The organism is Microbacterium kribbense (assembly GCF_039537285.1).
GTDB lineage: Bacteria > Actinomycetota > Actinomycetes > Actinomycetales > Microbacteriaceae > Microbacterium > Microbacterium kribbense.
The window spans coordinates 1-54,920 of sequence record NZ_BAABAF010000005.1 but is presented as its reverse complement, the minus strand read 5'-3'; the positions used below and the strand labels follow the sequence as shown (position 1 = coordinate 54,920).

The 54,920-nt window shown below is 66.7% G+C and carries 62 protein-coding genes and 1 pseudogene; 22 read left to right on the top strand and 41 right to left on the bottom strand.

Annotated elements, in window-relative coordinates; all coding sequences use genetic code 11:
- Window positions 1-694: 694 nt before the first annotated feature.
- Both ABD705_RS07495 and ABD705_RS07490 read left to right on the top strand, forming a co-directional pair.
- A complete protein-coding gene (locus tag ABD705_RS07495; protein WP_344782145.1) occupies window positions 695-1,015 on the top strand; it encodes a hypothetical protein in 321 nt (106 codons plus the stop codon).
- Window positions 1,016-1,104: 89 nt separating this feature from the next.
- Window positions 1,105-2,211 (top strand): TDP-N-acetylfucosamine:lipid II N-acetylfucosaminyltransferase family protein, encoded by a 1,107-nt coding sequence (locus ABD705_RS07490; protein WP_344782143.1) that lies wholly within the window; start codon window positions 1,105-1,107, stop codon window positions 2,209-2,211.
- A gap of 3 nt (window positions 2,212-2,214) precedes the next feature.
- Here the strand turns inward: ABD705_RS07490 and ABD705_RS07485 are convergent, their stop codons facing one another.
- The 3 genes from ABD705_RS07485 to ABD705_RS16095 form a co-directional block, all read right to left on the bottom strand.
- Window positions 2,215-3,708 (bottom strand): lipopolysaccharide biosynthesis protein, encoded by a 1,494-nt coding sequence (locus ABD705_RS07485; RefSeq protein ID WP_344782141.1) that lies wholly within the window; start codon window positions 3,706-3,708, stop codon window positions 2,215-2,217.
- Window positions 3,709-3,838: 130 nt separating this feature from the next.
- A complete protein-coding gene (locus tag ABD705_RS07480; protein WP_344782139.1) occupies window positions 3,839-5,002 on the bottom strand; it encodes a DegT/DnrJ/EryC1/StrS family aminotransferase in 1,164 nt (387 codons plus the stop codon).
- On the bottom strand, window positions 4,950-5,252 hold the full coding sequence (locus ABD705_RS16095; protein ID WP_425562055.1) for an LbetaH domain-containing protein: 303 nt from the start codon (window positions 5,250-5,252) through the stop codon (window positions 4,950-4,952). The genes ABD705_RS07480 and ABD705_RS16095 overlap by 53 nt, the downstream gene beginning before the upstream one ends.
- A 692-nt stretch (window positions 5,253-5,944) precedes the next feature.
- Here ABD705_RS16095 and ABD705_RS07475 point away from each other — a divergent pair.
- Window positions 5,945-7,276, top strand: coding sequence for a UDP-glucose dehydrogenase family protein (locus ABD705_RS07475; RefSeq protein ID WP_344782431.1), 1,332 nt, complete (start codon window positions 5,945-5,947; stop codon window positions 7,274-7,276).
- Between the two features lie 871 nt (window positions 7,277-8,147).
- A pseudogene (locus tag ABD705_RS16090) lies at window positions 8,148-8,210 on the top strand (SEC-C metal-binding domain-containing protein); the annotation flags it as partial.
- Between the two features lie 379 nt (window positions 8,211-8,589).
- Here ABD705_RS16090 and murQ read toward each other — a convergent pair.
- Both murQ and ABD705_RS07465 read right to left on the bottom strand, forming a co-directional pair.
- Window positions 8,590-9,615 (bottom strand): N-acetylmuramic acid 6-phosphate etherase, encoded by a 1,026-nt coding sequence (gene murQ / locus ABD705_RS07470; protein WP_344782137.1) that lies wholly within the window; start codon window positions 9,613-9,615, stop codon window positions 8,590-8,592.
- Window positions 9,602-10,510 (bottom strand): BadF/BadG/BcrA/BcrD ATPase family protein, encoded by a 909-nt coding sequence (locus ABD705_RS07465; RefSeq protein WP_344782135.1) that lies wholly within the window; start codon window positions 10,508-10,510, stop codon window positions 9,602-9,604. Before ABD705_RS07465 ends, murQ begins: the two co-directional genes overlap by 14 nt.
- Window positions 10,511-10,635: 125 nt before the next feature.
- Between ABD705_RS07465 and ABD705_RS07460 the strand changes: the two genes are divergently transcribed.
- From ABD705_RS07460 to ABD705_RS07425, 8 genes are all read left to right on the top strand, one after another.
- The gene (locus tag ABD705_RS07460; RefSeq protein WP_344782133.1) at window positions 10,636-11,484 is read left to right on the top strand and encodes a MurR/RpiR family transcriptional regulator; all 849 of its coding nucleotides are present in this window, start codon (window positions 10,636-10,638) and stop codon (window positions 11,482-11,484) included.
- 126 nt (window positions 11,485-11,610) lie between these two features.
- Window positions 11,611-12,594 carry a GNAT family N-acetyltransferase gene (locus ABD705_RS07455; RefSeq protein ID WP_344782131.1) on the top strand — a complete coding sequence of 328 codons (984 nt, stop codon included), beginning with the start codon at window positions 11,611-11,613 and terminating at the stop codon, window positions 12,592-12,594.
- Window positions 12,591-13,283, top strand: a complete 693-nt coding sequence (locus tag ABD705_RS07450) for a PIG-L deacetylase family protein (RefSeq protein ID WP_344782129.1) — start codon at window positions 12,591-12,593, stop codon at window positions 13,281-13,283. Before ABD705_RS07455 ends, ABD705_RS07450 begins: the two co-directional genes overlap by 4 nt.
- Before the next feature lie 41 nt (window positions 13,284-13,324).
- A complete protein-coding gene (locus ABD705_RS07445) occupies window positions 13,325-14,653 on the top strand; it encodes an ABC transporter substrate-binding protein (protein WP_344782127.1) in 1,329 nt (442 codons plus the stop codon).
- Window positions 14,654-14,667: 14 nt separating this feature from the next.
- Complete coding sequence (locus ABD705_RS07440; protein ID WP_344782125.1) at window positions 14,668-15,615, top strand: carbohydrate ABC transporter permease; 948 nt, start codon at window positions 14,668-14,670, stop codon at window positions 15,613-15,615.
- Window positions 15,612-16,475, top strand: a complete 864-nt coding sequence (locus ABD705_RS07435; RefSeq protein ID WP_344782123.1) for a carbohydrate ABC transporter permease — start codon at window positions 15,612-15,614, stop codon at window positions 16,473-16,475. The genes ABD705_RS07440 and ABD705_RS07435 overlap by 4 nt, the downstream gene beginning before the upstream one ends.
- A gap of 34 nt (window positions 16,476-16,509) precedes the next feature.
- Window positions 16,510-17,883, top strand: a complete 1,374-nt coding sequence (locus ABD705_RS07430) for an FAD-binding oxidoreductase (protein ID WP_344782121.1) — start codon at window positions 16,510-16,512, stop codon at window positions 17,881-17,883.
- Window positions 17,884-18,296: 413 nt separating this feature from the next.
- A complete protein-coding gene (locus tag ABD705_RS07425; protein WP_344782119.1) occupies window positions 18,297-20,012 on the top strand; it encodes an HNH endonuclease signature motif containing protein in 1,716 nt (571 codons plus the stop codon).
- Between the two features lie 343 nt (window positions 20,013-20,355).
- Here ABD705_RS07425 and ABD705_RS07420 read toward each other — a convergent pair whose 3' ends face one another.
- Complete coding sequence (locus ABD705_RS07420; protein ID WP_344782117.1) at window positions 20,356-20,532, bottom strand: hypothetical protein; 177 nt, start codon at window positions 20,530-20,532, stop codon at window positions 20,356-20,358.
- 31 nt (window positions 20,533-20,563) lie between these two features.
- Window positions 20,564-21,271: an endonuclease/exonuclease/phosphatase family protein gene (locus ABD705_RS07415; protein WP_344782115.1), complete on the bottom strand. Its 708-nt coding sequence runs from the start codon at window positions 21,269-21,271 to the stop codon at window positions 20,564-20,566.
- A 41-nt stretch (window positions 21,272-21,312) separates the two neighbouring features.
- On the opposite strand from ABD705_RS07415, the gene ABD705_RS07410 reads away from it, so the two are divergent.
- From ABD705_RS07410 to ABD705_RS07395, 4 genes are all read left to right on the top strand, one after another.
- Window positions 21,313-21,906 (top strand): arsenate reductase/protein-tyrosine-phosphatase family protein, encoded by a 594-nt coding sequence (locus ABD705_RS07410; RefSeq protein WP_344782113.1) that lies wholly within the window; start codon window positions 21,313-21,315, stop codon window positions 21,904-21,906.
- 129 nt (window positions 21,907-22,035) lie between these two features.
- The gene (locus ABD705_RS07405; protein WP_344782111.1) at window positions 22,036-23,868 is read left to right on the top strand and encodes a DUF4012 domain-containing protein; all 1,833 of its coding nucleotides are present in this window, start codon (window positions 22,036-22,038) and stop codon (window positions 23,866-23,868) included.
- 110 nt (window positions 23,869-23,978) lie between these two features.
- The gene (locus ABD705_RS07400) at window positions 23,979-25,949 is read left to right on the top strand and encodes a tyrosine-protein kinase domain-containing protein (RefSeq protein WP_425562050.1); all 1,971 of its coding nucleotides are present in this window, start codon (window positions 23,979-23,981) and stop codon (window positions 25,947-25,949) included.
- A gap of 2 nt (window positions 25,950-25,951) precedes the next feature.
- A complete protein-coding gene (locus ABD705_RS07395; protein WP_344782109.1) occupies window positions 25,952-26,860 on the top strand; it encodes a hypothetical protein in 909 nt (302 codons plus the stop codon).
- Between the two features lie 12 nt (window positions 26,861-26,872).
- Here the strand turns inward: ABD705_RS07395 and truA are convergent, their stop codons facing one another.
- On the bottom strand, window positions 26,873-27,718 hold the full coding sequence (gene truA, locus ABD705_RS07390; protein ID WP_344782107.1) for a tRNA pseudouridine(38-40) synthase TruA: 846 nt from the start codon (window positions 27,716-27,718) through the stop codon (window positions 26,873-26,875).
- A gap of 207 nt (window positions 27,719-27,925) precedes the next feature.
- On the opposite strand from truA, the gene ABD705_RS07385 reads away from it, so the two are divergent.
- Window positions 27,926-29,881 (top strand): acyltransferase family protein, encoded by a 1,956-nt coding sequence (locus tag ABD705_RS07385; RefSeq protein WP_344782105.1) that lies wholly within the window; start codon window positions 27,926-27,928, stop codon window positions 29,879-29,881.
- A 332-nt stretch (window positions 29,882-30,213) separates the two neighbouring features.
- On the opposite strand, the gene ABD705_RS07380 is transcribed toward ABD705_RS07385, so the two are convergent.
- Window positions 30,214-30,474, bottom strand: a complete 261-nt coding sequence (locus ABD705_RS07380; RefSeq protein WP_344782103.1) for a hypothetical protein — start codon at window positions 30,472-30,474, stop codon at window positions 30,214-30,216.
- Here ABD705_RS07380 and ABD705_RS07375 point away from each other — a divergent pair.
- The 3 genes from ABD705_RS07375 to ABD705_RS07365 are packed head-to-tail and all read left to right on the top strand — an operon-like array spanning window position 30,473 to window position 34,090.
- Entirely contained in the window at window positions 30,473-31,399 is a 927-nt protein-coding gene (locus ABD705_RS07375) for a sugar ABC transporter substrate-binding protein (protein WP_344782101.1), read from the top strand. The two genes, ABD705_RS07380 and ABD705_RS07375, sit on opposite strands and share 2 nt — an antisense overlap.
- A complete protein-coding gene (locus ABD705_RS07370; protein ID WP_344782099.1) occupies window positions 31,399-33,000 on the top strand; it encodes a sugar ABC transporter ATP-binding protein in 1,602 nt (533 codons plus the stop codon). Before ABD705_RS07375 ends, ABD705_RS07370 begins: the two co-directional genes overlap by 1 nt.
- Before the next feature lie 46 nt (window positions 33,001-33,046).
- Complete coding sequence (locus ABD705_RS07365; RefSeq protein WP_344782097.1) at window positions 33,047-34,090, top strand: ABC transporter permease; 1,044 nt, start codon at window positions 33,047-33,049, stop codon at window positions 34,088-34,090.
- Window positions 34,091-34,205: 115 nt separating this feature from the next.
- On the opposite strand, the gene rplQ is transcribed toward ABD705_RS07365, so the two are convergent.
- The 7 genes from rplQ to ABD705_RS07330 form a co-directional block, all read right to left on the bottom strand.
- Window positions 34,206-34,784, bottom strand: a complete 579-nt coding sequence (gene rplQ / locus ABD705_RS07360) for a 50S ribosomal protein L17 (protein WP_344782095.1) — start codon at window positions 34,782-34,784, stop codon at window positions 34,206-34,208.
- A 27-nt stretch (window positions 34,785-34,811) separates the two neighbouring features.
- Complete coding sequence (locus ABD705_RS07355; RefSeq protein ID WP_344782093.1) at window positions 34,812-35,807, bottom strand: DNA-directed RNA polymerase subunit alpha; 996 nt, start codon at window positions 35,805-35,807, stop codon at window positions 34,812-34,814.
- 145 nt (window positions 35,808-35,952) lie between these two features.
- A complete protein-coding gene (gene rpsK / locus ABD705_RS07350) occupies window positions 35,953-36,351 on the bottom strand; it encodes a 30S ribosomal protein S11 (RefSeq protein ID WP_344782091.1) in 399 nt (132 codons plus the stop codon).
- A gap of 32 nt (window positions 36,352-36,383) precedes the next feature.
- A complete protein-coding gene (gene rpsM, locus ABD705_RS07345) occupies window positions 36,384-36,761 on the bottom strand; it encodes a 30S ribosomal protein S13 (RefSeq protein ID WP_344782089.1) in 378 nt (125 codons plus the stop codon).
- A 120-nt stretch (window positions 36,762-36,881) separates the two neighbouring features.
- On the bottom strand, window positions 36,882-36,998 hold the full coding sequence (rpmJ, locus tag ABD705_RS07340; RefSeq protein ID WP_344782087.1) for a 50S ribosomal protein L36: 117 nt from the start codon (window positions 36,996-36,998) through the stop codon (window positions 36,882-36,884).
- A gap of 59 nt (window positions 36,999-37,057) precedes the next feature.
- A complete protein-coding gene (gene infA, locus ABD705_RS07335) occupies window positions 37,058-37,279 on the bottom strand; it encodes a translation initiation factor IF-1 (RefSeq protein WP_047544504.1) in 222 nt (73 codons plus the stop codon).
- 196 nt (window positions 37,280-37,475) lie between these two features.
- Complete coding sequence (locus tag ABD705_RS07330) at window positions 37,476-38,153, bottom strand: helix-turn-helix transcriptional regulator (protein WP_344782084.1); 678 nt, start codon at window positions 38,151-38,153, stop codon at window positions 37,476-37,478.
- Between the two features lie 137 nt (window positions 38,154-38,290).
- On the opposite strand from ABD705_RS07330, the gene ABD705_RS07325 reads away from it, so the two are divergent.
- Complete coding sequence (locus tag ABD705_RS07325) at window positions 38,291-39,691, top strand: carboxypeptidase-like regulatory domain-containing protein (protein WP_344782082.1); 1,401 nt, start codon at window positions 38,291-38,293, stop codon at window positions 39,689-39,691.
- A 109-nt stretch (window positions 39,692-39,800) separates the two neighbouring features.
- Here ABD705_RS07325 and ABD705_RS07320 read toward each other — a convergent pair whose 3' ends face one another.
- From ABD705_RS07320 to rpsJ, 24 genes are all read right to left on the bottom strand, one after another.
- Window positions 39,801-40,484, bottom strand: coding sequence for a DsbA family protein (locus tag ABD705_RS07320; protein WP_344782080.1), 684 nt, complete (start codon window positions 40,482-40,484; stop codon window positions 39,801-39,803).
- A 100-nt stretch (window positions 40,485-40,584) separates the two neighbouring features.
- Entirely contained in the window at window positions 40,585-41,418 is an 834-nt protein-coding gene (map, locus tag ABD705_RS07315; RefSeq protein ID WP_344782078.1) for a type I methionyl aminopeptidase, read from the bottom strand.
- A gap of 2 nt (window positions 41,419-41,420) precedes the next feature.
- Window positions 41,421-42,023: an adenylate kinase gene (locus tag ABD705_RS07310; protein ID WP_344782076.1), complete on the bottom strand. Its 603-nt coding sequence runs from the start codon at window positions 42,021-42,023 to the stop codon at window positions 41,421-41,423.
- A complete protein-coding gene (secY, locus tag ABD705_RS07305; RefSeq protein WP_344782074.1) occupies window positions 42,020-43,342 on the bottom strand; it encodes a preprotein translocase subunit SecY in 1,323 nt (440 codons plus the stop codon). The genes ABD705_RS07310 and secY overlap by 4 nt, the downstream gene beginning before the upstream one ends.
- Before the next feature lie 136 nt (window positions 43,343-43,478).
- The gene (rplO, locus tag ABD705_RS07300; protein ID WP_344782072.1) at window positions 43,479-44,105 is read right to left on the bottom strand and encodes a 50S ribosomal protein L15; all 627 of its coding nucleotides are present in this window, start codon (window positions 44,103-44,105) and stop codon (window positions 43,479-43,481) included.
- Window positions 44,105-44,290 (bottom strand): 50S ribosomal protein L30, encoded by a 186-nt coding sequence (gene rpmD / locus ABD705_RS07295; protein ID WP_344782070.1) that lies wholly within the window; start codon window positions 44,288-44,290, stop codon window positions 44,105-44,107. Before rpmD ends, rplO begins: the two co-directional genes overlap by 1 nt.
- Window positions 44,290-45,012, bottom strand: coding sequence for a 30S ribosomal protein S5 (rpsE, locus tag ABD705_RS07290; RefSeq protein WP_344782068.1), 723 nt, complete (start codon window positions 45,010-45,012; stop codon window positions 44,290-44,292). Before rpsE ends, rpmD begins: the two co-directional genes overlap by 1 nt.
- A complete protein-coding gene (gene rplR, locus ABD705_RS07285) occupies window positions 45,009-45,368 on the bottom strand; it encodes a 50S ribosomal protein L18 (protein WP_344782066.1) in 360 nt (119 codons plus the stop codon). The genes rpsE and rplR overlap by 4 nt, the downstream gene beginning before the upstream one ends.
- A gap of 2 nt (window positions 45,369-45,370) precedes the next feature.
- Window positions 45,371-45,907, bottom strand: coding sequence for a 50S ribosomal protein L6 (gene rplF, locus ABD705_RS07280; RefSeq protein WP_344782064.1), 537 nt, complete (start codon window positions 45,905-45,907; stop codon window positions 45,371-45,373).
- 6 nt (window positions 45,908-45,913) lie between these two features.
- Window positions 45,914-46,312 (bottom strand): 30S ribosomal protein S8, encoded by a 399-nt coding sequence (rpsH, locus tag ABD705_RS07275; protein ID WP_344782062.1) that lies wholly within the window; start codon window positions 46,310-46,312, stop codon window positions 45,914-45,916.
- 89 nt (window positions 46,313-46,401) lie between these two features.
- Window positions 46,402-46,989, bottom strand: a complete 588-nt coding sequence (rplE, locus tag ABD705_RS07270) for a 50S ribosomal protein L5 (RefSeq protein WP_344782060.1) — start codon at window positions 46,987-46,989, stop codon at window positions 46,402-46,404.
- On the bottom strand, window positions 46,989-47,330 hold the full coding sequence (gene rplX, locus ABD705_RS07265; protein ID WP_344782058.1) for a 50S ribosomal protein L24: 342 nt from the start codon (window positions 47,328-47,330) through the stop codon (window positions 46,989-46,991). Before rplX ends, rplE begins: the two co-directional genes overlap by 1 nt.
- Window positions 47,331-47,332: 2 nt before the next feature.
- Entirely contained in the window at window positions 47,333-47,701 is a 369-nt protein-coding gene (rplN, locus tag ABD705_RS07260) for a 50S ribosomal protein L14 (RefSeq protein WP_344782056.1), read from the bottom strand.
- 4 nt (window positions 47,702-47,705) lie between these two features.
- On the bottom strand, window positions 47,706-48,047 hold the full coding sequence (gene rpsQ, locus ABD705_RS07255; RefSeq protein WP_344782054.1) for a 30S ribosomal protein S17: 342 nt from the start codon (window positions 48,045-48,047) through the stop codon (window positions 47,706-47,708).
- The gene (gene rpmC / locus ABD705_RS07250) at window positions 48,047-48,361 is read right to left on the bottom strand and encodes a 50S ribosomal protein L29 (RefSeq protein ID WP_344782052.1); all 315 of its coding nucleotides are present in this window, start codon (window positions 48,359-48,361) and stop codon (window positions 48,047-48,049) included. The genes rpsQ and rpmC overlap by 1 nt, the downstream gene beginning before the upstream one ends.
- A complete protein-coding gene (gene rplP / locus ABD705_RS07245; RefSeq protein WP_344782050.1) occupies window positions 48,361-48,780 on the bottom strand; it encodes a 50S ribosomal protein L16 in 420 nt (139 codons plus the stop codon). Before rplP ends, rpmC begins: the two co-directional genes overlap by 1 nt.
- Complete coding sequence (rpsC, locus tag ABD705_RS07240; RefSeq protein ID WP_344782048.1) at window positions 48,780-49,526, bottom strand: 30S ribosomal protein S3; 747 nt, start codon at window positions 49,524-49,526, stop codon at window positions 48,780-48,782. Before rpsC ends, rplP begins: the two co-directional genes overlap by 1 nt.
- On the bottom strand, window positions 49,526-49,918 hold the full coding sequence (gene rplV / locus ABD705_RS07235) for a 50S ribosomal protein L22 (protein ID WP_344782046.1): 393 nt from the start codon (window positions 49,916-49,918) through the stop codon (window positions 49,526-49,528). The genes rpsC and rplV overlap by 1 nt, the downstream gene beginning before the upstream one ends.
- 20 nt (window positions 49,919-49,938) lie before the next feature.
- Complete coding sequence (rpsS, locus tag ABD705_RS07230) at window positions 49,939-50,220, bottom strand: 30S ribosomal protein S19 (protein ID WP_344782044.1); 282 nt, start codon at window positions 50,218-50,220, stop codon at window positions 49,939-49,941.
- Between the two features lie 13 nt (window positions 50,221-50,233).
- Window positions 50,234-51,073, bottom strand: a complete 840-nt coding sequence (gene rplB / locus ABD705_RS07225) for a 50S ribosomal protein L2 (RefSeq protein ID WP_344782042.1) — start codon at window positions 51,071-51,073, stop codon at window positions 50,234-50,236.
- 25 nt (window positions 51,074-51,098) lie between these two features.
- Window positions 51,099-51,398: a 50S ribosomal protein L23 gene (gene rplW / locus ABD705_RS07220; protein ID WP_344782040.1), complete on the bottom strand. Its 300-nt coding sequence runs from the start codon at window positions 51,396-51,398 to the stop codon at window positions 51,099-51,101.
- Window positions 51,395-52,051: a 50S ribosomal protein L4 gene (rplD, locus tag ABD705_RS07215; RefSeq protein ID WP_344782038.1), complete on the bottom strand. Its 657-nt coding sequence runs from the start codon at window positions 52,049-52,051 to the stop codon at window positions 51,395-51,397. The genes rplW and rplD overlap by 4 nt, the downstream gene beginning before the upstream one ends.
- 4 nt (window positions 52,052-52,055) lie before the next feature.
- Window positions 52,056-52,715 carry a 50S ribosomal protein L3 gene (rplC, locus tag ABD705_RS07210; RefSeq protein ID WP_344782036.1) on the bottom strand — a complete coding sequence of 220 codons (660 nt, stop codon included), beginning with the start codon at window positions 52,713-52,715 and terminating at the stop codon, window positions 52,056-52,058.
- An 8-nt stretch (window positions 52,716-52,723) separates the two neighbouring features.
- On the bottom strand, window positions 52,724-53,032 hold the full coding sequence (gene rpsJ, locus ABD705_RS07205) for a 30S ribosomal protein S10 (RefSeq protein ID WP_029145857.1): 309 nt from the start codon (window positions 53,030-53,032) through the stop codon (window positions 52,724-52,726).
- Between the two features lie 503 nt (window positions 53,033-53,535).
- On the opposite strand from rpsJ, the gene ABD705_RS07200 reads away from it, so the two are divergent.
- Window positions 53,536-54,009: a nuclear transport factor 2 family protein gene (locus tag ABD705_RS07200; protein ID WP_344782035.1), complete on the top strand. Its 474-nt coding sequence runs from the start codon at window positions 53,536-53,538 to the stop codon at window positions 54,007-54,009.
- Between the two features lie 105 nt (window positions 54,010-54,114).
- Here the strand turns inward: ABD705_RS07200 and ABD705_RS07195 are convergent, their stop codons facing one another.
- On the bottom strand, window positions 54,115-54,735 hold the full coding sequence (locus ABD705_RS07195; RefSeq protein ID WP_344782034.1) for a hypothetical protein: 621 nt from the start codon (window positions 54,733-54,735) through the stop codon (window positions 54,115-54,117).
- Window positions 54,736-54,920 lie beyond the last annotated feature (185 nt).

Here is a 54,920-nt window from a genome sequence, read left to right as displayed (position 1 = left end):
CACTAACCAGACGGCCGTACGCTCCCAGCAGGAACTACCTAAGCGCGCGGTCGCTCCAGCCTGAATAAGTCGTGCGAAGATAACCCAGCCCGGCTGCCATGGGGTAAGGGTGCCGAGTGCGCCGACTTGCACCAGGCTCAAGTCTATGTGGTCGCCTCTCATCAGCCCCAAGCCCGGGCCCGCGACCACTCCTCACAGCGTCTAATGAATGTGCAGGCCTGGGGTGACCATGCCACACCACATGCATTTGACGGTCGACATCTGACCCAGCTACACCGTCGGCGCGCTCGCGGTCGCGGTCACCTTTGCCCGAGAAGACGTGAGGCAAGTACGACGGCACGGCGCTAGGCATGCTGCCCATGGCGACAAACGCACACGTGTCGCCGCGGTGACGGAGCGATCAAGGGATCGTCGCAATGCTCACGATCGCGACTATCACGGTGCGTTTCAAACAGCGGCCATCGTGGGCAACCGTGTTCCGGGGCGCCCTCACCATCAACGCGATGCTCGTCCAGACCGCCAAGGATCTGCGTCCAGTCACGGTGAAGAAGATGCAGCAGATGATTCCCCGCCAGCTGCGCCACGCTCCGACGCAACGCACTGCACACTTTCGGGGATGCGAAGAACCACGCGCCGCACTCCGATCACGAAGCCTGATTCGCTCTCAACCTCGCGGTCACCAACCCCGAAAGGCATGATCGAGGGGCTCGTGCTGCAGCGCGCACCGCACTCGCCGGGCGGACTTGGCATCCACATCGATACCGCCGCAGACTCCCTCATCGCCACTGGGGACGACTCCGCCCTCATCAAGAGCGGAGCGGCGTTCCTCGCTCCGCCGGAATACGGCCATCTCCAGCAGACCAGAAGGATCAGCGCGAAGCACCGCACCAACCGCCACCTACATCAGCATCCCAACGCGGCGCTCGGCCGACCACTGATCGTCAGCAAGAAACTCCACGAACACACCCTCGCGTACACCCCTCACCGCCCCGCCAACGGCAACAACTCTGTCTAGAACTGGCGCGAACCTGGGACGGTCACACCAGCTAGTGTGGTCTGGCACGAACCGTCCTCATCACAGTCAGGCTGGTCACTAGAACCCAAATGAGACTTCTTCACATTGGACAGTCGTATCCGTTCGTCAGCTACGCCATAAGCTCGCTCAGCACGCATCTCGATGCCGAGGTAGTCGCATACGTATCACAACACAGCAATCGGACCGGCAATTTCACCATAAGCACGACGAACGCGAGGGTTGAGACATGGCCAGCCTGCAGGGTTGCCAAACGATGGCGCGCGGTCCAACTCGCACGCCAGGCAGACGTCATCATCGCGCATGAACTAAGTACGATCGCTTCCCTTGCAATTGCCGCCAATCCGCGGGCAGTAGCTGTCTGGTCGGGATGGGGAGTTGACTACTATCACGACGCATACACCGACGACACGCTGCTCGGTCCGCTCACCAAACAATGGACGCTGAAGCCTCAGATCCGCAGTCGGGTGCTCAACTACGCCCTGCGAAAAATTCGCTCCCACGCTGCACGCAGAGTTGACTTGTTCTGTGCGCCCATTCCTAGCGACGAATCGATAATGCGCGCCGCTTTCCCCTCACTTAGAGGTACACCGATACAGATGCCATACCTCGAAATTCAAGTCCCCGAGGTTGTCCCGGCTAACCAGGGGCGCGACATCCTCGTCGGGAATTCGGCTACCCCAACGTGCAATCACCTCGAAGCGTTCAGCCTTCTCAGCCACCATGACTTAACTAATCGCCGCGTCATCGTCCCATTAACCTATGGAGATACAACATACCGCGAAATAGTCGTTCGGGAAGGTAAAAGGCTCCTTGGGGCAAACTTTCTTCCCCTCATTGACCATCTCCCCGAAGCGCAATACTCCGACCTCATGGATCAATGCAGTGTTGCCATATTCAACCACCGACGCCAACAGGCCATGGGTAACATTATCGCCGCACTCCAAAAGGGGATGGCCGTGTACATGGACGACGTAAATCCAGCTTCCGAGTGGTTGCGTGAAGCCGGCGCGCGTATTTACTCAACCAGCGACTTATCGGTTGCACCGCCTCAAAATGTATTGACGTACATAGACCGTCTTCAAAATGCGCGCACCCTGCGCACGACTTGGAGCCACGATGCGGTCTACGCCAAATACAAAGACGCCGCGGACCACATACTGACGCTCGCCCAGTAGACGTTATCGGCCTCGAATATTGGCGAATCGCGCCGAAATACGGGCCGAAACTACGCGCCGGAGACTTGGCGTAATAGCCAGAGTTCCGCTCCAACCCACACCTATCGCGAGCGGTGAAAGTATGAACACTGCCACAGCAGGCGGAATACTGAATGAGACGCAAACGCCCCACAATATCGCTGCCACGGCCGCTCCGATGATGCCAGGCAGGCCTATATCGGCGACTTGATCTCTGTACCGGTAATCAAGGGAATTGGAAACAAACCAGCTGTTCGGTATGTACGCAACCACCCCAAACGCCACCATCGCCCAAAGGTAAGGTACGAGCCCCATCGGCAGTACTGCTACGAGTAAAGCCAACACCACAACCTTCTTGCCGACCTCCAGGAGTAGAATAAGCTTGGTCCGGCCAGCGGCCTTCATCGCTGCGATATTCACGGAATTCGGCGGGTACATGATCGCGCCCACCATCATGACGGACAAATATAAGGCTCCGTGACTCCATTCGGGGCCAAGGATTAACTTAAAGATATTCTGCGCCTGTACTGCGACGATAAGGAACACGGGAGCGCTGAGAGCGGCCGACGCCCGAATAGCAGACCGTATGTATGACACAAACTGTCGACGGTCGTGCGCCACAGTTGAGAAGGCCGGGAATGCAACCGTGGCGACCGCACTAAATACCGTCATCACGAGCGCGTTCCGTAAGCGGTCCGCCATGAAGTAGATACCAGCGGGCGTCACCCCGAGCGCCGCTGCAATATATACAGCCGGCAGTCCATTCCAGAGAGTATCAATCGTCGACGAGCCCGCGAGCGGAAGTCCAAAGCTCAGCATCATCCGCGCTGCTCGACGGTCGAAATGGAATCCGACGATGTGTGCGCGCATGAAACCGAGAATGACCACGGTGACAATTCCCGCGACCAATGGCTGCATCGCGAGTGCGAATACGGAGGGTGATACCACGGCGAAGCCGATTGCGGCCATCGCGCCCAATGCGGAAGCAGGCAGCGTTATCCATAGCCGTGTACGGAAAGCCATGCGGCGCTGTATCAGAGCTAGCGGCACACTCGCTGCTGCAGTGACAACCACCGTCAATGCGTAGAGCGGGAGAACATCCACTAGTTCGCCCTTGCCAACCAGCAGGCCAATCGCAGGCCCCAAAGCTATCAGCCCGCCACCGAAGATGGCTGCCAGCCCCATATTTAGCCACCACGCTGTCTCGAGATCGATCCGAGTCAACGTCGGTGCACGGATTACTGCCGCCGAAAGCCCGGAATCTACAAGCGCCGTGCACACGGCAGAAACAGTTGCAGCGACCGCGATCACCCCAAAGTACTTTGGAGCAATCAGATGCGCGAGCACGAGTTGAGTTACAAGAGCAAGTCCCTGCAGGAGAAGCGTCTGCGAGGCACTCCACAGAAAGCCCACGACTGCCAAACGTCGAATTCCACGGTCATGCTTTGGTCGCCAACCGTCGCCGTAAGACTCGCTCATATGAGCCACGATCTACCCCGCGAGCGTGGGCCCGGATCGTACGGTTCTATCCGACACTGGGCGCAGTCTAGGCAGGCTGGGTCATGGTGCATTCCGGCTCCGGTTCGCCTCGGCAACTTCGTCAATGCCATCAGGCAGGATGACGCTGAACTGCTTCCTCAACACGCTCAAACGCGGACTCTGGCAGCGATGGGAAGACCGGTAAGGAGAGGATTCGCGTATACACCGACTCAGTAACCCCGAGTGAGTCAACGCGTGGTGTTTCAGTGAACGCCGGCTGCAAGTGAATGGGCGGCGAGTAGTAGGCGCGTGCCTCGACGCCACATGAGTGGAGTTCGCTCAGGACTGCGTCACGAACGCTCGCACTCGGCAAGACAACGGATGCAAAACAAACCGAGGAAAGCAAGTCGTTCCGAGGGAAATAACCGTCAACATTCCGAGAAATCAAGTCGTGGTACCGCTGGAGATGCCGACGACGCGCCTCGAGCGCTATATCAAACGTCTGCAACTGGCGAATGCCGATTGCAGCGTTTATCTCTTGCAGTTTGCCGTTCGTGCCAGGAATGCTCGCACCAGCGTGGTCCATGAATCCGAAGTTTGACCCTGCTGAAAGTCGAGCCGCAAGCGATCTATCACGTGTGAGCGCGGCACCACCCTCGCCAATCGCAAATGGCTTGGTCGCGTGGAATGAAAATATTTCACAGTCCCCGCGAGTTCCGACCTTGTCGCCAAGAGAATACTCCGACCCGAATCCAGCGGCAGAGTCGATAATGAGTGGGACACCAAACTGTCGAGCCATCGACTCCCAGGCGGCAACGGAGTCTCCTCCGATGCCGAACGTGTTGCAGTAGAGGATCCCTACGATCTGATCGCCGAATCTTTCGAACGCTTCACGCGCGCTCGTCAAGGACGGTTGAAGCGTACGCTCATCGATGTCGATCAAAATCGGCTCATGGCCGACCCACCGTATGGCTTGGGGTCCAGCAGCAAATGTAAAGGATGGGGCGATAACATATCCTCGCGCGTGACTGCCAGTCAATTGCGCAAGAGCAACCGTAAGGGCGAGCGTAGCATTGGCAAATGTGACGGCGACCGAATCACCCCCCACATATTCGGCGACCTCTCCTCGAAATTCACGCTCGCGTGGTCCAAAGTTGGTAAACCAATTTGACTGAACAATCTCGTTCATGTCAGTAGCTACATCCTCGCCACGTGGGAATTCGGGGCGGATAAACGGAACGTCAAACAAATCTGAGCCAATCTGTGGTTTTTCGAAGGAATCGTGCTGGGACACCTGCATAAACTCCGAACGGCGGAATATCCCGGACCACGACGGCGCCAGCCCCGATCACGGCTCCCCGCCCGATTGTCACTCCAGAGGATAGAGTAGCCCCGATCCCGACGAAGGCGCCTGCACCAACGCGTGAGCGTCCACCGACACTCACGCTGGGGCTTATCGTTGCGAAATCTTCAATCACACACTCGTGAGAAATTATCGCCCCCGAATTGATGAGTACGTGTTGGCCGACCACCGCGCCCGGCATAATGACTGCGGTGGGTGCGACAACAGACCCTTGCCCAACGGGAACGCCGCGATGAACCAGTGCGCGGCTGGCGATGACCCGCGCAAAATGAGTTCCTGTCCAGCGGTCAACGAGTTCGCGACGCATACCCGGGGCGCCAACCGCCGCGACCACCGGTGTCTCCCGCTCCGCTTCGCCGCATGCATCGAATGAAACGACAGGAATCGATCTTGGGAGCCGTACCGCGTCAAGGTACATCGCGTCGACGACGACGAATCCGATCGGCTCCACGGCATAGGATTCAACTTCCAAGGCGTGTCCACCGGCGCCTAGCAGGCCGATCACACTCATATGCCGTCCACTTCGCTCGGTACCAGAAGCTGCGAACGAAGGCCTCAGCGAACTCTGGGATATTGACAGGATATCGTCTGCATGATCGCGCAGGGACGCATCCGCCGAGCGCGAGCAGCCTCCCACCGTAGGGTAGGAATGCGTACGTGCTGGCCTTTAGCTTGATGTATGGCCCACAGGGCGTTCACTGTAGCTTAGAGACCGAGCTCGGACAGCGCCCATGGCGCTCCGCCAGGGTAACGTCGAGCTCGAGCGCCGAAGTCAGGCGACGCTGGTCGAGTTCACCAGTAACAAACCGCCAACATGCGATGTGCCAAGGCATAGAAACGGAAGGACCCTGTGACCAGGGAAGTCGGACCCGCATGAAGCTATCCGTAATCGGCTGTGGCTATCTGGGCGCGGTCCATGCTGCGGCTTTGGCATCCATCGGCCACCAGGTCGTCGGAGTCGACGTCGATGAACGCAGGGTCACAGCTTTATCGGAGGGATGCGCGCCGTTCTTCGAGCCCGGCCTACCCGCAATTTTGGCCGAAGGGGTGGACGCAGGCCGTCTGAGTTTCACGACCGATATGGCAGCGGTATCGGGTGCCAGCGTGCACTTCATCGCCGTAGGCACGCCGCAAGTCGCTGGCGGCTATGCAGCCGACCTCACGTACGTCGAGGCAGCGTTCACGTCGCTCGTGCCCTACCTGCGCCGTGGCGATATCGTGGCCGGCAAGTCGACGGTTCCGGTGGGCACGGCGGCACGGCTGGCGGCGCTCGTCGAGAATGCCGGAGCTACGCTCGTCTGGAATCCCGAGTTCTTGCGTGAAGGGTGGGCGGTGCAAGACACCATTGATCCGGACCGGCTGGTCGTGGGGGTGCCAGGGGGCGTTTCGACTCGCTTCGCTCGCACAACGACCGAAACGGTGGTGCAGACCATGAAGGACGTGTATCACACCGCCGTCGCCAAGGGCACGCCGTTCATCGTGACCGACTACGCCACCGCCGAGCTGGTCAAGGTCGCCGCCAACGCGTTTCTAGCGACGAAGATCTCGTTCATCAACGCGATGGCCGAGATCGCCGAGGTCACCGGCGCCGATGTCACCCAGCTCGCCGACGCGATCGGCCACGACGCCCGCATCGGCCGCCGCTTTTTGGGTGCCGGCATCGGATTCGGCGGCGGGTGCCTACCCAAAGACATCCGAGCTTTCTCAGCACGCGCCGAAGAGCTCGGCCGTGCCGAATCGGTGCAGTTCCTGCGCGAGATGGACGCGATCAACCTGCGCCGCCGTGACCGCGCCCTGCAACTGGTCGTCGACGCGCTGGGCGGGGCTGTGTTCGAGAAGAAGATCGCGGTGCTCGGCGCCGCGTTCAAGCCACACAGCGACGACATCCGCGACTCCCCCGCCCTCGACGTCGCTGCGCGGCTGAAAGGCCTCGGCGCCAATGTGGTCGTGACTGACCCACAAGCACTGCAGAACGCGGCACGAGTGCATCCGCAACTGACTTACTCGGAGTCGCTGGACGAGACGCTCTCGGGCGCCGACGCTGTGCTCGTGGTCACGGAATGGGACGAATACCGACGACAGCTCACGCCGGCGCACGCCGGGTCGCTCGTGGCCTCACGCATCGTGATCGACGGGCGCAATTGCCTTGACCCCGCTACCTGGCGCGCCGACGGGTGGGAGTACTACGGGATGGGCAGGCCGTAGGGAAAGCGACAATGACGTCGGTGATCGCAGCCGCCAACCCGCATTTCGCGGTACAGGTCGCGGATCGGCGACTGACTGCCGCTCCAGGGCCTGGGGGCGCTCGGTCAGTCGTCACCGACGAGTTTGGGAAGTCCCTGATCCGGTACGCCCCTGAGGGCAGGTTTGTTGTCGGTTTCACGGGGATAACTGACCCAGACGCGACCCGAGGAACGATCGGCATGATCGCAGAAATTCGCTTGGCCGCCCATGAAACAGTACGACGCAGTGCGCATCCTTAACGCGATAACGCAACAGCTCTCCGACGAAGTTCGGTCCAGATATCGAAGGTACCGCGCCTCAGATCGGAGGCTGTCGTTCATGTTCACTGGCTTTCTCGATCAGGTCGACGAGTATCAAGTTATGCCGATTCAAGTCTTGTATACGAACTTCCAGCAGTGGGGTCATCATGATGAATCAGACGCTGCCGCTGCATTCCGCCAAACCACGCTGAGGCCCCGATCCGGCACCAACTGGCCAACGCTTGTCCAATGCATCGGAGCCTGGCAGACCAATAGCCAGACTGATGCTGAGCGCATTCGGGAGCTCTTGCAATTTGGACGGCCACCCGTGCGAGTATCGGCTGGATCGTCGACCGCTTTCCCAGCTTTGCGAACAAGTCAGCCGGGACAGTCGGTTCACAGCTATCCTCCGTGACGCTCTTCGCGCACCCACCAACCCGTTTTCGCGCGGACTATCACACAGAGCAAGTTTCACCCGTCTATCGCGACGTATCTCAGGTTCACACCACTCCGCAACGGACCCTCGCAATCCTTGACCCACAGATGGCAAGCGAGGGCCAGCCGCTGGCTGTGCCGAGAATCCTGGACATGCTCGCTGTCCGTGCGGCTCGGGCCGCACCTTCCGCCATTGTCACGGCATCGATCACCATGGCTGAACCCGTACTTGGGCCTCGCTGAGCGTGTCAGCGGTCAGGTCATCGAGCTCGCTTTGGCGCTGCTTTGTATGTTCGTGGAGGTTCTGACGTCAAGTGAAGCAAACGGTGGCAGCCCTTCTCCTTGCCCAGACCGATCGGTCCGGCGGCCTGCCCGTCGGGGAAGACTTGCGCGCAAGCGTCTTTCAGCAGGTTGAGCGGACACATATCGATTGGACCTGTGTGAGGGACTTCGGCAGGCCGATTCAGCCTGCCGCGGCATCCATCGGCTGCAGCCAAGCGCGGGGTTGCAATATGAGAAGTAGTAGATTTCCGCGGATCCATGGACAAGCCCGGCCGCCTCGGCGGCGTCCCGGACATGCGCACCCGCCTCAGTCCATACCTAGCGGTCCTGGGCATCTGCATGCGGCTCAGCGGCAGCACTGTCGTCGCCGGGTGCGGCGTTATCAGTCGCTCGCTGTGCGTGCCTCGACTCGGACCGTTCGATCGCCACGCGCAGGTGACCCTCGGCAGCCGCGAGGCGCTCGCGCGCGTGCGAGGCATCGACCGCAGCCAGCAGCATCACGACGGCCTCTTTGACCGATCCGTCCGCGGCATCGAGCGTGGCGCCGGCGGTGACGGCGTCGACGTGGGCGACATCCATGACGGTGCGCACCGACCGCGCGCGCAGCTTCTCGTTGGTGGCCACCAGATCGACCATCACGCCGTTGTACGTCTTGCCCATGCGCACCATGGCCAGAGTCGTCAACATGTTGACCACCAGCTTCTGCGCGGTGCCAGACTTCAGCCGCGTCGAGCCCGCCACGAACTCGGGCCCGACGACGACCTCGATCGGCACATCGGCCAGACGCCCGATCACCGAACCCGCATTCTGCGCGAGCGCGATCAACAGCGCGCCGCGCGTGCGGGCGAACTCCAGCCCCCCGACGACGTAAGGCGTGCGACCGGAGGCCGAGATGCCGACGACGACATCTTCGGCGCGCAGCCCCAGCTCGGCCAGCTCGACGCCGGCCTGTGACCGGTCGTCCTCGGCGTTCTCCACCGCAGTCATGATCGCAGACGGACCGCCCGCGATCAGCCCGCGGATCATCTCGGGATCGGTGCCGAAGGTCGGCGGGCATTCGCTGGCGTCGAGAATGCCGATGCGACCCGCCGTGCCCGCGCCCAGGTAGATCAGCCGGCCACCGCGGCGAAAGCGCGCAACGATGCCGTCGACCGCACGTGCGATCTGATCGGAGCTGGCGGCGACGGCCCGCGGCACCTCTTGGTCGCCGTCATTCATCAGGTGCACCAGCTCAGCGGTCGACAGTGTGTCGAGATCGACCATGCCGCTCGACCTCTCGGTCGTCAGATGCGACAGCTCGTCGAGAAGCTCGGTCATCGAATCGGCCTCGTCAGGCTCGGGCACGGTGGATGCTCCTCTCCAGGGGCAGATCTGTGCGAGCCGCGACGAGTCCCGCCCCGGCGAGCGCATCGCCGGCGGGCACGCGCGGCACGAGACCCGCGGCGGCGAGCCCCTCTTCGAGGCGGCCCCGGAACCAGGCATCGTCGGCCACGCCGCCGACGACGGCGACCGCCTGCACGCCCACGTCGGCGGCAGCAGCTGCGGCTGTCATCGTGAGGTGCTCGAGCGCCTGATCGACGATCGCGGCGCTGACCGCGTCGCCGGCGCGCGCGCAGGCCACGACCATCGGGGCGTGCGCGGCCAGCCGCGCCGCCGTGTCGGGCGCTGTCGCGGCATCGGCGAACCGGGCTGCCGCATCGGCGATGCGATCGGCCAGCGATGTCGCGGCGCCGACGCCGGCCTGCGCCAGCTCGGCGGCGCGCAGCCCTTGCCGCCCCAGCCACGCACCCGACCCGAAGTCGCCGGCAGCCAGTCCCCGTCCGTCGCGCAGAGAGCTGCGGCCATCGGCCGCCACCGCCAGGGCCACGGCGCCCGTGCCGACGATCACGCAGACGCCCGCATCCCCGGCGAAAGCGCCCACATGGGCGGTCACGACATCGGAGGCGACTGCCGCCGCGGCTTCGAACTCTCGCTGCATGCGCTGGGCCAGATCGGCGGCGGCACCGGGCGCAGACCACGCTCCTGCGGCGCCGATGGCGATGGACCCGCCCGCGATCAAGGGTGCGAACGGTCCGACGAGGGCGCGGATCTTCTCGGCCGCGGCCGCCGCGGCGCCGGGCGTGCCGAGGCCGGGCAGACCGGTTGCGGTCATCGACTCGCTGCGGGTGCCCGCGATCACGCGCACCCGGCAGTGCGTCTTGCCCAGGTCTACGCAGACCAGCGGCGGCGAATCGTCCACGCTCCTCCTCGACGCTTCAAAACTCATGTCCGTACGATGCGTGAATACTGTAACTCAGTTACGCCAAGGTGTATAGATTGAGTTCACACCACGGTCGTCGCACGATACCCGTCAGGGAGCCAGCCATGAGCATCCAGTCCACCATCGAAGCAACGACGGCGTCGCTGTCGCCCTCCCTGCAGCGCATCGCCGCGATCGTGCGCGAGCGGCCGCAGATCGTGCTCGAGAGCACGATCAACCAGCTCGCGGAGGCATGTGAGACCTCGGTCGCTTCGGTCGTGCGGTTCTGCCAGGCGATCGGATTGACCGGTTATGCCCAGCTGCGCGTGACGCTGGCCACCGAACTGGGCAAGCAGGCGGCGCAGTTCGGCCCCTCCGATCAGGGTGCCGAGATATCACCCACCGACACACTCGAACAGGCCGCACGCAAGATCACGACGCTCGAGCTCATGGCGATCGACGAAACGCTCGGCACGCTCGACTTCGCCGTCATGGAGACGATCATCGACCACGTCGAATCGGCCTCGCGCATCATCCTGTACGGCATCGGAGCCAGTCAGTTCGTGGCTGACGACCTGCAGCACAAGCTGTTCCGCATCGGCCGCGAGGCCTTCAGCTTCCGCGATCCGCACGAGGCGTGGTCGGCCGCCGCGCTGCCCATCGGCGGAGTCGTCGCGCTGGGCATCTCGCATTCGGGCGAGACCCACGAGACCCTCAAGTTCCTGCAGATCGCCGCCGACAACGGCGCCTACACCGTCGGGCTCACCGGCGTGCCCGGCTCGTCGCTGGCCAAGCTCGCCGATGCCACGCTGCTCACCAAGGTTCGCGAGAGCACCTTCCGTGCCGGCGCCATGGTCAGCCGCATCGCTCAGCTCGCCCTCATCGACTGCCTGTTCACCGGCATCGCCCAGCGCCGCTACCGATTCACGGTCGACGCGCTGCGCCGCACCCGCGAGGTCACGCGAGGGACCTGACCCGCATCCGCCGGGGCAGTGGCATCCGCACAGCCTCACATGAAACTAAAGTGCAAAATAACGCTTGACACTGAAACTGAATGCCGTAGTCTCGTCAGCACACGCACTTCCGAGGGAGGAAGCAGGATGTCCGCACCGTCGATACGGTTCCGGAACTACCGGCCCGGTGACGGCCCGCAGCTGGCCGAAGCCTGGTCGCAGGCTGCGCCGGGCGACCCCATCACACCGACCCGCCTGCGCAACCTGGTCTTGCTGGACCGCAATTTCGACCCGACGGGACTCGTCATCGCCGAGAGCGACGCCGGCATCGTCGGCGCCGCCTATGCGGTGCACCGGCGCGTCGCCGAGACGGGCGCTGATCTTCAGGCTGAGCGCGGCTGGATCCTCTTCTTCTTCGTCGTGCCGAGTGCCCGCCGGGCCGGCATCGGCCGGCAGCTGCTGACCCGAGCCCTGGAGTGGCTCCGCGAGCAGGGTGCGACCGAAGCGATCTTCTCGAGCTACACGCCCAACTACGTGCTGCCGGGGCTCGACGAACAGCGTTATGCCGAGGCATCCGCCCTGCTGCAGGCCGAGGGCTTCACGGTGCTCGAGCGCCCCTCCGCCATGGCGATGAGCCTGCGCGAGTACACCTTGCCCGACGCCGAGCGCCGGCGCGCAGACGAGCTTCGCCGGCAGGGCTGGTACCTGGGCACGCTGCCCGAAGAAGACGTCGTGCCGCTGGTGGCCCTGGCCCGCGACGAGTTCAACGCGGACTGGGGTCGTGCGATCCGCGAGGGGCTCGTGGCGGGGATGCCGCGCGAGCATCTGATGGTCGCCAAGGACCCGAGCGGCCGGATGATCGGCTGGGCGATGTTCGGCACCTACGAGGCCGTCATCGATCGCTTCGGCCCGTTCGGCGTACTCCCGTCCAGCCGCGGCACGGGGCTGGGCCGGCTGCTGCTGCACCTCACCCTGGAGCGCATGGCCGCCTACAACGCGCAGACCGCGTGGTTCCTGTGGGCCGACGACGGCTCGGCCGCGTCCGGTCTGTACCAGAAGACCGGATTCGAGATCACCCGCACGTTCTCGATCATGCGCGCCGCGCTGACCGGAGCAAGGAGTTCACAATGACCCCCACTGTGCTCGCCGTCGGCGGCCACATCGGCGACATGGAGCTGACCGCCGGCCCGACGCTCGCCAAGGTCGCGCTCGAGGGCGGCCGTGCGATCATCATCGACTGCACCTACGGCGAGCGCGGCCACCCCACCATCTCCCCCAGCGCCTACCGGCAGCAGAAGATCGATGAGGCCCGCTTCTTCGCCGACACGATCGGCGCCGAGCTGCACCTGCTGGACTACTCCGACGGGTTCCTGCCCGACACCGAGGACGTCGCCGAGCAGATCGCCGCGATCATCCGCGACACCCAGCCCGACACGCTCATCACGCACTGGCTGCACTCGATGCACCGCGACCATGAGCGCGCCGCGCAGGCCGCGCTGCGCGGCGCCTTCCTCGCCTCGATTCCGATCGAAGAGGTCAGCGCCGAGCGCCATTCGGTGCGCAGCATCTTGCACGCCGAGAACTGGGAGGACATGGACGGGTTCGACGCCGACACCTTCTATGAGATCCCCGATGAGGCGTATGAGCGGTGGCGCACCGGCATCGGAGCACACGCGTTCGCACGCGGCGAGACCTACGGGTTCCGCTACATCGACTACTACTCCGCCCTGATGGAGGTCAAGGGCTGCCTGGCGGGATGCCGCCGCGCGGCGGCGTTCCAGGCCTCCAGCCACGAGAAGTTCGCACTCGCCGGCCCGTGACCTCGACGACCGGCCACCACCAAGAGATGGGAATGACAATCATGAGAAGGCAGAAGACACTCGCCGTCCTCGGCGTCGCCGCGGCCGTCGCGCTCGTCGCCACCGGCTGCTCGGCCTCGGGCGGCGGCGGCAACGACGACACCAATGCGAAGCAGGAGCTGACGTTCCTCACGCACTGGGGACCCGACCAGGTGAAGCTGCTCGAAGCCGCGGGCACCGCGTTCACCACCGCCAACCCCGACATCACGATCAAGGTGCAGGCGGTGCCGTTCGGCAACCTCTTGTCGACGCTGCGCACGCAGGGCAGCTCGCCGGACGGGCCGACCATCGCGGGCGTCTACGACGCGTGGATGCCCGAGCTGGCCCGCGACAAGCTCGCGGCCGTCGCCCCCGACGACGTCGCCGCGTCCGTCAAGAGCAACTGGCCGCAGGGCGTGGTCACCGCCGCGACACAGGAGGGCAAGATCCACGGCATCCCCAACGAAGTCGACCTGTATCAGCTCAACTACAACAAGGCGGTCTTCAAGGATGCCGGCATCGCGGATCCGCCGAAGACGTGGGACGAGGTGCTCAGCGCGGCCAAGGCGATCACTGCGACCGGCCAGGGCCGGCAGGGCATCGGATTCATCACGAACTGGAACTCCGGTGCGGTGCACCCGTTCCTGTCGCTGCTGGCTTCTGACGGCGGCACATTCCTCAACGACGCCGGCGGCAAGGCCCAGCTCGACTCGCCGCAGGCGCTGGAGACCGCGAAGTTCTATCAGCAGCTGGTCGACGAAGGCCTCACCCAGGCGTCGATGTCGACGGCCAACGCGAACACCACCGGGCCCTACCTCGACAACTTCGTCAACGGCAAGACCGGCATGATCATCATGGCCAACTGGTGGGAGAGCGCTCTGAAGGACGCCATGGGCGACAAGTTCGCCGATGTCGGCACGGCACCGATCCCGGTCGGCCCCAGCGGCGACGCGTCCCACTCGATCTCGTACTCGTGGGACACGATCGTCAACGCGAACGCCTCGGCGGCCAAGCAGGCTGCCGCATGGAAGTTCCTCAGCTGGCTGAACGGGCCCGACTCGGGCGAGGCCGGATCGTCCGCCATGGGAGACATCCTGATGTCGATGGGCATCCTGCCCAGCCGCACCTCGGATGTCGCCGCGCACGCCGACAAGCTGAAGACGCCGTTCCTCAGCTCGTACGTCGCCGCGCTCGACAGCGCCGTTCCGTTCCCGACGGTGCTCGGCGGCAGCGCCTCAGCCGACGCGCTGCAGCGTCAGGTCGAGGCATTGCTGAACAAGCAGGCCGACGCCGCGACCGCGATGAAGAACGCCCAGTCGGACGTCGACAACGCTCTGACCGCGGCGCGCTGACGCGAACGCAGCACGTGAGCACCACCACGCAGATCACGATCGGAGGGCGCCCGGCACCCGGCGCCCTCCGATCGGGCGTGCGCAGCGAGCGCCGGCAGCGCCGCGTGGTCGCCGCCGTCTTCCTGAGCCCGACACTGCTGATCATCGGGCTGTTCACGCTGGTGCCGATCGTGATGACCGTGATCATCAGCTTCCACCGCTGGTCGATGTTCACCCCGATCACGAAGATGGACTTCGTCGGCCTCGACAATTACACCCGACTGTTCGCCGACAGCGCGCGCACCCAGGCGCTGGTCAACACCGGCGTCTACGTCGGGCTCAGCATCCTGATCACCGTGCCGCTGGCGTTCCTGGTCGCGATGCTGCTGTTCTTCCCCCGCATGCGCGGGCAGAGTGTCGTGCGGGTCATCCTCTTCAGCACCTATGTGATCCCCACCATCGCGATCGTCATCATCTGGAGCAACATCTACGCGCCCGGATACGGGCCGCTGAGTGCGATCCTGTCGGCCGTGGGCGTCACACCGCCCGGCTGGCTCAGCGACCCCTCCTGGGCGATGATCTCGCTGGTCATCTTCAACGTGTGGCAGATGCTGGGCTACTACGTGATCCTGCTGGTCGCGGGACTCACCCAGATCCCCGGCGACCTGTATGAGGCATCGCGCGTCGACGGCGCCGGAGTGATCCGGCAGACCTGGTCGATCACGATCCCGATGCTGAGCCGGTCGCTCGTGTTCGTCATTCTGATGACCTTCATCAACTCGATCCAGGTGTTCGACCCGATCTATCTGCTCACCCAGGGCGGGCCCGCCGGGTCGACGAACGTGGTCTCGTTCGAGATCCAGCGCGCGGCATTCCAGTACGGCCAGGCGGGCAGCGCCAGCGCCCTGGCCGTCTCGCTGTTCCTCATGATCGTCGTGGTCGGGGCAGTGCTGGGCACGATCCTGAAAGTGAGAAGGCGATGAGCCGGCGGCGTCCCGCGCACGGGCCTGCGCGCACCCGGACGCGCGCGCAGCGGGGGCTGCTGTATGCGCTGCTGGCGCTCGTCGCGATCGTGCCCCTGTTCCCGCTGTATTGGCTGGTGATCTCGGCGTTCAAGACGCCGAAGGAGTTCGTCACCATCCCGCCGACCTGGTTTCCGACCTCCGCGACGCTCGACCCGGTCACCACGGCGCTGACGGCGGTGCCGTTCGCGCAGTCGATGCTCAACAGCGTGATCATCGCCGGGGGCGCCACCATCGCGGTCGTGATCACCAGCACAATGGCCGGCTATGTGTTCGCGAAGTACCACTTCCGCGGCAAGGACCTCGTGTTCTGGGGCGTCGTGGCCATGATGTTCCTGCCGCCGATCGTGACGCTGGTGCCGCTGTACTACCTGGTCTCGTCGATGGGGCTGGCCGACTCCTATCTCGGTGTGCTGCTGCCCTGGCTGGCGAACCCGTTCGGCATCTTCCTGATGCGCCAGTTCATGATGGACGTGCCCGACGAGCTCATCGACGCGGCGCGGCTCGACGGCGCCGGCGAGCTGCGCGTCGTGTGGCAGTTCGTGGTGCCGCTGATCAAGCCCGCCGTGGTCACCCTCGCCGTGTTCATGTTCGTCTTCGCCTGGAACAACTTCCTGTGGCCGCTGACGATCCTGCGGTCCGAGGCGATGTATCCGATCGTGCTCACACTGAACCGGCTGATGTCCTATACGATGAGCTTCCAGTACCAGAACGTCGTGCTCGCCGGTGCGCTGATCGCGTCGATCCCGACGATCATCGTCTTCCTGCTCTCGCAGCGCGTGTTCGTGCAGGGGATCGCCTCGAGCGGGGTGAAGGGATGACCGAACCGGCAGTCGTCGCGAGCGGGGTGAAGGGATGACCGAACCGGCAGTCGTCGCCGACCTGACCGCGCTGCTGCCGGCGGGTGCGGTCACCGTTGACCCCGAGGTGATGGCCGCCTTCTCGCGCGACCATTCCGAGCGTCCGCTGCCGGGGATGCCGCTGGCGCTGGTGCGCCCGGCCAGCACCGCCGACGTGCAGGCGGTCCTGCGCGTCGCCTCCACCCACACGATCCCGGTCGTCGTACGCGGCGCCGGGTCGGGGCTGTCCGGCGGCAGCACCGCCGTCGACGGATGCCTCATCCTCTCGGTCGACCGGATGCGCGAGGTCCGCGTCGACGCCGCCGCACGGGTCGTGCATGCACAGCCCGGGGCGCTCAACGCGGAGGTCAAGGCTGCGGCGGCCGCGCAGGGCCTGTGGTACCCGCCCGACCCCGCCTCCTACGAGTTCTGCTCGATCGGCGGCAACGTGGCCACCAACGCCGGGGGCCTGTGCTGCGTGAAGTACGGGGTGACCACCGACTACGTGCTGGGGATGACCGTCGTGCTCGCCGACGGAAGGGCGCTGACCCTCGGCGGCGATCGCGTGAAGGACGCCGCCGGCCTGTCGCTGACGAAGCTGTTCGTGGGCAGCGAGGGCACCCTGGGAGTGATCACCGAGGTCACGCTGCGGCTGATCCCGGCCCCGGAGCGCCCCGCGAGCCTGGTGGCGACTTTCGCGGAGGTGGATGCCGCAGTGCAGGCGGTGCTGCAGATCAGCGCATCGCTGCGACCCGCGATGCTCGAGTTCATGGACCGCACCACGATCGGCGCGGTCGAAGACCTGACGCACATGGGCCTGGACCGGGATGCCGCAGCCATGCTGATCGTGCAGTCCGATGCGCCGGGCGACCAGGCCGCTGCCGAGCTGAACCGGATCGAGCGCATCTGCCTCGACGCGGGCGCGACCGAGTGCGTGCTGACCGACGACCCCGACGACGGCGAGGCGTTCGTCGCGGCCCGGCGAATGGCCGTTCCCGCCGTCGAGATGAAGGGCAGCATGCTGCTCGAAGACGCCGGCGTCGCGCTGCCGCGACTGGGCGACCTCGTGCGGGGCATCCAGCGCATCTCTTCGGACCGCGGCGTCGTGATCGCGCTGATCGCGCACGCCGGTGACGGCAACACGCATCCGATGCTCGTCTTCGACCGGGCCGACCCCGACTCGTTCGCGCGCGCGCAGCAGGCCTTCGACGACATCATGGCGCTGACCATCTCGCTGGGCGGCACGATCTCAGGCGAGCACGGCATCGGGCGGCTCAAGCAGCCGTGGCTCGAACGCCAGCTGGGCCAAGACGCGATGGCCCTCACCCAGACCATCAAGGCCGCGCTCGACCCGCGCGGGATCTTGAATCCTGGGGTGATTGTTCGGTAGCGGGGTTCTTGTCGGGTCGGCGGTGGGCCGGGTCCTTGTCGGTTCGGCGGTGGGACGGGGTTCTGTCGGGTCGGCGGTGGACGGGGTTCTTGTCGGGTCGGCGGTGAGCCGGCGCGGACAAGGCGGCCGGCGCAGGGCGGGTGCGGGGCTCTTCTCTGGCCGGGACGGGGCGGTGTTCTTCTCGGGCGGGCGGGGTGCGGTGCAGAACTCCTTCGATTCGCGCTCGGGGTGCCCGGTGATGCCTGGATTCGGCCCATGACCGGGCGGATCGACTGAGTTCTGCACGGCGACAACCTGCCGGCAGCATCCGCCCGCCGCATCGGGCGAAACCGTTACCGTTCTGTGATCTCCACCCCGCTGATTTGGGACCGAAATCAGGTTCGAATGTCGGAGGTGGGTTAGATGATCGGAGTATGGCAATCTTCACCGATATCGAGGCGCACGCGGCGATGCTGCGCGGCGTGGTCGGTGCCGATGTCGAAGCCGGTGGCCTGCCCACTCTGGTCGCGGGGCTCAGCGATGACCAGGTCGTCTCGCTGCTGACGCAGACCGCCGCGCTGATCCGCGCCGCCGAAACGGTGCAGGTGGTCGCCACCGGCGTCGCCGCGTCCAGGTCGACACGCCACGCCGGACAATCCGGCCTGGCACAGCAGCACGGCAAGAACTCGGCGACGTCGCTGCTGCAAGATCTGACCGGATCGACCCGGTCTGACGCGATCAAGCAGGTGCGCGCCGGTGAGGCCCTGTTCGCCGGACTCGCCGGCGGCGGCGAGACCGACGACGCTGCCGGGAGTGATGGTGATTCCGGTGGTGGTGGTGATGCCGACGGCACTGGGACTGTGCCCGGAGACACCTGCCCGCCGCGTCCCTGGCACGCGCCACTGGGCGAGGCGCTGCTGGCGGGACGGTTGTCCGCGGCCCAGCACGATGCGATCCTCCGAGGGCTCGGCGAACCGCCGACCATCGACGCGGCCGCGATCCTCGCCGGCGCGGCATCGGAGACGGACGGGGATGCTGCGGACAGCGACGATGCGGATGCGGCGCCCGGCCAGGACGGGGATGCCGCATCCGGTGCGGACGGGGATGCGGCGCCCGGCGACGATCTAGACGCGGCGGCACCGGACGTGATCGACGCCCTGGTGTCCGCGGCCCGGGCGCAGGCGCGACTGGCGTGGCAGATCGCGGCCGCCCAGCTCGTGGACGAGGCGCAATGCCGCACCGTCGAAGACCTCGCCGCGCAAGCGCGCGCGATCCGCGACCTGCTGGACCCCGAAGGTGCGCAGCGCCGATTCGAGCAGCGCTACCAACAGCGCGCGTTCCGCACCTGGAAGGACAAGGACGGAATCCGGCACACCCACATCACCCACGACGACGACGGCGCGCAATGGGTCCAGGCCATCCTCGACGCCGCCCTCGCACCCCGCCGCGGGGTCCGGTTCGTCGACGACGCCGAAAAGAGCCGTGCACAGCAGCTGATCGACGACCCGCGCACCACCGAGCAGCTCGCCTACGACTTGTTCCTCGATCTGCTCCGCGCCGGCGCGCTCGCCGACGCCGAGACGGTGTTCGGCACCCGGCAGGCCGGGATCCGTGTCATCATCACCCAGCAGGCCGCCGCGGCCGCCGACCGGGGCGAGCCCGCTGTCGCCACGGTGCAAGACGACACCACGACACTGCCGGCCTGGGCCGCGACCCAGCGGGCGTGCGACACCGGCGTCAGTGAATGCTTGACCGACGCAGCCGGCAATCCGCTCGACCTGGGCCGTGAAGCGCGGCTGTTCGCCCCGAAACAGAAGCTCACCCTCGCGATCCGAGACGGTGGATGCCGGTGGCCCGCCTGCGACCGGCCCGCCCACTACTGCGAAGCGCACCACATCGACGGCTGGGCCACCGGAGGCAGAACCGACATCGACCGGGGCATCCTGCTATGCCGATTCCACCACATGCAACTGCACCACGGCGGCTGGCGGATCACCCGGCATAGGAAAGACGACTTCGTCCTCCACCCGCCCGGCGGGGCCGAACCGATCGTGCTCACCACCAGACTCGCCCGACAATACCTGTTCCGAACCACCCCACCACCAGCACCAAGATTCCACCCCGAGCCACAGGGAGTACCGGCCGCATGACACCCGGGTCACCGCGGACACCGGGGTCGCCACGATACCGGGTCACCGCGGACACCGGGTCACCGCGGACACCGGGCCACCGCGGATAATGCTTCCGCACCCGTAACAGGGCGCCAACGCGACGGTAGCGAGCCGCGCGACGAGCAACCCGATAGATCACGCGCCTGGGTAACACCCTACGGCAGCTGACCGCTCCGCCCAAGACCACACCAGAGCACGCCCCGAATCAGCTGGCCCGCGGAAAGGTCATGTCCAAACCGAACGACTGTTCAGCAAGGACACGAACGACTGTTCAGCAAGGGCAAGGAGTTCGGCGCCTCATCGGCGCTCAGATCAACCAGGCTCAGGGCAGCTGGTCGGTCTTGTGCTCGTGCCGGTTGTGATGCATCGGAATGCCGATGGCCGACGAGACGAGCAGCAGACCCAGCACGAAGACGACCGATTCCCAACCGGGCACGAACGGCGCATATCCAAAGCATGCGAACCCTGCAATGAACAGCAGGAAGCAGAGAATGAACATGCGGTCGTCCCTCCGAAAGTCGGTGCGCCTCTCAGGCTACCTTGATCTCGACGTGTTCGCGCGCCGCCGGAGCACTCATTCTCGCCGTCACCAGAATCGGCAGATGATCACTGCGCCCCTGCGGCAGGGTGCGGATGCGCTCGATGTCGAACCCGGCCGACGTCGCGAAGTCGTAGTGCCCGCGAAAATAGCGATACCGCGTGTACGTGCGCCGGTCGCTCAGGGTCAGCTGATAGCCCTGCTCGCGCACCTTCTGCCCGAGGTTCTCTTTGAACACCGGATAGTTGTAGTCCCCCACCATCAGACTCGGCAGGCCGTGCCCGATCTCTTGCAGCTCCCCCAGCGCCGTGCGGATCTGCGCCCGGCGCAACCGGTTCAACGCCGTCAGCGGCGCCGCATGGAACGACGCGATGATCAGGTCGCGCCCCTGATCGATGTCGTGCAGGCGCACCCCCAGCATCCGCTCTTCAGCGGGCTTGAGCACCCGATCGTGCAGCGACTTCTTCAGCGCCAGCGAGCGCACCTCCAGCGGACGGTACATGTCGCGGCGGAAGTAGACGGCAAGGCCCAGCCGGTTGCGATGCGTGGCGTCAGCCAGCCGCAACCCGGCGATCTGGCTCGGGATGTCGTCGGTGTCGCACTCCTGCAGACACAGCAGATCGGCCCCGTGCCGGTCGACCAGCGCCGAGAGTTCGGTTGCCGCACGATGTTTGCGCAGGTTGTAAGAGATGAGCTTCATCGTTCTTTCAGCATAGGCTTCGATGCAAGAAGGAGGCCAAGGTGTTTGAAATACTCACGGTCTGCACCGGCAACATCTGCCGGTCGCCCCTGGCGCAGCTGCTGCTGGCCACTCGCCTGGCCGACCTCGGCGTCCACGTGCGCAGCGCCGGCACGCACGGCATGCACCAAGCTGCGATGCCGGTCGAAGCGCAGGCCATCGCGAAGGCGCTCGGGGTGGATCCGGACGCCGCCGCCGCACACCGCTCGCGAATGCTCGCCGAAGCCGACATGACCACACCCGACCTGATCTTCGCGATGGCGCGCGACCACCGCCGCGAGATCGTCGAGCTCGCCCCCTCGCGCATGCGCGCCGCGTTCACGGTGCGCGAATTCGCGCGGTTGGCCGCTGACATCTCCGACGACGATCTGCACCGCGCCGCCGATGCGGCGGGGGCGGATGCCTCGGCCCGCGTGCGCGCTGCCGCGGCACTGGTCGCCTCGCACCGCGGCCTGACGCCGCCGCCGGCCGATCCCAGCGAGGACGACGTGGTCGACCCGTACGGCCGGTCGTGGGAGACCTATGAGCAGTCGGCGCTGGAGCTGGTGCCCGCGCTGGACGTCGTCGAACGGGTGCTGCGCGCGGCGCTCGTCTGAGTGGCATCCCGACACAGCGCGTCCGAAGCAGCGCTCGCCTGAGTGGCATCCTGCGCGCAGCGCGTCGACGCCCGCCCATGGTGGGGATTCTCTCAGCCGTCCGTACGCCGGCGCCGATACGATCACCTGGTGACCTCGCCCCACTTTGCCCACGACTCGTCGCGCCGCCGCGCCCCGCGCCCGCGCCGCCGCCATCGCTGGGCGTGGTGGACGTTCGGCAGCATCGCAGTGATCGCAATCATCGCGAGCATCGCAATCGCTGCGCAGTTCCTCCATGAGGCCGACAGCGCACGAGCCGATCTGACCGCCGCGAAAGACAAGATCACGCTGGTTCCGGCCATGGTCAGGAAGAACGACGCCGCTGGGCTGAACCGCACTGCGGGCGAGATCAAGACGCTCACGGCGAGCGCCCTGAAGACCACCAGCGGCGGGCTGTGGGACTTCGCCACGCGCATCCCATGGATCGGCGCCAACATCAGCGCCGTGCAGAAGACGACTCAGGCCGCCGACATCCTCGTCGACGGCGCGCTGCCGCCGGCGATGCAGCTGATGGCGACGCTGCAACCGGCCAAACTCAAGCTCAAGGGCGGCGGCATCGACCTGAGGCCGTTCGTGGAAGCGCAACGATCCCTACCCGGCGTCATCGACGCGTTCGCGAGCGCGCACGCGATGGTCTCGACCATCGACCGATCGAAGCTGCTTCCCTATGTGAATGATTCGATAGGTGGCCTGCTCGACATCATCGACCAGGCCACCCCGGCCCTGAAGACCGTGCAACGGGTGCTGCCCACATTGCTGCCGATGGCCGGTTCCGAGGGCCCGCGCAACTACCTGCTGATCTTCCAGAACCTGGCCGAGATACGCGCGACCGGCGGCAACGCGGCCGCCACCGCCCAGATCCGGGTCGACAAGGGACACATCACGCTGGTCGACCAGGCCAACTCGCTCACGTTCTATGCTGCCGGCACCGTGCGTCACCAATATGTGAAGCTGCCGGGGTCGATGCTCAAGATCTATCCGTCCGACACCACGCTGTACTCGCAGAACTACACGCGCACCCCCAACTTCCCCATTGCGGCGAAGCTGTTCAGCGGCCTCTGGAAAGCCACCAGCGCGCAGAAGCTCGACGGCGTGATCTCGCTCGACCCGGTCGTGCTGTCCGAGATGCTGAAGGTCACCGGCCCGGTGAAGGTGGCCGGCGACACCCTTACGTCGAAGAACGTGGTCAAGACCGTGCTCAGCGATGCTTACGAGCGCTTCCCGCGCGGAACGCAGTCCGACGCTTATTTCGCGGCTGTCGCCTCGGCGGTGTTCGAGAAGGTGACCGCCGGCAACTGGGACCCGGTGCAGATGTTCGACCAGCTGGCCAAAGCGGCGGACCAGCAACGGTTGTACGCCTGGTTCGCGCACAAAGATGAGCAGGCACTGGCAGTCGAAGCCGGCATCGACGGCGAGATGCTGAGCAGCAACACCAAGAACACCGAGGTCGGCGTGTTCCTCAACGACTACACCATCGGCAAGCTGCAGTACTGGCTCACCAGCAGCGTGAAAGTGACCTGTGATGCGGCGGCGCGCACCGTGACGACATCCATCGCCATCACCAACACCATCCCGAACGGCAACTTCTCCAGCTACACATTGGGTTGGCGCGACCGTCTATACGGTCAGCCGCGCACCTCGATGCTCATGGACGTGCTCTATTTCTCGCCGCCGGATGCGCCCATCAGTGCCACCAGGACCGGCGGCGACATCGCCAGCCTGGCCCGCTCTGGCACCGAACAGGGCCGGTCGGTCCAGAGCGTGACGGTCATAGTGCCGATGGGAAAGACGCACACGGTGTCGTTCACCAGCACGCTGCCCAAGGGCGCGCTGGGGCCCATCTCAGTGCGGCACACCCCGACCGTCACCGACACGCCGGTGACCATCGCCGACTCATGTCGGGCGCTGACCGCCGAGGGCTGACACGCCCACTCTGAGGAGCCGCCGCACCTGTTCCCCACTCTGTTCTGAGAAGCCACAGCACGCTGTGGCAGGATTGACCTGTTCACCATCTGGAACACTCACCACAAGACGTGACCTGGGGACACGCCCTGAAAGGCAGCATGGAGCTCACCGACTACATCCGGATCTTGCGCAAGAACTGGATCGCCATCATCCTGATCACCCTGCTGGGGCTCGGGTCCGCGGCGGTCTTCTCGCTGACGCGCACGCCGCAGTTCGAGGCATCCAGCACGGTGTTCGTCTCGACCCAGAGCGACAGCTCGGTGCAAGACCTGCAGCAGGGCAACAGCTTCACGCTCGCCCGAGTGAACACCTACACGAACCTCGTGAGCACCCCGCTGGTGGTCGCCCCCGTGATCGAGAAGCTCGGCCTGAACACCACCGCCGACAAGCTGGCAGAGCACATCGCAGTCTCGAGCCCGCTGAACACGACGCTGATCACGATCACGGTGACCGAGTCGAACGCGACTCAGGCGGCCGACATCGCCAATGCGCTGGGTGCGAGCCTGACCACCGCGGTCGAGAAGGTCGAATCGCCCAACGCCGGCACGCAGAGCCTGGTGCGTCTGACCACGGTGCGCGACGCGACCGCCCCGCTGCTGCCGTCGAGTCCCAACGTGCCGCTGAACCTCGCGCTCGGACTTCTGGTCGGCCTGGCGCTGGGCATCGGCTACGCGGTGCTGCGCACCGTGCTCGACACTCGCCTGCGCACTCCGCGCGACGTGGAGCAGGTGACGGATGCCCCGATCATCGGTGCGATCGCCAACGACCCGAAGGCGCCCGAGCGTCCGCTGATCGTGCACGTGGACCCGCTCAGCCCGCGCGCCGAGTCGTTCCGCACGCTGCGCACGAACCTGCAGTTTCTCGACATGGGCGGACGGTCCAGCTTCGTGGTCACCTCGAGCATGCCATCCGAGGGCAAGTCGACCACGTCGATCAACCTCGCCATCGCTCTGGCCGACGCCGGCAAGAAGGTCGCCCTGCTCGACACCGATCTGCGCAAGCCGAAGGTCGCCGAATACCTCGGCATCGAGGGTGGCGCAGGCCTGACCGACGTCCTGATCGGCCGCGCGCGAGTGGGCGATGTGATGCTGCCGTGGGGCGGCCGCAGCCTCTATGTGCTGCCGGCCGGAAAGATTCCGCCGAACCCCAGCGAGCTGCTCGGTTCGGACCAGATGCGCACGCTGCTGGCGGTGCTCGAGCGCGACTTCGACGTCGTGCTGTGCGACGCCCCGCCACTGCTGCCGGTGACCGACGGTGCGATCCTGGCCAAGGCGACCAGCGGCGCGATCATCGTGGTGGCGGCCGGACGTACGAACCAGCATCAGCTCAGCGGCGCCATCGACAGTCTCGAGACGGTCGGGGCGAAGGTCGCCGGCATCACGCTGACCATGGTGGCCACACGGGGCCCCGACGCCTATTACACGTACGGTTACGGCTATGCGCACGAAGAGACGCTGCGCGAGCGCAAAAGGCTCGCCAACGCGCGGCCCGGCGCGCGCCGTCGCGGCGGCGCGACCCGGGCGGCCGTCATGCCGCCGCAGCCGTCGCGCGCCGGGCGGGGCGCGGGTCATGGTACGAGTGCGGGTGCCGAGGGCGCCGCAACCGCGACGCCAGCGCCTGCCGCACCCGCGGCCGCCCGCCAGCGGTCGGCGTTCGACGACCTCTTGACGCCGCTTCAGGCAGACGACACGGCGGCCGCCCGTCCACGGCGCGCCACGCAGCGCACCGAGTCGCCGCTCACCCAGCGCGCAGAGCCGCCCGCCCAGCGCGCAGAGCCGCCGGTCCAGCGCGCAGAGCAGCCGCCCGCGCAACAGCCCGCCGCGCAGTGCGTTGAGCCGCCCCAGCGTGCCGGACAGCCGGCCGTGCCACGTGCCGAACAGCCCACTGCGCGCCGTGTGGGGCAGCCGGCGGCACAACCCGTCGAACCCGCCGCACGGCGTTCCGACCAGCTGCTCACGAAGCGCGCGGAGCAGCCGCCGGCGCAGCGCGTCACGGCGCCGCCGGTGCGCGTGATCCCGCCGGACGGCACGGGACGGTAGTCATGGCACAAACTGGGGTGCGCGCCATGACACGAAGGAGCTGGGCGATCGTCGGCCTCATCGTGCTCGCCGTGCTCGTCGTGCTGCTGTCGGCGTTCGCACTGCTGCGCGACGACACGCCGGACAACCCGGCGCCGGGCGGCCCGGGCGGCCCGGTCGGCACGCCGACCACTCCGAGCGCGACGCCGGCGCCCACGCCCACGCCCACGGTGACGCCGGCCGCCCGCGCCGACCAGCGCTTCATCATCGCCACCACAGACGCGCTATGGCGCGCGACCGCCGGCTCGTGCGGAACGGTGGAGCCGCTCGTGCAGCGCTCGATCGACAGCGGCAAGACGTGGAAGGACATCACCCCGCGCTACCGCGGTATCGCCCAGGTCGCCTCACTCGACCCCCTGGGCAAGGACGGCGCCGAGATGGTAGCCGCGCTCGGGGCCGACTGCACGCCGACCGGACTGCGCAGCTTCACCGCCGGCAAGTACTGGGAGCCCAACAGCAAGTCGCTCGACCCCGCCCGCTACCTCGCGCTCGACGACGCCGCGAAGATCGTCTCACCCGGCGACGACTTCGCCGCGCCGTGCCCCGACGCGCGCGGCCTGCGCGCCGCCGGCAGCGTCATCACGGTGCTGTGCGACGGTGACGCCTATGTGCGCAGCGGCGATACCTGGACGAAGCTGGATGCCCCGGGCGCGGTCGCGCTGGGCATCTCGGGCACCGACATCGTGGTGGCCCAGAGCGGTGTGACGGGCTGCGACGGCGTCGCCATCGCCCTGTTCTCCGGCAGCGACGGCACCGGCACCTCGATCGGATGCGCCTCCAGGGCATCCACCACCGGCCCTGTCGCGATCGCGGCTTCAACGTCGGCGACGTATGTGTGGTCGGGGGATGCCGTCACCCGCGTCGCTCGCTGACCCGGCCGCGCCTCACTCGGCGTCGCGACGGGCACGAGTCTGCTCGGCGCGGGCGGCCAGCAGGTCGTCGGCCGGGTAGCCGACCTCGACGAGGGTCAGGCCGCGGGCGGCGAGCACCGGGAAGGCGCTGGTGCGCTCCCCCGCGTCACGCAGCGTCGCGGCATCGGGCACCGTCAGCCTGCCCTCCCCCACCGCGACGCATGCGCCGACCATCGCGCGCACCATCGAATGGCAGAACGCGTCGGCCTTGATGTTCGCCACCAGCACGCCGGCCGGGTCGCGGCGCCAGTCGAACTCGAGCAGGGTGCGGATCGTGGTGGCGCCCTCGCGTGGCTTGCAGTAGGCCGCGAAATCGTGCAGTCCGAGCAGGGAACGGGCCGCGGCATCCATCGCCCGAGCATCCAGGCGCGCGTGCACCGTCGTCGTGCGTGCGCGCTCGAGCGGGTCGTAGCCGGCGACGTCGTCGGCCACGCGGTACTCATAGCGCCGCCAGACGGCCGAGAAGCGCGCGTCGAAGCCGTTCGGCGCTTCCGACGTACGGTGCACCGTGACGTCGGGATAGCCGCCCAGAACGCCGCGCAGCCGATGCGCCAAGCGCTGCACCGGATCTTCGGCGCCATCGCGCCGGGTGCGCGCGAACAGCCGCTCGTGCTGGGCGTCGTCCAGGTCGAGGTGGGCGACCTGACCGCGGGCGTGCACGCCGGCATCCGTGCGCCCGGCGACGACCAGCCGCGGCTCACCCCCGAGGATACGGGCCAGCGCCGCCTCGATCGTGCCCTGCACGGTGCGCAGCCCCGGCTGGCGCGCCCACCCGCGAAAGTGCATGCCGTCATAGGCGATGTCGAGGCGGATCCGCACCTTGCCAGCCTAGCGAGCCGCCGCTCGCGCGGCCGCGTCGCACGTGCCCCCCGCCCGCCGAACAGGCGTCGGACCGGCAGCGGTGAACGGCTCCGGTGAACGGCCGTCGAACGACCACCGGACCGCCGCTGAACCACCGCCGGCCCGGCACCTCGCTCCCAGGCCGCGACCGTACACTGGAGGCATCCCCACTCCCCGCCTGGAGCCATGACAGAGCCTTTCACTCCCGTGCGTCCGCATGCCCGCTTCGCGGGGCTGGACGGCCTGCGCGCGATCGCCGTCGCGCTGGTGGTCGTCTACCACCTGTTCCCCGGCGGATGGCTGAAATCGGGCTTCATCGGCGTCGACGTGTTCTTCGTGATCAGCGGATTTCTGATCACCTCGCTGCTGCTGCGCGAACGCGCCGCGACCGGTCGCATCGCGCTGGTCGCATTCTGGCGTCGCCGCGCCCGGCGCCTGCTGCCGGCGCTGGCGCTGCTGGTGACCGCCACCGCGACGTGGGCGTGGTTCGTCGGCGGCGACGTGCTGGTGAGGCTCGGCCGGCAGGTGCTGGGCGCCGGCACCTTCAGCTACAACTGGGTCTCGGCCGCCGGCGGCGCGGACTATTTCTCGGCCGACACGCCCGAGCTGCTGCGCAACCTGTGGTCACTGGCCGTCGAAGAGCAGTTCTATGTGGTCTGGCCGCTCGTGCTGCCACTGTTGCTGCTCGTGCCGCGCAGATGGGCCCGGGCCATGGTCGCGCTGGTGCTGGCCGGCGCGTCGGCGGCGTGGATGGCGACCGTGGTCAGCAGCGGCGCCGGCTCTGCCACCCGTGCCTATTTCGGCACCGACACGCACGCGTTCGGGCTGCTGCTGGGCGTCGCCCTCGCGGTCGGCCTGCAGCGGGTGCTGTCGGACGCGCCGGCATGGATGCTGCGGCGGCGCACCCGCTGGACCGGCGGCATCGTCGGGGTGGCCGCGGTCGCGGCTCTGTTCGCGATCGCGTTGCTGCCCGAGATGCCGGATGCCGCGACTTTTCCGGGCACTCTGCTGGCCGGCTCGATCGTCGCGGCCGTCGCCGTCGTGGCCGGCGCCGTGCCCGGGTCGTGGATCGGACGGGCGCTGGACGTGCCGCCGCTGCGCTGGATCGGCGACCGGTCGTACGGCCTCTATCTGTGGCACTGGCCGGTGCTCGTGCTGGTGGCCGCCGGGGTCGGCGTGAACGCCGGCGCCGATGACGTGCCGGTGTGGATCGGACTGGTCGTGCTCGTGCTGACCGTGCTGCTGGCGGCGCTGTCGTACCGGTTCGTCGAGCAGCCGGTGCGCCGACTCGGCCTCCGCGGGTCGCTGCGCCGCCTGGGCGGATACCTCGGCGGCCATTCCGCAGCCGCGCGCACGAAGGCGCTCGGCATGGTGCTGGCCGGCGCCCTCGTGCTGGCCGGCACGACCGCCGCGATCGCCGCGGCCCCTGCGGAGTCATCCGGTCAGCTGGTCGTCGCCGCCGGACGGCGGGCCCTGGCCGACAACGCCGCACCGCGGCCGCCGCTGCTGCCCGAAGGCGCCCCGGCCGACGCCAGACAGGCCGACGGCGCCGGCGATGCGCCGGCCACCCTGCGGGCGGTCGTCGACGGCCGCCAGATCGATGCGATCGGCGACTCGGTCATGCTGGCCTCGGCGCCGGCTCTGATGGCGCGGTACCCCGGCATCCACATCGACGCCAAGGTGTCGCGGTCGATGTGGGTCGCCCCCGGGATGCTGCGCAAGCTGGCCGACCGCGGCGCGCTGCGCGAGTACGTCGTGCTGGGCCTGGGCACCAACGGCGCGATCGCACCGCACCTGCTCGACGAGGTCATGGCCGCGATCGGTCCGCAGCGCCGCCTCGTGCTGGTCACCGCGTTCGCGCCCCGCTCATGGATCGCCGGCGTCAACAAGACCCTGACCGCGTTCGCCGAAGGCCACCCGCACGCGCACATCGCGGACTGGTCGGCCGCGATCCGTCCGCACGAGAACCTGCTCGCCGGCGACCACATCCACCCCGGCGAGGCCGGTGGGCGCATCTTCGCGAGCGTCGTCGCCGACGCGATCGCGGCGCTGCAGCTGGCGCAGGCGCAGCAGCGCGAGCGGATGATGCTGCGCGCCGCGCAGCTGGGCGCCGAGCTGCCCGCGGACGCCGCAGCCGCCTGAGCCGGGCGCGCCCGAACCGCAGCTTGTCTTTCGCGCTGTGAAAAGCTCTCGGCCTGGGCTTCTTCAGAGGTCCACGATGAGGAAAAGCCGCCCTAGAGCGCTTGCTGGCATGGATGCGTGCGCCGGTTCGATGGATTGACTGCGCTTCTACGACTCCCGCGATCTGACGTTGGACGAGTTGATCACGCGCACATCCGTGCTCATGGACTGACCGTTACGTATGGCGACCCGGTAACGACAAGAACATCTGCGGGGTGATGCCATATGACGTGTGAGTGATCCCGCGGTCCCACAGCCCGAAGGCCATTGGAGTACATAAGAGTTCAGGAGAGTCACATGTCGTTGTTGACATCGAAAAAGTGGAGGACGCCGTGGCTGATCGCTGCCGCGGCCGGTTGTCTGATCGCGTTGACGGCGTGTTCGTCCGGCGGTTCGGCGGTGCCGGGGGCCGACGCCGCGTCGGGCGGCCCGACCAAGACGCAATTGGCGAGCATGCAGCAGCTCGCCGCTGAGTACACAGGCGTGCCGAAATTCGTGGCCCCCGGGCCCGCGTTCAGCGTTGCGTCGCTGAAGGGAAAGAAGGTCATGGTCATGCCCACGGCCAGCCAGCTCCCCCCCTGTGAGGCGATCGCGAAGAACACCGCCAAGCTTGCCGAGTCGGTGGGGATGAAGGCCACGGTCTTCGACAACGCCGGCGGCCCGCAGGCGTGGATCCCGGGTGTGCAGCAGGCGACGAGCCAGAAGTACGCAGCACTCGTGTTGGTGTGCGGCATCGATCCGAACCTGATCAAGCCGCAGATCGAGGCGGCAAAGGCGGCGGGCGTAGCCGTCATCGACTCCGGACTGGGGGATGCCGACCTGAAGACACCCAACGACGGGATCGTGACCGCGTCCACGGACATCGGTGAAGGCCGCCCGTACATCGCCGCAGCGGGGCTCGCGTTCCTGGCGGCCAATGGCAAGCCGATCCACTTCCTGGAATGGACCTCCAACGACATCCCGAGCAGCGTCGTGATGAGTAAGGCGTTCCACAAGCTCGTGGCCGACAACTGCCCGGGGTGCAAGATCACCTCGATCAACGTGCCCTCACCCGAATGGGGTACCAAACTGCAGCCCGCCGTCGCGTCCGCCCTCACGGCGAACCCGGATATCACCGTCATCATGGCCACCTTCGATGCGGTGCCGCCGATCGAGGCAGCCATCAAGGGCTCCGGCAACAAGAACGTCCGCATCTATGGCGCAACCGGTGGAACTGCAGAGTACATCGCGCAGATGGGAGCGGCAGACAACAAGATGATGACCAACGTCGCCTCATCGGTGAGCTGGCGCGCGTACTCCGCAGCCGACCTGATGTTCCGGGTGGTCAGCGGAGTCGCCACCCCCGACCCGTGGATGGAGGCAGACGGCATGCGGATCTTCACGCCTGACAGCTACAAGGAGTCCGCAGATGCCAGCGTCGGGTACGGCTACGGCACCGAGTACCCGAAGGACTACGAGAGCCTCTGGCTGGATCAGTGATGAACGCATCGAGTGCCGGGGCCGCAACGGTCCCGGCCCTCGAGCTGCGGAGTCTGACCCAACGCTTCGGTCTGTTCACCGCGCTCAATGACGTTGACTTCCGCGTCTGGCCGCAGGAGATCGTTGCGCTGGTGGGTCAGAACGGCTCGGGGAAATCAACACTGGTGAAGGTGCTGGCCGGCGTGAACGTGCCGGAAGACGGCAGCCGGCTCCTCGTCAACGGCCGGGAGGTCGCACTTCCCCTGGCCGGGGGCCAGTTCCGTCAGCTCGGGTTGAGCTTCGTGCACCAGGACCTCGGTCTGGTCCGCACGCTGTCGGTCACTGAGAACTTCCTCATCGGCGACGCGCGGATCACGGCATCCCACCGGCCGATCCATTGGCGGGCGGAGGACCGCCGGATCCGGGACCTGCTCGCCTCGTACGACGTCGACCTCGATCCGGGCGCCCTCGTCCGTGACCTGGCGCCGCTCCAACAGGCGCTGGTCGCGATCGCGCGCGCCGCTGAGGACCTGCGCTCGTACCGGGAGAGCAACAGCGCCGAGGGATCGGTGCTGTTCCTGGACGAACCGACGGTGTTCCTGCCCGAAGACGAAGTCGAGTTCCTCTTCGGCCTGGTCCGGAAGGTCGTCGCCGGGGGCGCCAGCTGCGTCTTCATCTCCCACGACCTGTCGGCAGTGGAACGGCTCTGCGAGCGGGTCGTCGTACTGCGTGACGGCGAGATCGTCGGCGACCAGCCCATGGCCGGCGTCGACAGCGAGCGGCTCGTCGAGCTCATCGTCGGGACGGCCCAGGACGGGACCGACCGGACGGGCGGCGGCGGGCGGACATCCACGAGCGTCGCGGGCACCCCCGCACGATGCGCGGTGCAGGGCCTGGCCGGAGGCCAGCTCCGCGGTGTCGACATCACCCTGCAAGGCGGCGAGACCGTGGGCCTGGCGGGCCTGCTGGGTTCGGGCGCCGAAGAGGTGCCCTACCTGTTGTTCGGGTCACGACGAGCCGATCACGGCACGATGCGGCTGGACGACGCCACGTTCCAGATCGGCGAGACCGAGCCTCCCTCTGCCGTCGCCCGCGGAATCGGGCTGGTCCCGGCCGATCGGCGCCGCGACGGCATGGTGCCGACGCTGACCGTGTCCGAGAACTCAGTCATCCTGGTCGCCGATAAGTTCGCCACCTTCGGCCGACTGCGACTGAGCGCTCTCCGCGAACTCGTCCACGGGATACTGGACCGATTCGGGGTGCGTCCGCGCGATCCCGGTGCCCTGATGGGCAAGCTGAGCGGCGGCAACGCGCAGAAGGTCGTCATCGCGAAGTGGCTGGAGATCGGTCCGCGCCTGCTGCTGCTCCACGAGCCCACCCAGGGCGTCGACGTCGGTGCCCGGGCGGCCATTTACGAGCTGCTCCAGCAGGCGTCGAAGACGGGGATGTCGACCCTGTGGGTGTCCAGCGACTTCGAAGAGCTCGCCAACGTCTGCGACCGGGTGCTGGTGCTGGTGGACGGGAGGGTGACGTCCGAGCTATCCGGTGAGCGGCTCACGAAAGACAACCTCAACACCGCCGTGTTCACCAGCCCCGGTGCGACCCTCGGCACGCCGGCCTGACGACGTCGACGAACTCCCTTCTCTTCTCGCAACGAAAGCGGATCTCATGTCACAAGCAACGAAGGACACCAAGAAGGCGACGGACGACCACCGCGCGGACGCCGCGACGCCGCGCCCCTCCGACCTCTCCCTCCGCAGACCACGGATGTCGCTCGGCGGCCGAACCGAGCAGCTGGCGCTGCCGATGGCGCTGGTTCTCATGTTCATCGTGTTCGGCGCGCTCCGCCCGGACGTGTTCCTCACCTGGAGCAATGTGGCGAACATCCTCGGATCCCAGTCGGTGCTGTTCGTCCTGGTGATGGCGGTGCTGATCCCGTCGATCGTCGGGGATTTCGACCTGTCTCTGGGCGGCATCATGGGGCTGAGCAGCATGGTCGCCGGAGTCCTCAACGTCGAGGCCAAATGGGCGATCCTCCCGGCGATCGGCGTCGGCGTGCTCGCCGGGCTGGCCGCCGGGTTCCTCAACGGCCTGTTCGTCGTGTACTTCGACTCCGACGCCCTGATCGTCACGCTGGGCACCGGGTCCGTCTACACGGGCATCATCTTCTTCCTCGCCGGCTCATCCACCGTCACCGGAGTCTCCGAGTCGCTGTCGGCATGGACGTTCTCGAACACGCTGCTGGGCATCCCACTCGAGTTCTATTACGGCGTGATCATCATGCTCATCGTCTGGTACGTCTCGACGTTCACGCCGCTCGGGTTGCGGGCGGCGTTCGTCGGGCAGTCCCGCGAAGTGGCGCTTCTCAGCGGCATCCGGGTGGTCCGGATGCGCTGGTGGTCGTTCACCCTGGCCGGTCTGGTGGCCGGGCTGGCCGGCATCTTCCTGCTGGGCACGACCGGGTCGGCGGACCCCACCGCGAGCGTCGCCTACCTGCTGCCCGCCTATGCCGCGGCGTTCCTGGGCGCGACGAGCATCAAGCCGGGACGCTTCAACGCCTTCGGCGCGGGCATCGCCGTATTCTTCCTGGCCACCGGCGTGACCGGGCTGCAGATACTGGGCGCGCAGAACTACGTGCAGCAGGTCTTCTATGGGGCGGCCCTGGTGCTGGCCGTCGTCATCTCACGCCAGTTGCGCAAGATCGTGCGATAGCCGTCGGCGACGGCACAGTTCGCGCCCGACGTCCTTCCGCCCCTCGGGGCTGCCCCCGCCGCACATGCAACAGACCCGCGGGCCGAAGCCCGCGGGTCTGTGACAGGCAGTGACGCTACTCGGACTTCTCGTCGGCAGCGGCCTCGTCGGCAGGCGCCTCAGTCTCGGCAGGCGCCTCAGACGCAGCGGCGGCGTCCTCGGCCGGAGCCTCGACGGGCGCCTCAACGGCGTCCTCAGCCGGAGTCTCGGCCTCGGCGACCTCCTCGACGGGGGCCTCCTCAGCCGGAGCAGCAGCGGCCTTCTTGGACTTGGCGACCGGCGTCGACTTCTTGGTCACGGGCTCGAGCACGAGCTCGATCACGGCCATCGGCGCATTGTCGCCCTTGCGGTTGCCGACCTTGGTGACGCGCGTGTAGCCGCCCTCACGGTCGGCCACCAGCGGCGCGATCTCGGTGAACAGCGTGTGCACCACGCTCTTGTCGCCGATGACGCCGAGCACGCGACGACGCGCATGCAGGTCGCCGCGCTTGGCGAACGTGATCAGCCGCTCGGCAACGGGGCGCAGGCGCTTGGCCTTGGTCTCGGTCGTCTTGATCGACTTGTGCGTGAACAGGGCCGCAGCGAGGTTCGCCAGCAGCAGGCGCTCGTGGGCGGGACCGCCGCCGAGGCGGGGACCCTTCGTGGGCTTAGGCATTCTCAGTTACTCCAGTGTGAAAATCGATCAGGCGGTCTCGGTGTCGTCGTCGTACCCGCCGTAGAAGTGCGCGCCGTCGAAACCGGGCACGGAGTCCTTCAGCGACAGGCCGAGCGAGACGAGCTTGTCGCGCACCTCGTCGACCGACTTCTGACCGAAGTTGCGGATGTTCATCAGCTGCGTCTCAGAGAGGGCGACCAGCTCTGAGACGGTGTTGATGCCCTCGCGCTTGAGGCAGTTGTACGAACGCACCGACAGGTCGAGGTCCTCGATCGGCATCGACAGCTCGGTCGAGGCGACGGTCTCGACCGGCGCTGCGCCGATCTCGATGCCCTCGGCGTCGACGTTCAGCTCGCGGGCCAGGCCGAACAGCTCGGTCAGGGTGCGGCCGGCGCTGGCGACCGAGTCGCGCGGCGAGATCGACGCCTTGGTCTCGACATCCAGCACCAGCTTGTCGAAGTCGGTGCGCTCACCGGCGCGGGTCGCGTCGACGCGGTAGCTGACCTTGAGCACCGGCGAATAGATCGAGTCGATCGGCACCTGGCCGGCCTCGGCGTACTCGTTGCGGTTCTGCGTGGCCGAGACATAACCGCGGCCGCGCTCGATCGTCAGCTCCAGCTCGAAGCGCGCCGTGTCGTTCAGGGTCGCGATGACCAGCTCGGGGTTGTGCACCTCGACACCGGCGGGGGCGGAGATGTCGGCGGCGGTGACCTCACCGGCGCCGGTCTTGCGCAGGTACGCGGTGATCGGCTCGTCGCGCTCGCTCGAGACGACCAGCTGCTTGATGTTCAGGATGATCTCGGTGACATCCTCCTTGACACCGGGGATGGTGCTGAACTCGTGCAGCACGCCGTCGATGCGGATGCTGGTGACCGCGGCTCCCGGGATCGAGGAGAGCAGGCTGCGACGCAGCGCATTGCCGATCGTGTAGCCGAAGCCGGGCTCCAGCGGCTCGATGACGAAGCGGCTGCGGAACTCCCCGATCTTCTCCTCGGTGAGGGTGGGACGCTGTGCAATGAGCACTATGTGTTCCTTTCGTGCGACGTGCCCGCTATTTGACACGTGCAGTTGATGAGGTGTGTTGAGTTTTGTCCAGGGGATGCCTCATGCCGGGGCATCCCGAAGCGTGACCGGATGCCTCCACACGAGGCATCCGGTGTGCGAAATGTCAGACGCGGCGACGCTTGGGCGGGCGGCACCCGTTGTGGGCCTGCGGCGTGACGTCCTGGATCGAGCCCACCTCGAGGCCGGCGGCCTGCAGCGAGCGGATCGCGGTCTCGCGGCCCGAACCCGGACCCTTCACGAAGACGTCGACCTTCTTGACGCCGTGCTCGGCGGCCTGACGGGCGGCCGACTCGGCGGCCATGCCGGCCGCGTACGGGGTCGACTTGCGCGAGCCCTTGAAGCCCACGCCACCCGAGGACGCCCAGCTGATCACGGCGCCGGACGGGTCGGTGATCGAGACGATCGTGTTGTTGAACGTCGACTTGATGTGGGCGTGGCCCAGCGCGATGTTCTTCTTCTCTTTGCGGCGCGGCTTGCGCGCGGCGGTCTTGGCCTGTGCCATGTGTCTGTTCTCCTAAACCTGGGGGCGCGCTACTAGCGGCCGGCCTTCTTCTTGCCGGCGACGGTGCGCTTGGGGCCCTTGCGGGTGCGCGCGTTCGTCTTGGTGCGCTGACCGCGCACGGGCAGGCCACGACGGTGGCGCACGCCCTCGTAGGAGCCGATCTCGACCTTGCGGCGGATGTCGGCGGCGACCTCGCGGCGCAGGTCACCCTCCACCTTGTAGGTGCCTTCGATGTGGTCGCGGAGCGTGATGAGCTGGTCGTCGCTCAGGTCCTTGACGCGGATGTTCTCGTCGATCTCGGTCGCCTTCAGGATCTCGTTCGAGCGAGTGCGGCCGATTCCGTAGATGTAAGTCAGTGCGATCACCACGCGCTTATCGCGCGGGATGTCGACGCCGGCAAGACGTGCCATGCGGCTTCTCCTAGGAGTGTTGTGGAGGTGTGGAGCAGGATCGGTGCCCGGGCCTCCGCCCGAGGTGTCCCCCCTTGCGGGTTCTGATCCTGCCTGTGTTGATGAAGCGGATGCTTCGAATCAACCCTGACGCTGCTTGTGGCGCGGGTTGGCCTTGCAGATCACCATGACGCGGCCGTGACGACGGATCACCTTGCAGTGGTCGCACATGGCCTTGACGCTGGGCTGAACTTTCATGATGTTTCCTGTTCGCTGTCTTCGTACCGTGCACGCACGGCCGTTACTTCTCGACCGGTCTAGCGGTAGCGGTAGACGATGCGGCCGCGGGTCAGGTCGTAGGGGCTGAGCTCCACGACCACGCGGTCCTCGGGGATGATGCGGATGTAGTTCTGCCGCATCTTGCCTGAGATCGTGGCGAGCACCTTGTGTCCGTTGCTCAGCTCGACGCGGAACATCGCGTTGGGCAGGGCCTCGGAGATTGTGCCTTCGATCTCGATGACACCGTCTTTCTTCGCCATAGCCTCGCTATCGATTCTGCAGACCGGTCGATCTGCGGTGGGTGGGGTGGTGGTGCCGGCATCCCACCAGGGGACACGCCGAAGAAGGCGCAAGGCACCAAAGAATTAGTATACGTGCCCCAGCCAAGTCTCGGCAACTTGACGAGGCCGGATCCGCCGGTACCACTATATCTGGTTATTGACGACGTCTTTTCGACTACATGTCGGGGTGGGCGTTGTGGATGACGACGCAGCAGCGATTCGGGCGGAACGAGGGTTCGGCATGCGCCCGCTGCTGGGCCCCGCCGTCGAGAACGCCCTGAATCAGGTGCAGGTTGAGGCCGCACACGACGTCGCGGTGCTCTTCGGAGAGCGCGTGGAAAGGGCAGTTGCACAACTCGATGCTGTCGTCTGCGGCGGTGCGGGGCTGGTATCCGCACCTGCTCAAGACGGCGAGCAGGTCTCCCTGAGAGCCGGCACCGGCGTCGTGGCCGGCGTCGTAGGCGGCTCGGTTCACCGCATCGCGCACAGCCCCCGTGGCATCCCGTCCGACCGAGGAGACCAACAGCCTCGCCAGCAGCTCATAGTCACGCGGCGGCACGGTCAGCGCGAGATCTCGATCCGCGCGGAAGTAGATCTTCGCGGGGCGCCCGGCACCGGGCCCCGTGCGTCCCGGCGGTCGAGCGTAGCCGACGGTCAACAGGCCCGCATCCACGAGCTTGTCCAGGTGGTAGGCGGCCAGACTGCGGCTGATCCCCGCGGCCTCGGCGGCCTGGTCTCGGCCCGGCGGCTGATCGCAATCGCGCACGTAGGCGTACAGGCGCTGACGCACCGGATCGTCCAGAGTGCTCAGCCGGGCCAGCACATCCGCATCCAGCGAAGACTCGTCGCCCATCACGGCAAGATTCTATAACCAAACAGTATTGACAGAACCTTCAAAGGGAATACACTCTAAAAACCAAGTTAATTGGTCTTAGAAGCGATGCCGCACACAGCGGCACTCCGCTCCTGGCCAGGACTGAGAGGAACATCATGTTCAATGCACGCATTCCCCGCGCCGCCGGCGACGACGAACCCCCCGACGCCGGACGGCGCGGGTTCGGCCGCAGACGACTGGCCGCAGGGCTCGCCCTGGCCTCCGCCCTGGCTGTCGGCCTGGCGATGATGGTCGCCCAGCAGCCTGCCCAGGCGCTGACCAGCATCGACGGGCAATGGACCGTCGTGCACGGCGGCACCGGGCTGATCACCATGAACACCGACGGCACCTACACCTCCACGTGCGAGGTCTACCCCGACTATCCCGACGCGTGGTGTCCGGCGCCCTCGGGCACGTTCCAGTTCAGCACGCTGAGCACCGCCTCGGTGACCTTCACCGGCACCGACGGCAGCACCCACTCGTACCGGGTCTCCGGCCCCGTCTCCAGCCCCGACACCATCACGTCGGTGTTCGGCAGTCGCACCTATTCCCCTCTGGTGATGAAGCCGGGCTCTGACTTCGTCTGCACGGTATGGAGCGGCACCGGCACATCCTTCACGCAGTGGGGCATCAGCCCGGAGGTCTGGTACGACGCCGACAGCGAGCTCCTCTACGCTACGGGCTCGAATGACCTGGTCGGCCCGAAGAACATCGACACCCAGGTGAACCTGGCCGAGACCGCGCCGAATTACTTCCAGAACGGGCCGTGCGCTGGCCCAGACCCGAATCTCACGATGGCGTCCTTCATCCATATCGACAGCGTGCGCGACACCAGTGTTTCCTCTACGACGGCAACCTGGGCGCCGCAAGCGACCATCACGATCAAGGACCTCGCCGGCGACCCCGCCCCCGACACCACCGTCAGCGGAACATTCAGCGACGATTCCGGTGCAACGCTGCAGCAGAACACATGCGTCACCGCGGCGGACGGCAGCTGTACGCTCGGTGGTTTCACCCTCGACGACTCGGAGACCAGCACACAACTCTATGTGTACAGCGTGACCAAGTCCGGGGCGAGCTTCAATCAGCCGGTCAGCAGCGACCCCACAGCGCCGAGCATCAAGATTCTGACGCTCAACGAGCCGTCCGGTCCGGCGCCCACGCCCACGCCCACGCCGGTGACGTATCACGTCGGGGACTTGGACAACGTCACCATCCCGAGCTCGTCTCGGAACTGGAAGCCACTGGTGACGGCCACGGTGCTGGACGAGAACGGCGTCGCCGTCGCCGGGGCAACCGTCAGTGGGACGTTCACCGACAACAAAGGCACGGTGACCTGCACCACGACGGCCGATGGCACCTGCACGCTGGGTAACGTCACTCTTCGGCAGTCCGTCACGTCGACCGTGTTCACCGTCACCGACGTCGTGGAGTCCTCATCGGTCTATGCCTCGGGTTCCAACAGTGACCCGGATGGCGACAGCAACGGGACGGTGATCAGCATCCCCCGCCCGTAGCCGGACGATGCGGCTGACCGACGGTTCAGCCGCATCCGAGCCGAGATCCCCTGGACCATGCGCCCGGGGGATCTCGTCGTCGCTGCCGAACGTCACGGCTTCGCGCAGGCTACTTCAGGTTCGCCAGGATGTCCTTCTGCGGGTCGAACGTGACCGGAGTCATGGTGCCGTTGATCACGAGCGTCGGGGTGCCGGTCGCGGCGGCGGGCAGCTGCTTGGACCGCGCGTACTTCTGGAACGTGTTCGCCTTGATGGTCTTCTCCAGGGTGTCGGTCACGTTCACCCCGGCCGACTTGGCGATCTGGACGATCTGGTCGTCGGTGAGCCCGGCCGACTGCTCGGCGGGCTGATTGGCGAACAGCGCCTGCATGAACGCATACGCGTTGTCGGGGTCGGCCGCCGCCACCGCGAAGAACGCGCTGGCCGCGCGGCTGGAGTAGCCCGCCGGCGAGGTGCCGTTGTCGAGGATCGTGACCGGGTGCACATTCAGGGTGACGTTGCCGGCCTGCACCTGCTGGTTGATCGTGGCGCCCTCAGCCTGCTCGAAGTGGTTGCAGTAAGGGCAGAGGAAGTCGACGTAGGTGTCGACCTTGTTCTTGCCATCACCGAACGTGACGCTGCCGGCGTCGGTGTTGATGATCGATCCGCTCGGCGACTCGCCCGGAGAGGCGGCCTGCGTGCTCGCGGCGTTGTTGATCGCGATCACGACCCCGGTGACGGCGATCAGCACCACAACGGCGGCCACGCTCACCCAGATGGCGAACCAGTTCGTCTTGCGCACAGTGCTGGCCATGAATCTTTCCTCGTCGATTGGTTGGGCACTACCCGGATGGGTCCATCTTGCCCGGAAACGCTATGTGAGTGATGTGAGCGTGCTGTGGTCTTCGCCGGGATCAGGCGATCGGCACGGGCGTGACCCCGAACGCTGCGAGCCCGGCGGCCCCGCCATCGGGCGCGGTGAGCACCCAGATGCCGCCGTCGTGCACGGCGATGCTGTGCTCCCAGTGCGCACCGGCGGTGCCGTCGACGGTCGAGACCGTCCAGCCGTCGTCCCCGACGAACGTCGCGTCGCTGCCGGCCACGATCATCGGCTCGATGCAGATCGCCAACCCCGGCCGGATCTCGGGACCCGGCTCCGGCACCGTGTAGTTGAACACCGCGGGCGACTCGTGCATCTTGCGACCGATGCCGTGTCCGACATAGTCGCGCAGGATGCCGTAGCCGTGCCCCGATCCGTCGACGTACGCCTGCACGGCGGAGCCGACCTCGGCCAGGTGGGATGCCGATGCCAGCGCGGCGATGCCGGCCCACAGCGACCCTTCGGTCACGCGCGAGAGCTCGACGCGTTCGGCGACCAGGTCGGGGCGGTCCGGGTCGGGCACCACCACCGTGATGGCCGAGTCGCCATTCCAGCCGCGGTACTCGGCGCCGGAGTCGACGGAGACGATGTCACCGGGCTCGAGCACGCGCGCACCGGGGATGCCGTGCACGACCTCGTCATTGACCGAGACGCAGACGGTGTGCCGGTAGCCGCGCACCATCTGGAAGTTCGAGATCGCGCCGCGCGCCGCGATCGCGGCGGCGGCCGCGGCATCCAGCTGCAGCGTCGTGGTGCCCGCGACGATCAGGGGGCGCACGACGTCCAGCGACGCGGCCGTGATCAGGCCGGGCTCGATCATGCCGCGCAGCTGCGCGGGCGACTTGTAGATGCCGCGACGAAGCGCCACGATCAGACGGCCGCCGAGCGGGTGATACCGCGGGCGGCCAGCGCGGCCTGGATGCGGTCGGTGATCTCGTCGAGCGTGCCGACCCCGTCGATCTGGTCGACGATGCCGCGTTCGCGGTACACATCCAGGATCGGCGCCGTCTCGCGCTCGTAGATCGACAGCCGCTTGGCGATGGCCTCGTCGGTGTCATCGGTGCGGCCCTGCTGCTGCGCGCGCAGCGACAGCCGCGCCATGCTCTCGGCGCGCGGCACCTCGAGCTCGATGACGGCGTCCAGCTGCGCGTCCAACTCGGTCAGGAAGCCGTCCAGGTCGCGCACCTGCGCCACGTTGCGCGGGTAGCCGTCCAGCAGAAATCCCGCGGCGGCGTCATCCTGCGCCAAGCGGTCGCGCACGATCTGACCAGTGAGCTCGTCCGAGACGAGCTCGCCGGCGGCGGTGATCGCCTTGACCTGCTCGCCCAGCGGGGTACCGGCGGCGATGTTCGCGCGGAACACGTCGCCGGTCGAGACGGTCGGGATGCCGAGGGCCTCGGCGATGCGGGCGCCCTGAGTGCCCTTGCCCGAGCCCTGCGGGCCGACGATCAGCAGGCGGGCCGTGGCGGTCATCGGAGCAACCCTTCGTAGTGGCGCTGCTGCAGCTGCGCGTCGATCTGCTTCACCGTCTCGAGCCCGACACCGACCATGATGATGATGGATGCGCCGCCGAACGGGAAGTTCTGGTTGGCGCCGACGGTGGCCAGCGCGATCAGCGGGATCAGCGCGACCACACCCAGATAGATGGCGCCCACCGACGTGATGCGGTTGATGACGTACTCGAGGTACTCGGCGGTGGGCCGGCCGGCGCGGATGCCGGGGATGAACCCGCCGTACTTCTTCATGTTGTCGGCCATCTCGACCGGGTTGAACGTGATCGCGACGTAGAAGAAGGTGAACCCGACGGTCAGCAGGAAGTAGATCAGCCAGTACAGCGGGTGGTCGCCCTTGACCAGATAGTTGTTGATCCAGACCACCCAGCCTGCCGGAGCCTGCCCGGCCACGGGCTGGTTGAACTGGGCGATCAGCGCCGGGATGTACAGCAGCGACGACGAGAAGATGACCGGGATCACGTTGGCCATGTTCATCTTGATCGGGATATACGTGTTCGTGCCGCCGTAGGTGCGGCGGCCCACCATGCGTTTGGCGTACTGCACGGGCACGCGCCGGATGGACTGCTCGACGAACACGATCAGCGCGATGATCACGATGCCGATGGCCAGCACCAGCAGGAAGACCTCGAAGCCCTGCGACTGGCGGATCGACCACATCGCGGCCGGGAAGGTGGCGACGATCGAGATGAAGATCAGGATCGACATGCCATTGCCGACACCCTTCTCGGTCATGAGCTCGGCGAACCACATGATCAGACCCGTGCCGGCGGTCATCACCATGATCATCAGCATCTGCGCCCACCACGCGTCGTTGGTGAGCACCTGCTGGCACGCCGGAGCGCTGGACCCGGCGAACAGCTGCCCGCTGCGGGCCACCGTGACCAGCGTGGTCGACTGCAGCAGGGCGAGCGCGATGGTCAGGTAGCGGGTGTACTGGGTGAGCTTGGCCTGGCCGGACTGGCCCTCCTGATAGAGGGTCTCGAAGTGCGGGATGACCACGCGCAGCAGCTGCACGATGATCGCTGCGGTGATGTACGGCATCACGCCGAGGGCGAAGATCGACAGCTGCAGCAGTGCACCGCCGGAGAACAGGTTCACCATCGACAGCAGGCCCTGCGTGCTGCCGCTGGACTTCAGACACTCCTGGACGTTGCCGAAGTCGACGAACGGGGTCGGGATGTGCGCGCCGAGACGGTACAGCACGATGATCGCGAGCGTGAAGCCGATCTTCCGTCGCAGGTCGGGTGTACGGAAGACCCGGGTGATGGCACTGAACAAGTGGATTCCTCCAGAAAAGGGCACACGCGAAGTGCGCACAGACAACCAGCGTATCCCAGCACGGCTGTCGTGCGTGTCGCGGAACCAAATGCGAAACGGGGCCGGAGGATTGCTTCTCCGACCCCGTTTCCAGGTATTACTCCGCGACGGCGGGTGCCACGGTGCCGCCGGCGGCGACGATCTTCTGCTCGGCGGAGCCGGAGATCTTGTCGACGGCGACGTTCAGCTTCACGGCGATGTCGCCCGAGCCGAGCACCTTGACGCGCTCGTTCTTACGGACCGCACCCTTGGCGACCAGGTCGCCGACGGTCACATCGCCACCGGCCGGGTACAGCTCGGCGAGCTTCTCGAGGTTCACGACCTGGTACTCGACGCGGAACGGGTTCTTGAACCCGCGCAGCTTCGGCGCACGCATGTGCAGCGGCAGCTGGCCGCCCTGGAAGCCGGGGCGCACCTGGTAGCGCGCCTTGGTCCCCTTGGTGCCGCGGCCGGCGGTCTTGCCCTTCGAGCCCTCACCGCGACCGACACGGGTCTTCGCGGTGTTGGCGCCGGGGGTCGGCCGCAGGTGGTGCACCTTGAGCACACCCGGACGCGCGGGTGCGACATCCTTCTTCACCGTCGCCTTCTTCGCAGGGGCGGCCTTCGGGGCCTTGCCTGCCTTGTCGGCTGCGGCCTTGGCCGGTGCAGCCCCTGCGGCAGCCTTCTTGGCGGGAGCCTTCTTCTCGGCCTCGACGGCCTCGGTCTTCTCGGCCTTGTCAGCCATTAGTCGATCTCCTCAACGTTCACGAGGTGGGCGACGGTCTTGACGTAGCCGCGCGTCTGCGCGTCGTCGGGACGGACGACACTGTCGCCGATCCGCTTGAGACCGAGGCTGCGCAGCGTGTCACGCTGGTTCTGCTTCTCGCTCACCTTGGACTTGGTCTGTGTGACCTTCAGACGGGACGCCATCAGGCACCTACCTTCTGCTCACGTGCGGCGGCGGCATCCGCCGCCTCGGCACGAATCAGACGTGCCGGCACGACCTGGTCATAGTCCAGACCGCGACGGGCGACGACGGCGCGGGGCTCCTCGAGGCTCTGCAGCGCCTTGACGGTCGCGTGCACGATGTTGATCGTGTTCGACGAACCCAGCGACTTCGAGAGCACATCGTGGATGCCGGCGCACTCCAGGACGGCGCGCACCGGACCACCGGCGATGACACCGGTACCGGCGGCGGCCGGACGAAGCAGCACGACACCGGCGGCGGCCTCACCCTGCACCGGGTGCGGGATGGTCTTGAGCACTCGCGGCACGCGGAAGAAGTTGCGCTTGGCCTCTTCGACGCCCTTCGAGATCGCCAGCGGCACCTCCCGGGCCTTGCCGTAGCCGACACCCACGACGCCGTTGCCGTCACCGACGACCACCAGGGCCGTGAAGCTGAACCGACGACCACCCTTGACGACCTTCGACACGCGGTTGATGGTCACCACGCGCTCGAGGAACTGGTTGTCGCCCCGGTCGCGCGAGTTGCGGTCGCGGCCGCCCCGGTCACGGGAGTTGCGGTCGCCACGACCGCCACGACGGGACTCGCGCTCGGTCCCGCCCGCCGCGGTGGCACCGGCGGTGCCCGCGGCGGTCTGCTCGGGAGCGGACTGCTCGGCGGTCACTTCGGTCTCCTTGTTGTCACTCACAGGTTCAGCCCTCCTTCGCGGGCGCCGGATGCGACAGCGGCGACGCGACCGGCATACCGGTTGCCGCCGCGGTCGAAGACGACCTCGTCGATCCCGGCGCTCTTCGCGCGCTCTGCCACCAGCTCGCCCACCTTGTGGGCCTTGGCGGTCTTGTCACCGTCGAACGAACGCAGGTCGGCTTCCAAGGTGGAGGCGCTGGCCACGGTGTGGCCCTTGCTGTCGTCGACGATCTGCACGAACAGGTGGCGCGCCGAGCGCGTCACGACCAAGCGCGGACGCGCCTGCGTGCCCACGACCTTCTTGCGAAGGCGGGCATGGCGACGCGCACGCGCGTCGGACTTCGACTTCACAGCCATGCTTACTTACCAGCCTTTCCGGCCTTGCGCCGCACGATCTCGCCGGCGTAGCGCACGCCCTTGCCCTTGTACGGCTCGGGCTTGCGGATCTTGCGGATGTTGGCGGCCGCCTCGCCGACGGCCTGCTTGTCGATGCCGCTGACGGTCACCTTGTTGTTGCCTTCGACGGTGAACGTGATGCCGGCGGGGGGCTCGACCAGCACCGGGTGCGAGAAGCCGAGCGCGAACTCGATCGAGCCGCCCTTCTGCTGCACGCGATAGCCGGTGCCGACGACCTCGAGGCCCTTGGTGTAGCCGGCGGTCACGCCCACGATGTTGTTGTGGATCAGGGTGCGGGTCAGCCCGTGCAGCGAACGCGACTCGCGCTCGTCGTCGGGACGGGAGACCAGGACCTGGCCCTCCTCGACCTTGACCTCGATCGGGCTGGCGACGGCGAGCGACAGCTCGCCCTTGGGCCCGGTGACCTGCACCTGGCTGCCGGCGACCTGCACGGTCACACCGGCCGGGATGTCAATGGGAAGACGTCCGATTCGTGACATCGTCGATCACCACACGTAGGCGAGGACTTCCCCACCCACGCCCTTCTGCTCGGCCTGGCGATCGGTGAGAAGGCCAGAGGAGGTGGACAGGATGGCAACGCCCAGGCCGCCCAGCACGGTGGGCAGCTCGGTCGAGCGTGCGTACACGCGCAGACCGGGCTTGGACACGCGCTTGATGCCGGCGATCGACCGCTCGCGGTGCGGGCCGTACTTCAGCGTCAGGGTCAGCGTCTGGCCGACGCGGGCGTCGCTGACGGACCATCCGGCGATGTAGCCCTCGCGCTTGAGGATGTCGGCGATGTTCTTCTTGAGCTTGGAGCTCGGCAGCGAGACGTCGTCATGGTGCGCCGAGTTCGCGTTGCGCAGACGGGTCAGCATATCTGCGACCGGGTCTGTCATTGTCATGTGTTGATTCCTTTGTTCACCAGGTTTCGAGCGCCGTTACACGGCGCGCGACCTGTGGTGGTGGTGAGGTGTTCAGTTGTGGATGCGGCTCACGCCGCGTCGTCGGCCTTGAACGGGAAGCCGAGGTGCCGCAGCAGAGCCCGGCCCTCGTCGTCGGTGGTGGCGGTGGTCACGACGGTGATGTCGAAGCCGCGCACCCGGTCGATGCGGTCCTGGTCGATCTCGTGGAACACGGACTGCTCGTCCAGGCCGAACGTGTAGTTGCCGTGGCCGTCGAACTGCTTGCCGGACAAGCCCCGGAAGTCGCGGATGCGCGGCAGTGCGAGGTTGACCAGGCGGTCCAGGAACTCCCAGGCACGGTCGCCGCGCAGCGTGACGTGCGCGCCGATGGGCTGGCCCTCGCGCAGCTTGAACTGCGCGATCGACTTGCGTGCCTTGGTCACGATCGGCTTCTGGCCGGTGATCTTGGTGAGGTCGTCGACCGCGCCGTCCATCACCTTGCTGTCGCGAGCCGCCTCGCCGACACCGGTGTTGACCACGACCTTGACCAGTCGCGGGATCTGCATGACATTGCCGTAGCCGAACTCATTCTGCAGCTTCTGCTGGATCTCGCTGCGGTACTTCTGCTTCAGGCGCGGCTGGATCTTGCCAGCCTCCGCGGCAGTGGTGGTGCTCATCAGAGGTCCTTACCTGACTTCTTCGCGAAGCGAACGCGAACCGTGCGCTTGACGCCGTCCTTGATCTTCTCCTCGACCCGGTGACCGACACGGGTCGGCTTCTTGGTCGAAGGGTCGACGACGGCGACGTTGGAGATGTGGATCGGGGCTTCCATCGTCTCGATGCCGCCCGTCTTGGTGCCGCGCTGGGTCTGGCTGACCCGGCTGTGCTTGGTGACGAAGTTCACGCCCTCGACGATGACGCGGTTCTGCTCGACGAGGATCTCGAGGACCTTCCCCTGCTTGCCGCGGTCTGCGCCGGACAGGACCTGAACCAGGTCGTCCTTCTTGATGTTCGCCATGATCAGATGACCTCCGGTGCCAGCGAGACGATCTTCATGAACTTCTTGTCGCGAAGCTCACGGCCGACCGGGCCGAAGATGCGGGTGCCGCGGGGCTCCCCGTCGTTCTTCAGCAGCACGGCGGCGTTCTCGTCGAACTTGATGTACGAGCCGTCGGCGCGACGGGTCTGCTTGACCACGCGCACGATGACGGCCTTGACGATGTCGCCCTTCTTGACGTTTCCGCCGGGAATGGCATCCTTCACCGTCGCGACGATGGTGTCGCCCAGGCCCGCGTAGCGGCGGGCGGACCCGCCCAACACGCGGATGGTGAGCAGCTCTTTGGCGCCGGTGTTGTCGGCGACCTTGAGTCGGGACTCGGTCTGAATCATCTGTCTACTTCGCCTTCTCGAGGATCTCGACCAGACGCCAGCGCTTGGTGGCGCTCAGCGGGCGGGTCTCGTCGATGGCGACCAGGTCGCCGATGCCGGCGGAGTTGTTCTCGTCGTGCACCTTGACCTTGCTGGTCACGCGCAGCACCTTGCCGTAGAGCGCGTGCTTGACGCGGTCCTCGACCTCGACGACGATCGTCTTGTCCATCTTGTCGCTGACGACGTAGCCGCGGCGCGACTTGCGGTAGCCACGGGCGCCCGCCTGGCGGACGTCGTGCACGCCGTGCTCGTGGCCGGCAGCCTGAGGCGCGGACGCCTCAGCGGGTGCGGTCTTGTCGGTGGCCATCACTGCGCCTCTTCCTTCTCGGCGACCTCGGATGCGGCATCCGACTTCTTCGCCTTGCTCTTCTTCGCCTTGGCCGTTTCGACGGGGGCGGGGGTGGCCCGGATGCCGAGCTCGCGCTCGCGGATCACGGTGTACAGCCGCGCGATGTCGCGCTTGACCGCACGGATGCGGCCGTGGCTGTCCAGCTGGCCGGTGGCCGACTGGAAGCGCAGGTTGAACAGCTCTTCCTTGGCCTTGCGCAGCTCCTCGACGAGGCGCTGGTCTTCGAACGTGTCGAGCTGGGTCGTGGCCAGCTCCTTGGTGCCGATCGCCATTACGCGTCGCCCTCCTCGCGCTTGATGATGCGTGCCCTCAAGGGCAGCTTGTGGATGGCACGGGTCAGCGCCTCACGAGCAAGCTGCTCGTCGACGCCCGCGACCTCGAACAGGACGCGGCCCGGCTTGATGTTCGCGATCCACCACTCCGGCGAGCCCTTGCCCGAACCCATGCGGGTCTCGGCGGGCTTCTTGGTCAGCGGACGGTCGGGGTAGACGTTGATCCACACCTTTCCGCCGCGCTTGATGTGCCGGGTCATCGCGATACGCGCGGACTCGATCTGCCGGTTGGTCAGATACGCCGAGGTCAGCGCCTGGATGCCGTACTCACCGAAGGAGACCTTCGTGCCGCCGGATGCCTGGCCCGTGCGCCCCGGGTGGTGCTGCTTGCGGAACTTTACTTTACGGGGGATAAGCATTACGCCGATGCTCCTTCTGCGACGGGCGCCTCGCTGCGCGGCCCGCGACGCGGACGGTCGCCGCCACGGGCGGGCTTCTGGTTCGCCTGCTCGCGCGCGAGCTCCTTGTTGGTGAGGTCGCCCTTGTAGATCCAGACCTTCACGCCGATGCGGCCGAAGGTGGTGCGGGCCTCGTAGAAGCCGTAGTCGATGTTCGCGCGCAGCGTGTGCAGCGGCACCCGGCCCTCGCGGTAGAACTCCGACCGGCTCATCTCGGCACCGCCGAGGCGGCCCGAGACCTGGATGCGCACGCCCTTGGCACCGGCGCGCTGGGCGCCCTGCAGACCCTTGCGCATCGCGCGCCGGAACGCCACGCGAGCAGACAGCTGCTCGGCGATGCCCTGCGCGACCAGCTGCGCGTCGGCCTCGGGGTTCTTGACCTCGAGGATGTTCAGCTGGATCTGCTTGCCGGAGAGCTTCTCCAGCTCGCCGCGGATGCGCTCGGCCTCGGCGCCGCGACGACCGATCACGATGCCCGGACGGGCCGTGTGGATGTCGACGCGGACGCGATCGCGGGTGCGCTCGATCTCGATGTTGCTGACACCGGCACGGTCGAGGTTCTTCGCCAGGAGCTTGCGGATCTTGATGTCCTCGGCGACGTAATCGGCGTAGCGCTGACCCGGCTTCGTCGAGTCGGAGAACCACCGCGACACGTGGTCGGTGGTGATGCCGAGGCGGAAGCCGTACGGGTTGACCTTCTGTCCCATTACTTGCTCGCCTTCTTCGTTGCGGCGTCGGGCTCGGCGACCTCGGGGGTCGCCAGCACGACGGTGATGTGGCTGGTGCGCTTCTTGATCTGGAACGCGCGGCCCTGTGCCCGAGGCTGGAAGCGCTTGAGCGTCGTCCCCTCGTCCACGAAGGCGTTCTTCACGTACAGATCCTGCTCGTCCAGGAACTCGTTCTCCTGGTCGGCCTTCACGCGGGCGTTGGCCATTGCCGAGTGCACGAGCTTGTAGATCGGCTCGCTCGCACTCTGCTGGGCGAACTTCAGGATGGCAAGGGCCTCTTCGGCCTGCTTGCCCTTGATCAGGGCGACGACACGACGAGCCTTCTGAGGCGTCACGCGGATGTGTCGCACGCGTGCGATGGACTCCACCATTTCTTCTCCTCTGCCGCGCCTCAGCGCCGGCGGCCCTTCTTGTCGTCCTTCACGTGGCCGCGGAAGGTGCGGGTGGGCGCGAATTCGCCCAGTTTGTGTCCGACCATGCTCTCGCTGACGAACACCGGGATGTGCTTGCGGCCGTCGTGCACGGCGATCGTGTGGCCGAGCATGGCCGGCACGATCATCGAGCGGCGCGACCACGTCTTGATGACGTTCTTCGTACCCGCCTCGTTCTGGACGATGACCTTGCGAAGCAGGTGCTCGTCGACGAAGGGGCCCTTCTTAAGACTGCGTGGCATCTTCTGTTCCTACCTACTTGCGCTTCTTGCTGGCGGTGCGACGGCGAACGATGTACTGATCGCTCTCTTTGTTCGCGTGACGGGTGCGGCCCTCGGGCTTGCCCCACGGGGTGACCGGGTGACGACCACCGGACGTGCGGCCCTCGCCACCACCGTGCGGGTGGTCGACGGGGTTCATCACGACACCGCGGACGGTCGGGCGGATGCCCTTCCAGCGGTTGCGACCGGCCTTGCCCCAGTTGATGTTCGACTGCTCGGCGTTGCCGACCTCGCCGATCGTGGCGCGGCAGCGGGCATCCACATTGCGGATCTCGCCGCTGGGCAGCCGCAGCTGCGCGTACGGGCCGTCCTTGGCGACCAGCCGCACGCCGGTGCCTGCCGAGCGGGCCAGCTTGGCGCCGCCGCCCGGACGCAGCTCGATGGCGTGCACCACGGTGCCGGTGGGAATGTTGCGCAGCGGCAGATTGTTGCCGGGCTTGATGTCCGCCGACGCGCCGGACTCGACGATGTCGCCCTGGCTCAGCTTGTTCGGCGCCAGGATGTAGCGCTTGGTGCCGTCCACGTAGTGCAGCAGCGCGATGCGCGCCGTGCGGTTCGGGTCGTACTCGATGTGCGCGACCTTGGCGTTGACGCCGTCCTTGTCGCCACGACGGAAGTCGATGACGCGGTACTGACGCTTGTGTCCACCGCCGATGTGGCGGGTGGTGATGCGGCCCTGGTTGTTGCGACCACCGGTCTTGCTCAGCGGGCGCAGCAGCGACTTCTCGGGCGTCGATCGGGTGATCTCGGCGAAGTCAGCCACCGACGAGCCGCGGCGGCCCGGGGTCGTGGGCTTGTACTTGCGAATAGCCATGTTCTGTAGTCCTTCGTCCCGACCGTCAGCCGACTGCCGTGAAGATGTCGATGGTGCCCGAGCGCAGCGTCACGACGGCGCGCTTGGTGTCCTTGCGCTTGCCGGCGCCGAAGCGGGTGCGGCGGATCTTGCCGACGCGGTTGAGCGTGTTCACCGACGCCACCTTGACGCCGAAGATCTTCTCGATCGCGAGCTTGATCTCGGTCTTGTTGGCGTGGGTGTCCACGTAGAACGTGTACTTGCCCTCGTCGATCAGTCCGTAGCTCTTCTCCGAGACGACCGGCTTCAGGATGATGTCGCGCGGGTCCTTGTTCAGGGCAGTCATGCCGAGACCTCCTCAGGGGCACCGCTCTTGGACGCGACGAACGCGTCGAAGGCGGCCTTGGTGAAGACGATGTCGTCGGAGACGAGCACGTCATAGGCGTTGAGCTGGTCGAAGGTCAGCACGTGCACGTACGGCAGGTTGCGCACGCTCTTGACTGCGACGTCGTCTTCGCGCTCGATGACCACGAGCACGTTCTTGGTCGCGCCGAGCTGCTCGAACACCGCGGCGGCAGCCTTGGTGGACGGCGTGCCGTCGAAGCCGAACGAGTCGACCACGTGCAGCCGGTCACCGCGGGCGCGGTCGCTGAGCGTGCCCAGCAGCGCTGCGGCGATCATCTTCTTGGGCGTGCGCTGCGCGTAGTCGCGCGGCTTCGGCCCGTGCACGATGCCACCACCGGTGTGCTCAGGCGCACGGATCGAGCCCTGTCGGGCGTTGCCGGTGCCCTTCTGCTTGAAGGGCTTGCGGCCCGAGCCCGAGACCTCACCGCGACGCTTGGTCGAGTGGGTGCCCTGGCGTGCCGCCGCGAGCTGCGCGATGACGACCTGGTGGATCAGCGGGATGTTGGTGTTGACGTCGAACAGGGCGGCGGGCAGCTCGACCGAACCGGTCTTCTTGCCGTCTGCCTTGCGGACGTCGAGGGTCAAGTCAGTCATGGACTCAAGCACCCTTCACTGCGTTGCGGACGTAGACGATGCGGCCTCGGGCACCGGGGACGGCGCCCTTGACCAGCAGCAGACCCTTCTCGGCGTCGACGGCGTGCACCGTGAGGTTGAGGACGGTCACGCGCTCGCCGCCCATCCGGCCGGCCATGCGCATGCCCTTGAAGACGCGGCTCGGGGTCGACGATGCGCCGATCGAACCGGGCTTGCGGTGGTTGCGGTGTGCACCGTGCGAGGCCGAGACGCCCTTGAAGTTGTGGCGCTTCATGACACCCGCGGTGCCCTTGCCCTTGCTGGTGCCGACGACGTCGACCAGCTCGCCGGCGGTGAAGGTGCCGTCGACGGTGAGCTCCTGACCGAGCGTGTACTCAGCGGCATCCGCCGTGCGCACCTCGGTGACGTGGCGCCGCGGCGTCACGCCGGCGGCGTCGAAGTGGCCCTCGAGCGGCTTGGTGACCTTGCGGGGGTCGATCTGCCCGGCCGCGATCTGCACGGCGGTGTAGCCGTCCTTCTCGGGCGTGCGAACCTGGGTGACCACGTTCGGGGAGATCTCGATGACCGTGACGGGGACGAGCTGTCCCTGTTCGGTCCACACCTGGGTCATGCCGAGCTTGGTGCCCAGCAGTCCCTTGGAAGTCTTCTGTGTCTTGTCAGCCATGTCGAGCCTCAGAGCTTGATCTCGATGTTCACATCGGCCGGCAGGTCAAGGCGCATCAGCGAGTCGACGGCCTTGGGCGTGGGGTCGATGATGTCGATCAGACGCTTGTGGGTGCGCATCTCGAAGTGCTCGCGGCTGTCCTTGTACTTGTGCGGCGACCGGATGACGCACACGACGTTCTTCTCGGTCGGCAGCGGCACCGGGCCTACGACGGATGCGCCGGCTCGGGTCACCGTGTCGACGATCTTGCGGGCCGAGGAATCCAGGCCGGCGTGGTCGTACGACTTCAGGCGAATGCGGATCTTCTGTCCCGCCATTGTCTGCTCACTCTCTATGTCGCGTCATACGCTCTCGCGCATTGGACGCACTGTGGCGCTGTATCGCGCCCTGTCACGTGCACCGGCTGAAACCGACGATGCTGCACCGCTGTTCTGCTGTCACACCGGAATCGCTCCCGGCTCCCGAGCACGCGAATACCCGGGGGCATCGGAATGTGTGGGATTGGCGCACAGCAGTCGAAACCGAGGTCCGAGCTGTGCTCGTTCTGCTACCCGCCGCCTAGGATCTGCGCGTCGCGCTTGCCTATGCACTGCTCTGGCAGTGATCCGGCGGCACGCAGGCGCGCACACCGGAATGTGGAACCTCAGTAGTCTACGTGCATCCCGGGCGTGTCGCAAATCCCGCCCGGGGCTGCCGAGAAGGTGCGTTCTGCGCCGAGAAGGTGCGTCGGGGCGAGTTGACGGATCCGCTCGATCCGCCCCACCCCCCTGCCCCACGGTGTAGACACGGCTACAGGAGTACCTCATCGATTGGAGTCATCATGGAAGATCCCCGCCCGCCGTTGCCGCCGTTCACCCGCGAAAGCGCGATCGAGAAGGTCCGTCTCGCCGAGAACGCCTGGAACACGCGCGATGCCGAACGCGTCGCCGGCGGATACTCGATCGACAGCCGGTGGCGCAATCGCGACCAGTTCGTGGTCGGGCGCCCCGCCATCATCGAGTTCCTGCGCGGCAAGTGGGAACGCGAGCTGGACTACCGGTTGATCAAGGAGATGTGGCTGTTCGATGCCAACCGCATCGCGGTGCGGTTCGCGTACGAGTCGCACGACGCAACCGGGCAGTGGTTCCGCTCATTCGGCAATGAGTACTGGGAGTTCAACCCGGACGGACGCATGCAGGTACGGCATGCGAGCATCAACGACATCCCGATCGCCGAATCCGACCGCAAATACCACTGGGATGCCTCCGGCCCGCGTCCCGCGGACCATCCCGAGTTGCGCGACCTGGGCCTGTAGCCCCGCGCCGCGCCACTGCTCCCCCGGCGAGAAGGCGCGTTTCCCGGCGAGAAGGCGCGTTCTCCGGGAACTCGGTGTCCCACCCCGCGAACGTCACCGCCCGAATCATCCGCCGTAGAGCCCGATCGACCGAAGCCACCGCGCGAACTCCTCTATATCCGGCATCCGGTCGAATCCCCAGCGGTCGACATCCCATCCAGTTGCACGACGTACCTTGATTTCGCGCATCCGCTGGTCAGCCAGCACCTCGTCGACCGATCGCTCCGCGAGCATCTGGGGATCGGTGTACTTCACGTCGCCATCGAACTCCGCCCACCGGCGAAGCTCGGGCCACGCGAAGTCGAGCAGTGCATATCGGCCGCCGCCGAGCTCGACGCGATACTGCAATTCGGGCTCAGCAACGCCCAGAAGCCACATCCACAGTCTGCTCAGGCTCTTGCCTGGACCATCCGCGCGCCCGTCTGCGAAGCTCGCCGTCACACGCGCCTGTCGGATACCCCGGGCGCCGGGATGCTCGTGAATGCGTCGCACCACACTCGCGCGGAACTCCTCCGCACGGGCAACGTCGTACGTATTGTCCTGACCGTTCCAGGCGACCTTCCGCAGAGCGGCATCGAACGCGACGACCGCAGCCTCGAGGGAGAACTCGCGGGTCGCGTCATAAACGGTGCGCTCGAGGGATGTCACGCGAAGACCATCGATCTGGACGATGTCGCCGTCGGGCAACGGCACGTGCCGCCGTGAACTGGACCTGTGCACGGCACAGTCGGGGCGTCTCGGCGGGAAAGGGGCCTCTTCGGCGAAAGGGGCGGGAAATGGAAATGGCCACCCGTGGGTGGCCATTTCGTGAAGTTGAGTCCGGCGGTGTCCTACTCTCCCACAGGGTCCCCCCTGCAGTACCATCGGCGCTG

Excerpts from the sequence above, each read along its gene's own strand:
- ABD705_RS07495 (WP_344782145.1), top strand. The coding sequence starts at position 695 with ATGATCGAGGGGCTCGTGCTGCAGCGCGCACCGCACTCGCCGGGCGGA.
- ABD705_RS07490 (WP_344782143.1), top strand. The coding sequence starts at position 1,105 with ATGAGACTTCTTCACATTGGACAGTCGTATCCGTTCGTCAGCTACGCC.
- ABD705_RS07485 (WP_344782141.1), bottom strand. The coding sequence starts at position 3,708 with ATGAGCGAGTCTTACGGCGACGGTTGGCGACCAAAGCATGACCGTGGA.
- ABD705_RS16095 (WP_425562055.1), bottom strand. The coding sequence starts at position 5,252 with ATGCCGGGCGCGGTGGTCGGCCAACACGTACTCATCAATTCGGGGGCG.
- ABD705_RS07475 (WP_344782431.1), top strand. The coding sequence starts at position 5,945 with ATGAAGCTATCCGTAATCGGCTGTGGCTATCTGGGCGCGGTCCATGCT.
- ABD705_RS07460 (WP_344782133.1), top strand. The coding sequence starts at position 10,636 with ATGAGCATCCAGTCCACCATCGAAGCAACGACGGCGTCGCTGTCGCCC.
- ABD705_RS07455 (WP_344782131.1), top strand. The coding sequence starts at position 11,611 with ATGTCCGCACCGTCGATACGGTTCCGGAACTACCGGCCCGGTGACGGC.
- ABD705_RS07450 (WP_344782129.1), top strand. The coding sequence starts at position 12,591 with ATGACCCCCACTGTGCTCGCCGTCGGCGGCCACATCGGCGACATGGAG.
- ABD705_RS07445 (WP_344782127.1), top strand. The coding sequence starts at position 13,325 with ATGAGAAGGCAGAAGACACTCGCCGTCCTCGGCGTCGCCGCGGCCGTC.
- ABD705_RS07435 (WP_344782123.1), top strand. The coding sequence starts at position 15,612 with ATGAGCCGGCGGCGTCCCGCGCACGGGCCTGCGCGCACCCGGACGCGC.
- ABD705_RS07430 (WP_344782121.1), top strand. The coding sequence starts at position 16,510 with ATGACCGAACCGGCAGTCGTCGCCGACCTGACCGCGCTGCTGCCGGCG.
- ABD705_RS07425 (WP_344782119.1), top strand. The coding sequence starts at position 18,297 with ATGGCAATCTTCACCGATATCGAGGCGCACGCGGCGATGCTGCGCGGC.
- ABD705_RS07420 (WP_344782117.1), bottom strand. The coding sequence starts at position 20,532 with ATGTTCATTCTCTGCTTCCTGCTGTTCATTGCAGGGTTCGCATGCTTT.
- ABD705_RS07415 (WP_344782115.1), bottom strand. The coding sequence starts at position 21,271 with ATGAAGCTCATCTCTTACAACCTGCGCAAACATCGTGCGGCAACCGAA.
- ABD705_RS07395 (WP_344782109.1), top strand. The coding sequence starts at position 25,952 with ATGGCACAAACTGGGGTGCGCGCCATGACACGAAGGAGCTGGGCGATC.
- ABD705_RS07385 (WP_344782105.1), top strand. The coding sequence starts at position 27,926 with ATGACAGAGCCTTTCACTCCCGTGCGTCCGCATGCCCGCTTCGCGGGG.
- ABD705_RS07375 (WP_344782101.1), top strand. The coding sequence starts at position 30,473 with ATGCCCACGGCCAGCCAGCTCCCCCCCTGTGAGGCGATCGCGAAGAAC.
- ABD705_RS07380 (WP_344782103.1), bottom strand. The coding sequence starts at position 30,474 with ATGACCATGACCTTCTTTCCCTTCAGCGACGCAACGCTGAACGCGGGC.
- ABD705_RS07370 (WP_344782099.1), top strand. The coding sequence starts at position 31,399 with ATGAACGCATCGAGTGCCGGGGCCGCAACGGTCCCGGCCCTCGAGCTG.
- ABD705_RS07365 (WP_344782097.1), top strand. The coding sequence starts at position 33,047 with ATGTCACAAGCAACGAAGGACACCAAGAAGGCGACGGACGACCACCGC.
- rplQ (WP_344782095.1), bottom strand. The coding sequence starts at position 34,784 with ATGCCTAAGCCCACGAAGGGTCCCCGCCTCGGCGGCGGTCCCGCCCAC.
- rpsK (WP_344782091.1), bottom strand. The coding sequence starts at position 36,351 with ATGGCACAGGCCAAGACCGCCGCGCGCAAGCCGCGCCGCAAAGAGAAG.
- rpsM (WP_344782089.1), bottom strand. The coding sequence starts at position 36,761 with ATGGCACGTCTTGCCGGCGTCGACATCCCGCGCGATAAGCGCGTGGTG.
- rpmJ (WP_344782087.1), bottom strand. The coding sequence starts at position 36,998 with ATGAAAGTTCAGCCCAGCGTCAAGGCCATGTGCGACCACTGCAAGGTG.
- infA (WP_047544504.1), bottom strand. The coding sequence starts at position 37,279 with ATGGCGAAGAAAGACGGTGTCATCGAGATCGAAGGCACAATCTCCGAG.
- ABD705_RS07330 (WP_344782084.1), bottom strand. The coding sequence starts at position 38,153 with ATGGGCGACGAGTCTTCGCTGGATGCGGATGTGCTGGCCCGGCTGAGC.
- ABD705_RS07325 (WP_344782082.1), top strand. The coding sequence starts at position 38,291 with ATGTTCAATGCACGCATTCCCCGCGCCGCCGGCGACGACGAACCCCCC.
- ABD705_RS07320 (WP_344782080.1), bottom strand. The coding sequence starts at position 40,484 with ATGGCCAGCACTGTGCGCAAGACGAACTGGTTCGCCATCTGGGTGAGC.
- ABD705_RS07310 (WP_344782076.1), bottom strand. The coding sequence starts at position 42,023 with ATGACCGCCACGGCCCGCCTGCTGATCGTCGGCCCGCAGGGCTCGGGC.
- rplO (WP_344782072.1), bottom strand. The coding sequence starts at position 44,105 with ATGGCTGACAAGGCCGAGAAGACCGAGGCCGTCGAGGCCGAGAAGAAG.
- rpmD (WP_344782070.1), bottom strand. The coding sequence starts at position 44,290 with ATGGCGTCCCGTCTGAAGGTCACACAGACCAAGTCCAAGGTGAGCGAG.
- rplR (WP_344782066.1), bottom strand. The coding sequence starts at position 45,368 with ATGGCTGTGAAGTCGAAGTCCGACGCGCGTGCGCGTCGCCATGCCCGC.
- rplF (WP_344782064.1), bottom strand. The coding sequence starts at position 45,907 with ATGTCACGAATCGGACGTCTTCCCATTGACATCCCGGCCGGTGTGACC.
- rpsH (WP_344782062.1), bottom strand. The coding sequence starts at position 46,312 with ATGACAATGACAGACCCGGTCGCAGATATGCTGACCCGTCTGCGCAAC.
- rplE (WP_344782060.1), bottom strand. The coding sequence starts at position 46,989 with ATGAGCACCACCACTGCCGCGGAGGCTGGCAAGATCCAGCCGCGCCTG.
- rplX (WP_344782058.1), bottom strand. The coding sequence starts at position 47,330 with ATGGCGAACATCAAGAAGGACGACCTGGTTCAGGTCCTGTCCGGCGCA.
- rplN (WP_344782056.1), bottom strand. The coding sequence starts at position 47,701 with ATGATTCAGACCGAGTCCCGACTCAAGGTCGCCGACAACACCGGCGCC.
- rpsQ (WP_344782054.1), bottom strand. The coding sequence starts at position 48,047 with ATGGCCACCGACAAGACCGCACCCGCTGAGGCGTCCGCGCCTCAGGCT.
- rpmC (WP_344782052.1), bottom strand. The coding sequence starts at position 48,361 with ATGGCGATCGGCACCAAGGAGCTGGCCACGACCCAGCTCGACACGTTC.
- rplP (WP_344782050.1), bottom strand. The coding sequence starts at position 48,780 with ATGCTTATCCCCCGTAAAGTAAAGTTCCGCAAGCAGCACCACCCGGGG.
- rpsC (WP_344782048.1), bottom strand. The coding sequence starts at position 49,526 with ATGGGACAGAAGGTCAACCCGTACGGCTTCCGCCTCGGCATCACCACC.
- rplV (WP_344782046.1), bottom strand. The coding sequence starts at position 49,918 with ATGGTGGAGTCCATCGCACGCGTGCGACACATCCGCGTGACGCCTCAG.
- rpsS (WP_344782044.1), bottom strand. The coding sequence starts at position 50,220 with ATGCCACGCAGTCTTAAGAAGGGCCCCTTCGTCGACGAGCACCTGCTT.
- rplB (WP_344782042.1), bottom strand. The coding sequence starts at position 51,073 with ATGGCTATTCGCAAGTACAAGCCCACGACCCCGGGCCGCCGCGGCTCG.
- rplW (WP_344782040.1), bottom strand. The coding sequence starts at position 51,398 with ATGACTGCCCTGAACAAGGACCCGCGCGACATCATCCTGAAGCCGGTC.
- rplD (WP_344782038.1), bottom strand. The coding sequence starts at position 52,051 with ATGACTGACTTGACCCTCGACGTCCGCAAGGCAGACGGCAAGAAGACC.
- rplC (WP_344782036.1), bottom strand. The coding sequence starts at position 52,715 with ATGGCTGACAAGACACAGAAGACTTCCAAGGGACTGCTGGGCACCAAG.
- rpsJ (WP_029145857.1), bottom strand. The coding sequence starts at position 53,032 with ATGGCGGGACAGAAGATCCGCATTCGCCTGAAGTCGTACGACCACGCC.
- ABD705_RS07200 (WP_344782035.1), top strand. The coding sequence starts at position 53,536 with ATGGAAGATCCCCGCCCGCCGTTGCCGCCGTTCACCCGCGAAAGCGCG.